We start from the raw sequence: 57,295 nt of genomic DNA, 5'->3' as shown, positions 1-57,295 counted from the left end.
GTGAACCGGGGCATCGCGGTCTTCGCGCCGAACGTGCGAGGCTCGTCGGGGTTCGGGCGGTCGTTCGTCGACGCGGACAACGGGGCGCTGCGGTATGCGGCGATCGAGGACGTGCGCTCGTGCGTCACCCATCTGCGGTCCGCCGGGATCGCCGGGCGGGTCGGGATCATGGGACGGTCCTACGGTGGATATCTGACGCTGGCCGCGCTGACGACTTTCCCCGATTTGTTCGACGTCGGCATTGACGTCTGCGGCATGTCCAACTTTTCCACGTTTTATCAGCATACCGAGCCGTGGATCGCGGCCGCCGCCGTCAGCAAGTACGGTGATCCGGTCCGCGATGCCGAGCTGCTGCATGATCTCTCCCCGATGACCCGGATCGATCGGTTGCGCACGCCGCTGATGGTCGTCCACGGCGAGAACGACAGCAATGTGCCGGTGATCGAGGCAGAACAGGTCGTCGCCGCCCTGGCCGAGCGCGGCGTCCCGCACCGATACCTGCTCTTCCCCAACGAGGGGCATGAGCTGCTGCACCGCTCGTCCCGCGCCCAGTACCTGCAGGCCACCATCGAATGGCTGGAGACCTACCTGCTGCCCTGAGCGCCGCTCCACCCGCCCCTCCGCCGGCCGGCTAGCCCGCCCGCTCCGCCCCCTTCTCCCCGCCTACTCCTCTGCTCGCCCGCCCTTCGCCGACCGCTCGCTAGCCCCGCCCGCTTCCCCGCCGCTTGCCGTCATCCGCCGGTCCTTCCTGCGAGATCTTGGCGAGTTCGGGCGGGTATGTGGGCGTAGCTTGCCTAGATCTCGCGCGGGTTATCCACAGGGCGAGCCGGGTGGCGGCGGGAGCGGTCAGAGTGGGGCGGTGCCGACGGACGACAAGGATGAGCTGGCTCGGGTGAGAGCCGAGCAGTCCGGGGTGCTCACCACGGCACAGGCCGTCGACCTCGTCGGGCGTTCCGCTCTTCGGCGGCACCTCAACCAGGAGCGGTGGCGATCGGTTTGCCGGGGCATCGTCCTGACGGGGAACGGGCAGCTCACTCGCTCGCAGCAGCTATGGGTGGCGACGCTCGCGGCCGGGCCAGGGGCACGGCTGGCGGGCCGGGCCGCCGCGACCGAGGCCGGCGTCAAGGGCCTCGCCGCTGAACCGCTCGATGTGCTGATCCCCGCCGAACGCCACCGATCCGGACGGCTGGCCCGGCTGCCGGCAGACATGGCGAGAGTGCGGGTGCACCGGACGAGCGTGTTGCCGGCGGAGCATCTCCAGCTCGGCCGCCCGCCCCGAACCACATCCGCGCGGGCGGTGGTCGACGCGGCGTCCTGGGCAGGCGGACCACGCGAGTCGCAGATGATCATCTTGAGTGCCTGCCAGCAGCGGCGGGTCACACCGGAGCGGTTGCGTGCGGTGCTGGGGCGGCTTCCCGTTCTCCGGCGGCGGCGCCTGATCGCGGCGACGATCGCCGACGTGGAAGGTGGCGTCGGGGCACACTCGGAAGCCGACTTCCTCACGCTCTGCCGGAGGCACAGTCTGCCTCGCCCCGACATGCAGGAACAGCGCCCCGACACCACCGGGCGGATGCGCTATCTCGACGCGTATTGGCGTGCCGCCCGCCTTCATGTGGAGATCGACGGGTCACATCACATGGACGTCCGGCAGTGGAGCGCCGACATGCTCCGGCAGAACCGGATCTGGATCAGCGGTGACCGCATCCTGCGGTTCCCGGCATGGCTCGTCCGATCCGAACCAGCCGCAGTGGCCGCCCAGCTCCGCGAGGCGCTGGCAACCGCCCCAAACCCCTACCCCTGACCCGCCCGCCCTCGCCTCACCCGCCCCACCCCTCGCCTCACCCCGCCTCACCCCGCCGCGCCACGCCCCACCTCACCGCACCCCGCCACGCCTCGCCCCCAGCGCACCCCACCGCGCCTCGCCCCGCCTCGCCCCGCCTCGCCCCGCCGCGCCGCGCCGCGCCGCGCCGAGATCTTGGCTAGTACGGGCCTATATATGGGCGCAAGTTGCCTAGATCTCCAGGTTTGGGCACGTCGGCGGGGCGAGGGATGCCACAGCCGGAAGCCTGATCCGGGTTGCTGCATTCGCCGAGCTGCGAGCCGGTGGCAAGGCATGCGCGCCCGCAGAAGGGCAGCCCTCTCACCCCGGTAACCAGGGTGACCTGCGAGGCGGGCCGCGGACGGCGCGGGATGAGCGGCGTGAAGCGCACTGTGGGCGGGACGAGCAGCGCGAAGCCGCACTGTGGGCGGGACCAGCAACGCGAAACCGCACCGTGAGCGGGCCCAGCAACGCGAAACCGCGCTGGGAGTGGGACCAGCAGCGCGAAGCCGAGCTACGAACGGGATGAGCGGGCATGAGGGCACGCAGTGAGGGGGACGAGCGGCGTGAGGCGCGCCGGGGGCGGGATGAGCAGCTTGAGGGCGCGCTGGGGGCGGACAGCGAGCAACGACGCGCGCTGGATTGGGATGGTTGGGGGGCAGTGAGCAGGCGCACGTTGCAGGGGATCTAGCTGCGAGAAAGGCTGGGAGGGCACGCGCACTCGATCGGAAGGCGGCCCATGCCCCTGCGTCCCGGAGCCCGGGCCTGGGCGGTGTGGTCCGCCGGCCTCGCTGCGTATGTGATTGCTGTCCTGCACCGCACCTCGCTGGGGGTGGCGGGCCTCGACGCGCAGCAGCGGTTCGACGTGGGGGCGAGCGCGCTCGCCAGCTTCGCCGTGTTGCAGCTGGTGGTCTATGCGGGGCTGCAGATTCCGGTGGGTCTGCTGCTTGACCGGTTCGGATCACTGCGGCTGATTCTTTCCGGTGCGCTCGTCATGGCGGCGGGGCAGACGCTGATGGCGTTCACCGATGGCATGAGCGGGGCGGTTCTCGCCCGGGTGCTGGTCGGCGCGGGGGACGCGATGACCTTCATCAGCGTGCTGCGCTTGGTGCCGCACTGGTTCCCGGTGCGGCGGGTGCCGGTGGTGACCCAGTTGACCGGCATCGTGGGGCAGCTCGGGCAGGTGCTCTCGGCCGTACCGTTGGCGGCTCTGCTGGCCGGGCCCGGCTGGACCACCGCGTTTCTCGGCGCCGCGGGCGCCGGGGTGTTCGTGGCGCTGGTGGCGTTCGCCGCGCTGCGGGACACGCCGGAGCGCCGGATCAACACCGGCAGCGCGATCAGCCGGCGGCAGCTCGGGGCCGACCTGAGCAGCGCGTGGCGGCATCCGGGGACCCGGCTGGGGTTGTGGACGCACTTCACCACGCAGTTCACCGGCACGGTCTTCGCGCTGATGTGGGGCATCCCCTTCCTGATCGCCGGGGAAGGGCTGAGCCGCAGCGCCGCCAGTGCCCTGCTGATCCTGTTCGTGGTGACCGGCATGGCGTCCGGGCCGGTGCTGGGCCTGCTCACCCAGCGTTATCCGTTGCGCCGGTCGCTGCTGGTGCTGGGCATCGTCGCCGCCAACATGGCCGCCTGGGCGGTGGTCATCGCCTGGCCGGGGCGGGCGCCGCTGCCGCTGCTCGTGGTGCTGGTGATCGCGCTCGGGCTGGGCGGGCCCGGTTCGATGATCGGGTTCGACTACGCCCGGACGTTCAACCCGCCGAGCCGGCTGGGCACCGCGACCGGGGTGGTGAACGTCGGCGGGTTCGTGGCGTCGCTGCTCACCATCGAGCTGATCGGGCTGATCCTGGACGCCCGGACCGGCGGTGGTAACGACTATCACATCGACGATTTCCGGGTCGCGATGTCGGTGCAGTTCGTCGTCGCGGCCTTCGGTGTGCTGGGGATTCTGCGGACCCGCAAGCTCGCCCGGCGAAAGCTGGAGGTGGAGGAGGGTGTGGTCATCCGCCCGCTACGGGTGGCTCTGGCGGAGCGGCGTGGTTTAGCCCTGGAACGTGCGGTAAAGGCGAAAAGCTGGCGCGATTGAGAGGGGGCACATGACTGACCACGCGCAACCCCGGTTCTGGTCCGGCATCGACATCCCGAAAACCCTCGCCGGCACGCTGGCCGCGGTGTCCGCCGCCGTCGCGGGGTCGTTCCTCGGGATCGCCGGAACGCTGATCGGCGCCGCCGTGGTGAGCCTGATCAGTTCGATCGGCACCGAGATCTACCACCGGTCCCTCGACCGCGGCGCGAAGAAACTGCAGTCGGCGTTCGTCACCGCCCCGGCCGCGGTGGGCACCCCCGAGGTGGCGGCGGCACACGAGCCGCCGTCCGAGGAGAACAAGCCCCGGCAGATCCGCTGGCGGCGGGTCGGCCTGGTGGCGGCCGCGCTGTTCGTGCTGGGCCTGGGCACGCTGACCACGGTCGAGCTGCTGGCCGGCCGGTCCGCGGCGGACGCGCTGACCGGGCGGGACGGCACCAGCCCGCCGAGCCTGGTCAACGACCACCGCACCTCCGACGAGAAGGTCGCCCCGGCGCCGCTGTCCGACCGCGACGAGCAGCGCGGCACTGAGCCGCAGCAGCAGCCGGCCCAGCCGCAGCCGACCTCGTCGGGGACCGCCCAGCCGGAGAGCACCGAGCCGCAGACCACCGAGCCGGCGCCGACCGCCCCGGCCGAGGAGCCGCAGACCACCGAGCCGGAAACCACCACGCAGCCGGAGCAGAATGAGACGGGCGCCGGGGCACCGCCGGCGGAGGAGCCCGCCCAGGAGCAGCCCGAGCAGCCGGAAGGGGCTTGATCATGGACGCGAAGGACATCCTGGCGGAGGCCCACGGCCGCCTGCCGGAGCTGGTCGGTCAGGCCGTCGACGGCCTGACCCCCGACCAGTTGCGCTGGGCGCCGAAACCGGGCGCGAACACGATCGGCTGGCTCGTCTGGCACCTCACCCGGGTGCAGGACAGCCACCTGGCCGAACTCCTCGACGCCGAGCAGATCTACGTGACCGGCGACTGGGCGCCCCGCTTCGGGCTCAAGGCGGACCCGTCCGACACGGGTTACGGCCACGGCGCGGCACAGGTCGCGGCGGTGGCGCCGGACAGCGCCGAGGCCCTGACCGGCTACTACCGGGCCGTGCACGAGCGTACGGTCGAGTTCCTGCGCGGCCTGACGGCCGCCGACCTGGACCGCGTGGTGGACCGGGCCTGGGACCCGCCGGTCACCCTCGGCGTCCGCCTGGTCAGCGTCATCGACGACGACGCCCAGCACGCGGGCCAGGCCGCCTACATCCGCGGCCTGCTCTAGGCCGCGGGCGGCTCGCTCAGCGGGAGGCGGACGGCGAACGTCGTGTCGCCCGGCTGGGACTCCACCGCGAGGTCGCCGCCGTGGCCGTTGACCACGATGCGGTAGGAGATGTCGAGTCCCAGCCCGGTCCCCTCGCCGACCGGTTTCGTGGTGAAGAACGGCTCGAAGACGCGTTTGCGCACCTCCGGCGGCATGCCCGGCCCGGTGTCGGTGACCGAGACGACCAGCCGGTCGTCCTCGCGGAAGGTCCGGATCGTCAGCGTGCCCTCGCCGGCCATCGCGTGGACCGCGTTGTCGATCAGGTTCGTCCACACCTGGTTCAGCTCGGCCGGGTGGGCCGGGACCTGCGGCAGCGTCCGGTCGTAGTCCTTCACCACCCGGATGTCGCCGATCTTGTGGGCGAGCATGACCAGCGTGCTGTCCAGGCCGGTGTGCACGTCGATCCACTGGTGCGCGGCCCGGTCCAGGTGGCTGTACTGCTTCGCGGCGAGCACCAGCGACGACACCCGGCCGGTGGCGTCCTCGATGTCGCTCATCAGCTGCTCGGTCTCCAGCGCGTACCCGATCCAGTGGATCGCCTGGTCGAGCAGCTCCGGTGAGGCCAGCCGGGCCTGGATCTGGGAGAGGCACTCGACGTCGATGTTGCCCTGGGCGAAGACCGGCGCGACGTCCCAGGCGGCGGTGATCTCGTGCTGCTCCATCCAGTCGCCGAGCTCGTCCTCCAGGTCGGCGGTCTGCATGGCGGTCAGCGCGGGCGCCTTGGCGGCCCGCTCGATGACCTCCTCCTGCAACTCCAGCAGGGCGGTCAGCCGGTCCGGGGCGACCTTGCCGGCGGCGAGCTTGCCGAGTTTCATCCGCATCGCGGCGACCCGCTGCCGCAGCGCGCCGGTGGCCCGGGAGGCGGCGGCGGCCGGGTTGTTCAGCTCGTGCATGAGCCCGGCGGAGAGCGCGCCGAGGGCGGCCAGCCGCTGCCGCTCGCCGATCGCCGCCTGCTGGCTGCGCATCCCGAGGGTGAGGCCTTCCAGCAGGTGGATGGCCATCGGGAACCAGTCACGCATCAGCCGGCCGAAGTCGTCGGCGGAGAGCATGAAGAACTCGCTGTCGGAGAGCGCCCGCATCGAGGCCATGTAGCGCCGGGGAACGCCGTCGTCGCGCAGGTAGGCCTGGGTGGCGCCCATGTAGACCCCGCGCTGCTCGGTGCGGGTGGTGGTCACCTCGTCCTCGCCGACCCGGCGGGTCAGCGCGATGGTGCCGCTGAGCAGCACGAAGAACGCCTCGGCCGGGTCGCCCTCGCGCAGCACCAGGCCGCCGGCGGGCACCCGCATGGTGCACCCGTGCTCGGCGATCCAGGCCAGCTGCTCGTCGGTGAGCTTCTCGAACAGGAACAGGGTGCGCAGTTCTTCCGGGGTGAGCGCACCGGGCTCACACGGTTCGAGCCGGATCTCCTCGGTGTCGGACATGACTTACTGAGCCTCCAGATAGCGGTGGACCAGCGTGACGGCCATCGCGCCCTCGCCGACCGCCGAGGCCACCCGTTTCACCGAGTTGGCCCGGACGTCGCCGGCGGCGAAGATGCCGGGAACACTGCACTCCAGATAGAACGGATCCCGGTCCCGATCCCATCCCCGCGGGCGCTCCCCGTTGGCGAGCAGGTCCGGCCCGGTACGCACGAAGCCCCTCCCGTCACGTTCCACCGCGTCGCCCAGCCAGTCGGTCCGCGGCTCCGCGCCGATGAAGACGAACAGGTAACCGCACTCCACGGTGGCCTTCGTACCGTCCTTGCTGTCACAGATCGTGATCGCCTGGAGGTGGCCGTCGCCCTGGGCGCTGATCACCTCGCAGCGGGTCCGCACGGAGATGTTCGGAACCCGGGCCAGCTGCTGGATCAGGTAGTACGACATGGACGCCTCGAGCGAGTCGCCCCGGACGAGCAGGGTGACGCTGCGCGCGTACCCCGAGAAGAAGAGCGCGGCCTGGCCGGCGGAGTTCGCGCCGCCGACGATGTAGACGTCGCTGCCGGCGCAGGCCGGCCCCTCGGTGGAGGCCGAACCGTAGTAGACGCCGGAGCCGGTCAGATCGGCGACGCCCTCGGCGAGCAGCGGCCGGTAGGAGACGCCGGTGGCCAGGACGATCGAGTGGGCCGAGACCTCGCCGCCGTCGGCGAAGGAGAGGGTCCGCGCGGAACCGTCCGCCCGCAGCCCGACCACCTCGCGGGTGGTGAGCGTCTCGGCGGCGAACTTGCCGGCCTGCCGCCGGGCCCGGTCGGTGAGCTGGGCGCCCGAGATGCCGTCCGGGAAGCCCAGGTAGTTCTCGATCCGGGAGCTCTGGCCGGCCTGGCCGCCGACCGCCTGCCGCTCGACCAGCAGCGTCTTGAGCCCTTCGGAAGCGCCGTAGACGGCCGCGCCGAGCCCGGCCGGCCCGCCGCCGACGATGATCAGGTCGTAGAAGTCGCGGTCCGGGTTGGTGCTGAGCCCGGCCACCTCGGCGACCTCCTGCACGGTCGGCTGCGACAGCGCGCGGCCGTCCGCGGTGACCACCAGCGGGACCGCCTCCGGCCCGGCGCCGGCGGCTTCCAGCAGGCGGCGGCCCTCCTCCTCGTCGGCGCCGAAGTATTTGTACGGCACCAGGTTGCGGGCCAGGAAGTCGCGGATCTGGAACGACGGCTCGCTCCACCGGTGACCGACCACCCGGACGTCGGGCAGCTCCTTGTCGCCGGTCGCCTGCCACGCGTCGAGCAGCGCGTCCAGCACCGGGTAGAGCTTCTCCTCCGGCGGGTCCCACGGCTTGAGCAGGTAGTGGTCGACGTCGACCACGTTGATCGCCTGGATCGCGGCGTCGGTGTCCGCGTACGCCGTGAGCAGCGCCCGCCGGGCGTGCGGGAACAGGTCCATCGCCTGCTCCAGGAACTCGATGCCGTTCATCTGCGGCATCCGGTAGTCGGCGAGGATCACCGCGACCCGGCCGCCGCGCAGCTTCAGCTCGCGCAGCGCTTCCAGAGCCTCGGCGGCCGAGGAGGCACGAATGACGCGGTACCGGTCGCCGTAGTGGCGGCGCAGGTCACGCGCGATGGCGCGGGAGACGGACGGGTCGTCGTCGACCGTGAGGATCGCGGCTTGGCCCATGGGTCGTAGTCCTCAGCTCTCGTATTCGGGGTGGCGTTCGAGGTATCCCGCGACGAAGGGGCAGGTGGCGACGACCGGAACGGACCTCGACCGGGCGTCGGTGAGCGCGGCGGCGGCCAGCCGGCCGGCCAGCCCGCGACCGGAGAAGGCTTGGTCGACCTCGGTGTGCAGCAGCTCGATCCGGTCGTCGTGCCGGCGGTAGTGCAGCATCCCGGCGACCTCGCCGCCGAGCAGCACCTCGTAACGCTGGTGCTCGAAGCTGTCCACCACCACGGCGTCGGCGGCGCTGCCGGTGCCGACCTGGGCGCTGCCCTCGACCCGCAGCTTGCGGCGGGCCCGCTCGTAGAACGAGGTGCGCCCGAAGCGGATCACCTGGGCGGCGCCGGGCAGCGGCTGGATCTTCAGGCAGGCGCCCGGCTCGGCATAGCCCTCGATGATCCCGTCCACCTCGATCGCGAGGCGGCCGCTGGTGGGCAGCACCTCCAGCGCCAGGTGCTCGGAGGTGTCCAGCACCAGGGAGCGGTTGAACGACGAGTGCGCGGCGGCGGCGCTGACGATCAGGCCCTGCACGTTGGGCGAGACGATCGGGCCGCCGGCGGAGAAGCTGTACGCCGTCGAGCCGGTCGGCGTGGAGACCAGCACGGCGTCGGCGGCGTAGTTGACGAAGTTGCTGCCCTCGACCCGGATCCCGACCGCGGCCAGGCCGTGCCCCGGCACCCGGACCAGGGCGATGTCGTTGAACGCGGTGACCTCACGACCGTCCGGCAGCTCGGTGCGCACGGCCGTCCGCGACTCCACGGTGTAGCGGTGCTCGTCGATCGCGGAGAGCGCCTCGCCCAGGTCGGGCAGGTCCACCTCGGCGAGGAAGCCGAGCCGGCCGACGTTCACCCCGAGGACCGGGGTCTTGCGGCCCTCGACCAGCCGCATGGTCCGCAGCATCGTGCCGTCGCCGCCGAGGCTGACCAGCAGACCGGCCCGCTCGACCATCTCCTCGGCCGGCACCGGGACCGCGTGGCACGCGATCCGGGTGATCTCGTCGGGCAGGCCGAGCACGGTGGCGCCCCGCTCGGTGGCCCACCCGACGATGGCGTCCACCGCCGAACCGCAGTCCCGCCGCGGGTGCAGCACCAGACCGACGACCTTCACCATGCCCATGGCTTGCAGCCTTGCACGCCGGAGGGGGATCAGCGAACACCTCATGTTCAATGTCGGGTGTGCGTAGCCCCACTCAACGAGACCTTGAACTCGCCGACATCGCCGACGTTGTCTCCACCGGACTGGGGGCCGACGTGGTCGACGGCTCCGAACTGACCGGCGGCGGCTTCGCCACCGTCTGGCGCGCCACACTGAGCGACGGCCGCGAGACGGTGGTCAAGGTGGGCCCACCGGCGCGAGCGGAGCTTCTCGCGTACGAGAAAGATCTGCTCCGCGCGGAGGTGGAGTACTTCCGTCTGGTGCGGGAGCACGCCGCAGGCGTGCCCGTGCCGGAGGTGCTGGCGGCCGGACCGCACTGGGTGATCACCAGCCTGCTGCCGGGGCGCGCGCTCACCGAGGGTGACGCGCCGGCAGCGCGGCGCCAGCTCGGCGCCGCGATCGCTCAGGTCCACACCATCACGGGTACGACGTACGGCTACACCGGTGACCGTCCGTCCGGGGCGGACTGGCCCACCGCCTTCGCCGCGATGATCGACTCGCTGCGGGCGGACGCGGCGCGCTGGCAGGTGCCGCTGCCGCCGCTGGACGGGGTGGTGGACCGGCACCGGGCCGCGCTCGCCGCGGTGACCACGCCGGCCCTGCTGCACTTCGACCTCTGGGACGGCAACGTGCTGGTCGCGCCGGACGGCTCGCTGAGCGGGCTGGTCGACGGCGAGCGGCACCTCTACGGCGACCCGCTGCTGGACCTGGTCTCGCCGGCCCTGTTCCGGCGCATCGAGGACGAGCCCGCGCACCCGTTCCTCGCCGGTTACGCGCCGTCCGCGCCGCTCGACCGGACCCGGCTCTCGCTCTACCGGGTGCACCTCTACCTGCTGATGCTCGCCGAGGGACCGAGCCGCGGCATCCCGGTGACCGACGGCCGCCACGACTTCGTCACCGGACTGCTCACCGCGGAACTCGCGGCTCTCGATGAACTCGGCCGGAGCCGCTAGGCTCCCCCGCCATGATCTCCGGTGATGCCGACGCCGAACTGCGGCGCCTGGCCGACGATCCGTCCTTCGCGCACCGCGACGCGGCCCGGCACGCGATCCGGTTCCGGGCCGACGGCGACGTGGCCGACCTGGTCGCCATCGAGGACGACCCGCACCCGTGCGGGATGACCGACGTGGTGTTCGCGCTGGCCGGCGCGAAACGGACCTGGCTCAACTGGGTGCCGATGCCGGCCGAGGCGATCTGCAACGTCGCCGACGAGGTGGGCAGCCGCCGGGCCCAGGGCGAGGACCTGGGGCTGGTCCGGCTCGCCCTGTCCTCGGCGGAACCCGCCAGCGCGATCACGGCCAGCCTGCGGGTGATGGGTGAGGTCGAACTCGGCATCGGGGAGTTCCCGGCCCCCGACATCCGGCTGCCGCTGCGGCGCGGCCGGCACACGGTGTGGCGGTACGACGGCACCGACCCGGTGCCCGCCGTACCCGCGCCGTCCGCCGACGCGGTGCGGGTGCTGCACGAGGTCGGCGGGGAACCGTGGGCGTCGCCGATCTCCGGCCACGTTCAGGCCGCGCCGCTCGGGGCGCTGCCGCTGCCGGATCTGCTCGGCCTGCTGGCGCACCTGCCCGGCCCGCCGGGCACCCCACGCTGGGAATACCTGGCGCAGTCCACCCCGACCTACTGGTACCGGCTGCTGCAGCCGTGGGTGTGCCTCGGCCTGCTGCGCCATCGCGAGGACGAGCCGTGGGCCGCCTCCACCCGCCGGGAGGTGCTGCTGGATCTGGCCCTCGGCATCGAGGACTGGACCGCCGACGCGGCGCTGTTCGCGCTGGTCACCGCCGCGTACCGGGAGCCGGAACTGCGCAGCGAGGTGCACGCGGTGGTCCGGGCCCGCCTGGACGCGGCGGCCGCGGCCCCGCGGCAGGTCACCATCGAGGAATCCCTCGCCCACCTGATGCTGATCACTCCCGGCCGCACGGCGGACGACCGCGCCCTGGCGACGGCCATCCTGGCCCGCGCGGCCCGCGAGGACGACGACACGGCTCCGGCCCCACCGGCGCCGGAGCCGAATCGCCGCTGGTGGCAGCGCCGCGGCTGAGGCTCAGCGACGCCGGCGCGCCAACGCGTCCGGATCGATGCGAAACGGGAACGGAGAGCCTGAGGTCAGGACTTCCCCGCTCGCCGCGGAGCCCTTCTCCACATAATCTTGGTGACCCGGTCGGCTCCCTCGTTCCCAGGAGAAACGATCTCGCATACCAGGACCACCTCGGCCGCATCGGCGACCGTGCACTCCCGATCGATGTCGAACACCACCAGATCAGGAATGACTATCCGGCCTGCCTGCAAGCGGACGTTCACCGCCTCATAGGCGCTCAACCCGACGCGTCAGCAGCCGGCTCAATCGCTTGCATCAAGCGATAGGAGATGCGCTGATGGAACATGCTCGGCGCCGGGCTCGCCCACAACATCCCATCGACGAGTTCGACGCGGTCGGTCGTCTCACCGAGAGCCAGATAGTCGGTCTCGTTCCACGGCCCGACATGTCCGGTCACCGGTCACCGCCACGCTCATCGGCAGGCTCGCCTCCGCACATCGGTCCGTCTAGTCTCCCACGACCGATGTGCACCGCGGCGTGCCCTGGACGCGGCTCGCGATGACGAGGAAGCGATCGGGTAGGTCCTCGTAGCTGAGCAGTTTCCAGCCGGAATCGGTGAGCAGAGGGCCGAGCCGTTCCTCGCTGAGCGGCTCGCCCGGCCGCAGCGTGCGGCCGTGCCGGGCGGCCAGCTGGGCGCGGCCGGTGGGGTGGAAGATCGCCAGCGTGCCGCCGGGGCGGGTGACCCGGGCCAGCTCGGCGAGGCCGGCGACCGGGTCCGGCAGGTGGTGCACCAGGCCGGCCGCGAAGATCACGTCGGCGACCGCGTCGGCGATCGGCAGCCGCCGGGCGTCGGCGAGGACCAGCTCGGCGTCGTCGTCACGGCCGGCTTTGCGGGCCGCGAGCAGCATGTCCGGGGTGAAGTCGAGGCCGAGGACCCGCCCGGTGGGCCCGACCGCGCCGGCCAGGGCGGGCAGCGCCCGGCCGGTGCCGCAGCCGATGTCGAGGACGATCTGGCCCGGGCCGACGCCGGCCAGGCGCACCGCTTCCCGATAGCGCGGGATGTCGTCGCCGAACTTGACGTCCCAGTCGGCGGCGCGGGCGGCGAAGAAGGCGCGGCTCTCCGACAGGTACCACCGGTCGGGGTCGGCCAGGTCGGGATGGATCTGCCGGATCACCGGCCACTCCGGGTCGCGGTGGTCGATCACCACCTGGGCGCGGCGCTCGCCGTCACCCTCGGCGAACCGGTGGCGTGGACCGCCGCGCAGGAAGACCAGGATCCGGTCGGTGGCCGGCTCCAGCACGTTGAGCGCCGAGTCGGAGACGGACCCGCCGGGACCGGTCAGACCGAGGACGGCGTCGACGTTCCACGCGCGGGCGGTGGACGGGAAAGCCGCGGCGAGGCGAGCGGCGAACGCCGCCGCCGCGCCCGGATCGCCGCCGTCGACGATCACGGTGAGCGGGGCACGCGGCGCCAGCACCTCGGCGAGCAATGCGGTGACTTCGGCGATGCGTTCCGGCACGCACACCAGCATGACGGGGTACGTGTGACGCGCGCAACGCCCCGACGGCGGAGTACTTTGTGCCACTTTGTCACTGGCGGGTGGAGCTGACCGGGTCACAGCGCGCACAGTGAGCCGATGAGACTCGCCGCACTCCTGGCGACCGCCCTGCTGATCCTGGGCGGCTGCGCGGACGGCACCCGCACCGAGCCCGGCGCGACGGTCCAGCAGGTCCGGGTGTTCGCCGACGAGTCGCTGCGCGAGGCGTTCGACCAGATCGGCACGCTGTTCGAGCAGCAGCATCCGCAGAGCGAGGTGCTCCTCTCGTACGGTGCGGGCATCGACCTGGCCCGGCGGATAGCCGGCGGCGAAAGTGCCGAGGTCCTCGTCACCGACGACCCGTCCGCGATGGCGACCGTGGGCGCCGCCGAGCGCGCCGAGACCCTGGCCGGCGGCCGGCTCAGCGTGGCCGCACTGGCTCCGGCGGGCGAACCGTTCGTCACCTTCGTCAAGGAAGGCGCTGCCCAGCGGGTGCTCACCGACACCGGTATCCTCCGGCCGTGACCGGCTTCCTCGAGCTCGCCGACTTCCGCACCGCTGTCGCCCGGATGTATCTGGAGGACACCGACCTGGCCGGGTTCCGCAAACGCCGCGACGAGCTGTTCGCCGGGCACCCGCAGTCGCCGATCCCGGCGGTGGAACGGTCCGGCTTCACCGGCCTGCGCTACTTCCCCGCCGACGACGCGGCGGTGGTCACGGCCCGGCTGCGGCCCGAGCCCGGCGCCATCGACATCGACACCGGCGGCCCCGACGGGGTGATCCACTACACCCGGGCGGGCGTGCTGGAGACGCCGCTCGGCGAGCTGTCGCTCTGGTCGATCGCCGCCTACGGCGGCGGCCTGTTCCTGCCGGTCCGCGACGCCACCTGCGGCGACGCCAGTTACGGCGGCGGCCGCTATCTGACCGACACGGTGAAGGGCACCCACGGCCGGGGCCTGCGGTGGCTGGGTGAGGACCGCGTCCAGCTCGACTTCAACTACCTGTACAACCCGAGCTGCGCCTACGACTCGCGCTGGGCCTGCCCGCTGGCGCCGCCCTCGAACCGGCTCACCGTCGCGATCCGCGCCGGCGAGCAGACCTACCACTAACGGCCGGCGGCGCGGTCCGACCAGGAGCGCTTGGTCGCCAGGTTGGTGACGCCGCCGGTGCGGACGGCCCGGTGCACGGCGCGGGCCATCGGGGCGCCCCAGCGCGAGCGCGGGCCGCCGTAGGCGGCGACCGGGCCGCCGGCCGGGCACAGCACGCAGACCGCGTCGGTGGCGGTGCCGGTCGCGCTCAGGCCCAGGTCGGCGAGGGCCTGGGCCTTGGCCTCGGTGGCGGTGGCGACCGCGTTGATCAGCGCGCCGTCGCTGAGGCGCTGCGGGATGCCGATCACGATGTTGACGGTGCCGGGCCGGTGCTCGAAGCCGATCGCCTGCGGGTCGGCGGCGAGGATCGGCGCCCCCAGGCCGACCGTGGCGTAGACGCGCACGCCGTCCTCGTCGGCGGTCACCACGTCGGCCACGTCCACGCCGGTGAGCAGGCCGATCCCGGGTCCGGTGAGGCCCAGGCCGGCGGCGAGCTCGGCCAGGTGCGCGTCCGGGTCGGGGCGGGCGTACGACATGGCGACGCTCGCGTTGATCAGCCACTCGCGGGGGCCGACCCCGCCGCCCAGCACCGCGCTGGAGACGGCGAGCAGGGGCTCGGGGAAACGCCAGAGCAGCAGCGGCACGTCGTGGCCGCCCTCCCGGCGGTGGGTCAGCGACGGTTCGGCGAACACGGGTCCTCTACGTCCATTCCGGTGCCAGGATGGCCCAGATCTCAGTGTCCCGGCGGGTGCCCTGCCACGGGTACGACTGCCGCTTCTGTCCCTCCCGGGTCATTCCGAGGCGGCGGGCGACGTTCGAGCTGGCCGTGTTGTTCGGGTCGCAGAGCCACTCCACACGGTGCATGCCACGGGTGCGGAACGCGTAGTCGATGAGCACCCGCACGGCCCGGGTGACCAGGCCGCGCCCGGTGCCGGCCGGCTCCAGCCAGCAGCCGACCTCACAGTTGCCGGCGACGGCGTCGAAGGCGACGAACATCGTGCCGCCGACCAGCGTGCCGTCGAGCCAGATGCCGAAGAGGCGCCCACTGTCGGCGGCGGTACGGTCCGCGTACCGCTGCAGCGCGGCCCGCGCGGTCACCGGATCGGTGCTCAGGCTGGCCCACGGGATCCACGGGTCGACGGTGCCGCGGGCCCGGTCCATGTGCGCCAGGAATTCGTCGGCCTGCCACGGTTCGAGAGGGCGCAGCTCGGCGCCCTCGCCAAGATCGATCGCGAACATCAGGGCAGCCTAGCGAGGCCAGGGGCGGAAGACCGTACCCGGCACCGGCGGAATCCGGCACGATAAGGGCATGAGCGAGCACACCGACGAGGTCACCCGGGCACTGGTGCAGGCGGCGGACGCGGCCCGGTTCGCCCCGTCGATCCACAACACGCAGCCGTGGCGGTGGGTGGTCCGGGCCGGCCGGCTGGAGCTGTTCGGCGTCTCCGAGCGCCAGCTGCGCGAGCAGGACCCGTCCGGCCGGATGCTGCTGCTGAGCTGCGGCACGGCCCTGCATCACGCGCAGGTCGCGCTGGTCGCCGAGGGCTGGCGGCACGAGGTGAAACGGCCCGCCGGTGATCCGCTCGCGACGATCCGGCCGCTCGAGCGGGAGGCGATCCACCCGGAGGCGACCCGGCACTTCCAGATGTTGCAGGTGCGGCGCACCGACCGGCGTACCGTCACCGACGACGCGGTTCCGCAGGAGACGCTCGGACACCTGGTCAAGGTCGCCGAGGATCACGGCGCGCACCTGCACGTGCTGGACCGGGACCAGGTGATCGAGCTCGCGGCGGCGGTGGACCAATCCCAGCGGGCACAGGACAGCGACGAGCGGCTGCGCGCCGAGCAGGCCAAGTGGGTCGGCGGCGACCGCGACGAGAACACCGGCATCCCGGCCTCCGCGCTGCCCGAGGAGGTGCCGCTCACCACGGTCGCCGAGCGTGACTTCCAGACCTCCGGCACGCTGCCGGCCGGCAGCGGGCACGACCACGCCGCCACATACGCGGTTCTTTACGGTACGGGCGACGACGCCGTCGACTGGCTCCGCGGCGGGGAAGCCCTGAGCGCGCTCTGGCTGGCCGCGACCGAGCAGGCGGTGAGCCTGCTGCCGCTGAGCGGACCGGTGGAGATCCCGTCCACCCGGCAGACGCTGCGGGGCATGCTCAGCGGCACCGGTTACCCGTTCCTGGCCGTCCGGCTGGGCACGCTGGATCCGGCGCACTCCGCGCCGCCCAAGACGCCGCGCCTGCCCGCCGGCCAGGTCATCGAGATCCTCTGACGTCGCGGCTCAGTGCTCGGGGCCGTAAGCGGCCAGGAAGCGGTCACGGAAGGTGTCCATCCGCCAGTTCGGGGCGCCCGGGTCGGGCTTGAGGCCGTCGGTCCAGCCCCACGAGGCGATCCGGTCGAGGACCTTCGGGTCCTTGGCCACGATCGTGATCGGCACGTCGTGCGTGGCGTTCTGCCCGACCACGACCGGGGCCGGCTGGTGGTCGCCGAGGAAGACCAGGACGGTGTCGTCGTCGGCGTACCTCTCCAGGTAGGACAGGAGCGTCTCGATCGAGTAGGCGACCGACCGGGCGTGCTCGGTCTTGATCTTGTTGTTGTTCTTCCAGACGCTCTGGGTGGACTCGGCGGCCGCGACCATCGGGCCGTAGACGCTGCCGTCGCCGATCGCGTCCCAGTCCAGCATGGTCGGCACCGGCGCCCACGGGGTGTGGCTGGAGGTCAGCGTGATCTCGGCGAGCAGCGGGCCGCGCCGGGGCTTGGCGTACTCCAGTTTCTGGAAGGCTGACATCACGTACTGGTCGGGCATGGTGGACCAGCTGAAGGCCGGGCCGTTGTAGCCCAGCGTGTGCGAGTCGTAGATCTGGTCGTACCCGTAGAACTGCCCCTCCGGCCAGGCGAAGGTGATGCCCGGCTCGACGCCGACGGCGCGGTGCCCGGCGTTCTTGAACGCCCGGGTGAGGGTGAGCCGATCGCTGGCGACCAGGCTGCGGTAACGCTGCTCGTTGTCGATCCACAGCCCGGAGAGGAACGTGGCGTGCGCCAGCCAGCTGCCGCCGCCCGCGGTGGACGAGGTCAGCCACCCGCTGCGTGACCGGAAGCCGGCCTTGGCCAGCCGGTCGCCGCTCTCCGCCAGGGTGTCCAGCACCTGACCGTTGAACTGCGGGTTCTCCAGCGCGTCCCGGCCGTAGCTCTCCACGAACGAGATCAGCACGTCGTTGTTCCTCAGCGCGGTGAGCAACTGGTCCGCGGGCCGGTCCCGGTACGCGTCGACCTTGACCTCCTCGGCGAACTTCTTGCGGTCCTTGAGGTCGTTCGGCAGCGCGAGCGCGGTGTGCGCGGCCAGCTCGGCCGCGGTGTGCGAGGCGACCGGGATGCCGCCGATCAGCTGAGTGCCCATGGCGAACAGCGCCACCCAGGCGGCACCCACCGCGCCGAGGCCCCGCCAGGCCCCGGCGCGGTGGGCGGTCAGGACGCCGCTCAGCCGCACGACCGCCCAGGTCATCCCGGCGGTCAGGGCGGCGGCGAGCAGGACGGCGCCGGCCGCGATGCCGATCGCGGCGAGCCGTCCCATCGAGTCGACCATGAAGTTGAAGCCGTCGTCGAAGAGCACCCAGTCGAGCACCGGGTCGAAGCGGCGGGCCAGGACGGCGAAGAAGCCGATGTCCACCAGCTTCACCACGGTGAGCAGGCCGAGGAGCACGCCCAGGCCGGTGGCGGCCGGCCGCCGGACCCGCTGCGGCAGCACGAGCAGCAGGATGCCGAGCACTGCCGCCTCGATCGGGACACGCAGGAGCGCGGTGGAGACCGAGTTGCCCGGCGGGAGCCGGAAGATCTGGTCCGGCACGATCAGCGCCAGGAAGACCAGGATGCCGGCGAAAACCGTGGTCAGGTGCCGGAGGACGCGGCGGTACGACTTCTCTTCGCTCACGTTCTGTTCATACGCCCCGGGCGGCCGTCCGGTTCGACGGGGGTAATTCAGTGGATGAGTGAGCACTCGCTCATTACAGTGGCGACCTATGGAATCCCGACGCAGACGCGTCCCGGCCATGGCGCCGGAGGAGCGGCGGGCCGCCCTCATCGCGGCCACCATCCCGCTGCTGCACGAGCACGGCCTCGATGTGAGCACCCGCCAGATCGCCCACGCGGCCGGCGTGGCCGAGGGCACGATCTTCGGCGTCTTCGAGAGCAAGAGCCAGCTGGTGGTCTGCTCGGTGGTCAAGGCGCTCGACCCGCAGCCGACGCTCGACGGCCTGGCCGCCATCGACCGCGGCGCTGACCTGCGGGTCCGCGTGGCCGCGGCGGCCGACCTGGTGCACGCCCGGTTCATCGAGAACGCGCACCTCATGCACGAGGCCCGCAAGCTGATCTTCGACAATCGGCCGGATCCGGACGCACAGGCCCGGATGGCGGCGTCCCGGGAGCAGCTGCACGCCGCGATCGTCGAGGTGTTCGCACCCGACGCGGCCCGCCTGCGGGTCTCCCCGGAGAAGGCGGCCCGGTTGCTGCTGCTGCACTGCGGCGCCAACGCCTTCGGGCCGTTCGGCGAGCCCGGGTCCTTCAGCGGCGAGGACCTGGCCACGCTCCTGCTCGACGGCATCCTGGCGGACGGCGATCCGGTGCCCGACCTGGCAGCCGTCGTGCTCGACGAGTTGATCAAGAAAGAGACCGAACGGGGGGATCAGCCGACATGCTGATCAAGTTGCTCCGCGTGCACCTGCGGCCCTACCGGACGGCCATCACCCTGGTGGTGCTCTTCCAGTTCCTGCAGACGCTCGCGACGCTCTATCTGCCGGCGCTCAACGCCGACATCATCGACAACGGCGTGGTGCCCGGCGACACCGGCTATGTGATGCGGGTCGGCGCCGGGATGCTCGGCGTCACCGTGGTCCAGATCGCGGCGCAGATCGTGGCGGTCTATTTCGGCGCGCGCACCGCGATGGCCGTCGGGCGCGACGTGCGCGCCTCGATCTTCTCCCGGGTGCAGGACTTCTCCGCCCGCGAGGTGGGGCAGTTCGGCGCGCCCTCGCTGATCACCCGGACCACCAACGACGTGCAGCAGATCCAGATGCTGGTGCTGCTCACCTTCACGCTGATGGTCTCGGCGCCGATCATGTGCGTCGGCGGCATCGTGCTGGCCCTGCGGGAGGACGTTCCGCTCTCCTCACTGCTGCTGGTCATCGTCCCGGTGCTGATCGGCGTGGTGGCCCTGATCATCGCCCGGATGCGGCCGCTGTTCCGGTCCATGCAGGAGCGCCTCGACCGGGTCAACCAGGTGATGCGCGAGCAGATCACCGGCATCCGGGTGATCCGCGCCTTCGTCCGCGACGAGCACGAGCGCGAACGCTACGGCGCGGCCAACGACGCGCTGACCGACGTCTCCCTGCGGGTCGGCCGGATCATGGCGCTGATGTTCCCGACGGTCATGCTAATCGTGAACATCTCCAGCGTCGCCGTGCTCTGGTTCGGCGGTCACCGGATCGACTCCGGCGGCATGCAGGTGGGCGCGCTGACCGCGTTCGTCAGCTATCTGATGCAGATCCTGATGTCCATCATGATGGCGACTTTCATGTTCATGATGGTCCCGCGCGCCGAGGTCTGCGCGGAGCGCATCGAGGAGGTGCTGGGCGCCGAGCCCAGCGTGGCGCCGCCTGCGGCGCCGGTCACCACGCTGGACCGGCACGGCGAGCTGGAGCTGCGCGACGTCGACTTCCGCTATCCGGGGGCCGAGGCCGCAGTTCTCTCCGGCGTACGGCTGAGCGCACACCCCCGTGAGGTCACCGCGATCATCGGGAGCACCGGCAGCGGCAAGACCACCCTGCTCAACCTGATCCCCCGGCTCTTCGACGCGACCGGCGGCTCGGTCCTGGTCGACGGGGTGGACGTGCGCGATCTGGACCCGGCCCTGCTGGCGCGCACGGTCGGCCTGGTCCCCCAGCGGCCCTACCTGTTCAGCGGCACGGTCGCCTCCAACCTGCGTTACGGCAACCCGGACGCCACCGACGAGCAGCTCTGGGAAGCGCTGGAGATCGCCCAGGCCCGGCCGTTCGTCGAGCGGATGGAGGGGCAGCTCGACGCCCCGATCGCGCAGGGCGGCACCAACGTCTCCGGCGGTCAGCGGCAGCGCCTGGCGATCGCCCGCACCCTGGTGCACCGGCCGGAGATCTACCTGTTCGACGACTCGTTCTCGGCGCTCGACTACGCCACCGACGCGGCGCTGCGGGCGGCCCTGACCGAGCACATCGCGGACGCCACCGTGGTGATCGTGGCGCAGCGGGTCAGCACGATCCGCGACGCCGACCGGATCGTCGTGCTCGACGACGGGAAGGTGGTCGGCACGGGCACCCATGACGAGCTCATGGAGTCCAACCCGACGTACCGAGAGATTGTTCTTTCCCAGCTCACGGCAGCGGAGGCAGCGGCATGACGGCACCAGTTCGCAGGCCCGGGCCGCCGCCCGGCGGGCCGCCGGCGGCCCGGATGATGATGGCCGGCGGGCCGCCGGAGAAGCTGCAGGACTTCAAGGGCTCCACCAGACGACTGCTCGGCCTGCTCAAGCCGCACCGGGTGACGGTCGGTTTCGTGCTGCTCTTCGGCGCCGCGAGCGTCTTCCTGTCGGTGCTCGGGCCGTACCTGCTGGGCAAGGCCACCGACGTGATCTTCGCCGGGGTGCTCGGCCGGATGCTCCCGGCCGGTGTCACCAAGGACGAGGCGATCGCCGGGCTGCGCGCGCGGGGCGAGAACAACCAGGCCGACATGCTCGCCTCGGTGGACGCCGTGCCCGGCCAGGGCGTCGACTTCACCCGGCTGGCGCAGATCCTCGCCTGGGTGGTGCTGATCTACGTCTTCGCCTGGGTCTTCGGCGTGCTGCAGGGCCGGCTCACCGCCAAGGCCGTGCAGAGCGCGGTCTACGACCTGCGCGGCCAGGTCGAGGCGAAACTCGCCCGGCTACCGCTCTCCTACTTCGACCAGCAGCCGCGCGGTGAGGTGCTGAGCCGGGCCACCAACGACACCGACAACATCGCGCAGACGCTGCAGCAGACGTTCGCCCAGCTGGTCACCTCGCTGCTGATGATCGTCGGCGTGCTCGGTGTGATGTTCTGGATCTCGCCGCTGCTGGCGCTGATCGCGCTGGTCACCGTGCCGGTCTCGATCGTGCTCACCACGGCCATCGGCAAGCGGTCGCAGCCGCAGTTCGTCGCGCAGTGGAAGACCACCGGCAAGCTGAACGGGCACATCGAGGAGATGTTCACCGGGCACTCGCTGGTCAAGATCTTCGGCCGTCGCAACGAGGCGGCGTCGGTCTTCGATCAGCACAACGAGGCGCTGTACCACTCGAGCTTCCGGGCCCAGTTCATCTCCGGGCTGATCCAGCCGGCCATGATGTTCATCAGCAACGTGAACTACGTGCTGGTGGCGGTGGTCGGCGGGCTGCGGGTGGCGTCCGGGACGCTGACGCTCGGCGAGGTGCAGGCGTTCATCCAGTACTCGCGGCAGTTCAGCCAGCCGCTCACCCAGGTGGCCAGCATGGCGAACCTGGTGCAGTCCGGGGTGGCCTCGGCCGAGCGGGTGTTCGCCCTGCTTGACGCCGCGGAACAGTCGCCGGACCCGGCACCGGTCCGGATGCCCGCGGTGCGCGGGCGCATCGAGTTCCAGAACGTCTCGTTCCGCTACACGCCGGACAAGCCGCTGATCGAGAACCTGTCGCTCAGCGTCGAACCGGGACAGACGGTGGCGATCGTCGGCCCGACCGGCGCCGGGAAGACCACGCTGGTCAACCTGCTGATGCGGTTCTACGACGTGACCGGCGGGCGGATCACCCTGGACGGGGTGGACATCGCCACCATGCCGCGCGAGCAGCTGCGCGAGGAGATCGGCATGGTCCTGCAGGACACCTGGCTGTTCGGCGGGACGATCGCGGAGAACCTCGCCTACGGATCCGACGGGTTCGAGATGCCGGCGATCGTTCGGGCGGCCGAGGCGGCGCACGTGGACGGTTTCGTGCGCACCCTGCCGGACGGGTACGACACGAAGATCGACGAGGAGGGCGCGAACGTCTCCGCCGGTCAGAAGCAGCTCATCACGATCGCCCGGGCGTTCCTCGCCGAGCCGAGCATCCTGATCCTCGACGAGGCGACCAGTTCGGTGGACACCCGGACCGAGGTGCTCATCCAGCGGGCCATGGGGAACCTGCGCACCGGGCGGACCAGCTTCGTCATCGCGCACCGGCTCTCCACGATCCGTGACGCCGACCTGATCCTGGTGATGGAGGACGGTTCGATCGTGGAGCAGGGCACCCACGACTCGCTGATCGCGGCGAACGGGGCGTACGCCCGGCTCTACTCGGCCCAGTTCGCGCAGGCTGTCGCCGAGGTGGACTGAGAGAAGGGGGCGGCCCGCGGGCCGCCCCCTTCGCCGTGCTGTTACCGCTTACTTGATGGTGACCCGCTTCGAGACGGTCCAGCCGCTGCCCACGATGCCGGTGGTGGCGTTGCCGCCGACCATGGCCCGCAGGGTGAGGCTCTTACGGCTCGCGATGCTCACCGACTTGACCCAGCCGCCGGTGCTGCCGGTCTTGCCGGTGTAGACGGTCTTCCAGGCGCCGCTGACGTAGCTCTGCACCGTCACGTCCGCGCCGGCCGCCTTCGGGTTGCCGGTGACCGTGACGGACATCCGGCCCTTGCTGGGCGAGCTGACGACCAGGCTCGGGTTCTGCCGGACCCGGATGGTCACCTCGTCCGACCACTGGTCGCCGACCGCGGTCTGGAACACGAAGCCCTGCCCGATCCAGTGGGCGACCGAGTAGTTGCCGTCGGCGTCGCTGCGGACGGTCTTCAGCTTGGTGCCCTTCGCGGTGGAGCCCATCGGCTGGCCCCAGAGCTCGACCAGGGTGTTGGCGCTGGTCTTGCCCGCCAGGGTGACGGTGTTGCCACCGATCACCGTGGTGCTGGGGGTGCTGATGGTCGGCGCGGTGGGCTGGCCGGGCTCCTCGCCGGGCTCCTCACCCGGGTCGGTCGGCGTGGTGGTGCCACCGTCGCTGGCCGCGATGGTGATCGATCCACCCTCGACAGAGCCGGTGCCGCCGAAGCCCTCACCGCCGACACCGATCGCCTCGGCCGGCTCGGCTTCGGTGTCGTTGGCGATCGACACGTTGCCGATGTTCACCGTCGAGCCGTTGGCGGTACCCGCGGTGATCTGCACCGGGAACGAGGTCGGCGAGAAGTCCGCCGGACCGGCTGCCCGGTTCCCGTTCGACGCGAACCCGCCGAGGGAAACGTTCAGCAGCGTGTCCAGGGCGCTGACGTTGCTGACCGTGCCCTTGAGGGCCACCGTGTCGCCCTCGTTCGCGGTCACCGAGGTCACCTTGAGAGCCGGCGCGGCGTCGTCGTTGGCGAGGGAGATGGTGCCGGTGAGCGGCCCGCCGGTGGCGTCCGCCTCGGTGTTGGTGAGCGCGACCGTGAATCGCGCGGTCTCGTCCCGCTCGTAGATCGAGTCGCCCTTGACCAGCACGAGCACGTAGCCGGAGGTGGTACCGGCCGCGATCGTCTGAGTCGACAGCGCGGTGAGCAGGTCGTAGTCGTCGGTGCCGACGACGCCGGAGGCGTCCGTGGCGGTACCCGGGTCGGTCGCGGCCGCCACGGTCCAGTCGACCGCCTGCGAACTCGGGTTGGAGAGGTTGACCTGCAGGAGCGCAGCGGAGTAACCGTTGCCCTCCGCCATCTTGAGGTCGCTCGTCTGGAGGCTGACAGTCGGCTTCGCGTCGTCGTCAGTGATGGTGACGACATTGCTCGCGTTCCCCGTCGCGATGGTCGCGGTGGCACCCGAGCCCGGCGCCAGTGTCACGGTGAACGACTCGCCGTCACCCTCGTCGATGAGGTCGCCGAGGATGTCGACCTCGAAGGTCTTCGAGGTCTCGCCCGGCGCGAAGGTGAGGGTGCCGGAACCGGCCGTGAAGTCCTTACCCGTCTCCGCCGACACGCCGGAGCTGTTCACCGCGGTCCAGGCGATCTTCTGTTCCTTGCCGGAAGCCTGGTTGAGGGTGACCGTGAACGTGTGCTTCTTGGTGCCGGTGTTGCCCTCCGAAGCCACCGTCTTCGAGGCGGCGGCCAGGCTGGCGACCGGTCCCGTCGAGTCGATGTCGGTGATGTAGCCGAGCGCCTTCGACGCCGCCGGATCGATGGTCGCGCCGGAGACGTCGCTGAGCGCGACGGTGACGTCCTCGGTCAGCTCGTCGAGCGGGGTGTCGTTCTTGGTGATGACGCTGGCCGTCTGGGCGCTCGTGGACCCGGCCGGGAAGGTCAGCGTCTGACCGGAGACGGCGGTGTAGTCGGATCCCGACGTGGCGCCACCGTGGCCGGAGGCCGGGGTCGCCGTGTCGGTGGTGCTGTACTTGACCGTGATCGGGCTCTCGGACGCCCGGTTGATCGTCACGGGGAAGTTGAGCGTGCCGCCCTCGTTCAGGCTGCTGGCGTTGGTCGTCGGCACGCCGATGCCCACCGTCGGAATGGCGTCGTTGTCGACGATGCCGACCGTGATCGGCGACGCCGTCGCCGCCACGCCGTCAGCCGCACTCGGGGTGATCGTGAAGGTCTGCGGGGTGTCACCCTCGTAGACGTTGTCGTTCGTGACCGTCACCGCGAACGATTCCTCGGTGTCACCCGGCGTGAACGTGAGTGTGCCCGAGGCGGTCGCGTAGTCGGAACCGGCCTTCGCGGTCACGTCCGCCGTGGTGTACGGAATGTTGATCGTGCGACCGGAGGCGGTCGAGAGGCGGGCGGTGACCGTCACGGTGCCGCCGTCCTCGGGGATGCTCGTCCGGTTGGCCGTGAAGGTGTAGCTCGGCTCCGGGTCGTCATCCGTGATGTTGATGGTCGCCGTCTTGATCGGGGTGGAGGTGCTTCCCGACGGGTCGAAGACGTTGACCGTGATGGTCTCCGGCGAGGCCTCGTCGACCGAGTCGCCGAGCGTGGTGACGGGCAGCGTCACCTTCTTGGTCGTGGGATCGAAGGTCAACGTGGTGGTGTTGACGGCGTTGTAGTCCGACGCCGCAGTCGCGGTGCTGCCGGTCGGCTCGGTGTTCCAGGTCAGGTCGGTCTCCGGCGTGCTACCGGTGGTGGTGCCCACCCAGGTCAGCTCGAGGTTGGCAACCCCGCCCTCGGTGACCACGAGCGGCGTCGCGGTGAAGGCGACATCATTGGCAACCGCGTTGGCCGCCATGGCCGGGGACGAGATGAGCACGGCCGGGGCCAGACCGATGATTCCGGCGACGGCCGCGGACAGGGCCGTTCGCACGGACCTCATGCCAAGCAGCGCGAACGGAACCGAGCCGCTCTTGGCCGCATGGGCTTCTTGATAGCGCATGTGTTTCTTTCTCCTTCGGCGGCTGGGCTACCTCCGTTCGGGGAGGCCCCTAGCTTTGCGTCCCCGCCTCGCAGCGGGTTTGCCTGTTCGGGTACCGCGCCTGAGGGCGCTATTACCGGGTTGAGCTGCGCAAACACTGGATCGAAGATCCAGATGAGGTCGCGCCTTCCGTAATCTAACCGGCCTAACCCACCCTTACCGCCGGAACAGAATTTTTCTCCTAAATCCCCCAGCAGCCTGCAGGGGGCACTTGAGGGACGTCAGGCCACGCCGCCACCAACCGTGATCTTGTGACCCTGCAGCGTCAGAGAAGCCCGTGCCGCATCGCGGTGGTGACCGCCGCCGTCCGGTCCGCCACGTCCAGCTTGTTGAAGGCGCGCAGCAGGTGCGTCTTGACCGTCGCCTCGCTGATGAACAGGCGCTTGCCGATCTCCGCGTTGGTCAGGCCCCCGGCGACCAGGCGCAGCACCTCGGTCTCGCGCGCCGACAGCGCCGGCGGGGCGGGGCTGCGGACCTGCCGGACCAGCGTCGACGCCACGCTCGGGGCCAGCACCGTCTCGCCGCGGGCGGCCGCGCGGACCGCGTCGGCCAGCTCCGCCGGCGACGCGTCCTTCAGCAGATAGCCGGAGGCGCCGGCCTCGATCGCGCGCAGGATGTCACGGTCAGACTCGTACGTGGTCAGCACCATCACCCGGACCCCGGTGGAAGCCGACAGGATTCGCGACGTCGCGTCCACCCCGTCGCCGCCGGGCATCCGCAGGTCCATCAGCACGATGTCGGGGCGCTCGGCGAGGGCGAGCTCCACCCCCTCCGCGCCGGACGACGCCTCGCCGATCACGGTCAGGTCCGGTTCCGCGTCGAGCATGCCGCGCAGGCCCATCCGTACCACGGGGTGGTCGTCGACGAGCAGGATGCGGATCATGCGGGGATCTCCAGTTCGATGGTGGTGCCGGATTCCCCGGAACTGTGCACGGTGAGGGTCCCGCCGACCTCGGCGGCCCGCGACCGCATCCCGGGCAGGCCGTAACCGCCTTCGAGGGCCGGGTCGAAGCCGCACCCGTCGTCGCGGACGACCAGGCGCACCGTCTCCGGCGAGTACGCCAGCAGCACCGCCGTCTCCGAGGCACCGGCGTGCCGCCGCACGTTGGTCAGCGCCTCCTGCGCCGCCCGCAGCAGCACCACCTCGACCCGGGTGGGCAGGTCACGGGCGTCCCCGGTCTGACGGAACGTAGCCGGCACCCCCGCCTCCCGCGAAAAACGGGACGCTTGGCGTCGTACGGCATCGGGCAGTGAAGAGGAAGCCAGTGCCGAGGGTGAGAGGGCCGCGACGATCGCGCGGGATTCCGCGAGGTTCTCCTTCGCGGTGCGAACCGCGAGGGCCAGCCGCTCGTCGCGCAGCGACGGGTCGGCGGCCTGGATGAGCGTGATGATGCTGGTGAAGCCCTGCGCGAGGGTGTCGTGGATCTCGCCGGCCAGGCGGGTCCGCTCCTGCGCGACCCCGGCCTCGTGGGAGAGCCGGGCCAGTTCGGCCCGGCTGGCCTCCAACTCGGCGATCAGCTGGGCCCGCTGCTCGCTCTGCTCCGCCATCCCACTGATCCAGACGCCGATGCACACCCCGGCCGCGGTGGAGATGGCCGCGATCACCAGGTCGATCGCGATGCCGCCCGGGTCGGCCCAGAGCTCGGTCACCACCGGGATCAGGTTGGCGACCACCACCAGGACGATCGCCCGGCGCAGCGGGAGCAGCATGAAGAAGACCGGGATGACCGCGAACATCAGCCAGGTGGTCAGCGGCACGCAGGCGATCGCCGTGCCGAACAGCAGCAGGTACACGAGGCTGACCAGCAGTGACAGGGTGCTCTGCGTGTCGCGCAGGATCAGCGGGCGGGCGGCCAGGACGTAGAGCAGCGCCATGCCGGCGATGGCGCCGACCGCGACCGCCCGGCGCCACGGCGACTGCCAGTCCGCGAGCAGTGTCGCGGTCGCCACCGCGACCGCGATCACCAGGAAGTACAGGTCCCAGAGCTTGAGGGACGGGGTGGCGCTCATCGGTCTCGCGTGCTCCACCGGAACGTCACCAGGCACAGGACCAATCCGATCACACACCAGATGCCGAGCACCATGGCCACTCCGCCGAGATCCCAGGCGCCGCCGATCTCCTGCGCCTTCGCCTCGTCCGGCAGGAAGACGTAACGGAAACCCTGCGCCATCCAGCGGACCGGGAAGAGCGAGGCGAACTTCTCCAGCCAGTCCGGCAGCTGGCTCATCGGCTGGATGAAGACACCGGAGACGAACTGCAGCGCCACCACCGGCACGTTCAGGATCGCGCCGGCGTTGCGGGCGTTCTTCACCAGCGCGCTCACCGCGATGCCGAGCAGCGAGCAGCAGATCACCGACAGCAGGAAGATCCAGGAGAAGGTCACCCAGTGCGCCGCGCCGGGCAGCGGCATGTCGAAGATCAAAACCCCGCAGAGGATCAGCACGGCAGCTTCGGCCACGCTCAGCACGAGCACCAGCAGGGCCTTGCCGATCAGGTACGCCGAAGCCGGCATCGGCGTGCCTCGGAGGCGCTTGAGGGTGCCGTCCTCACGATCCATCGCCAGACCGGAACCCATGGTGACGAAGGCGGTGTTGAGGATGCCGTACGCGACCATGCTGGCCGTGAAGACCTGGCTCGCGCTGACGCCCTGGTCGTTGTACTCGTCGCCGAAGATCGTGCCGAACAGCAGCAGGAGCATCGCCGGGAAGAAGAAGGTGAAGACCACCGCGGTCTTGTCCCGCAGGAACTGGAGCAGCTCCACGTGACCACGGCTCAGGCTCATCGTCGTCATCGGGCTGCTCCGATCAGGGTCAGGTAGGTGTCTTCCAGGGTCGGCCGGGTGATGGTGAGCGTGGTCAGGTCGACGCCGTCGTCCAGCAGCCGGCGCAGCAGGGCGGCCGGGTCGGCGTGTTGCTCGGTGTGCGCCGTGCCGCCCTCCCGCCAGGTCACCCGGGCCTGCGCCGCGCCGCGCCCGCCGAGCGTGGCCGGGGTGCCCTCGGCGACGATCAGGCCGTCGGCGATCACCGCGAGCCGGTCGGCGAGAGCCTCCGCCTCGTCCAGGTAGTGCGTGGTCAGCAGGATCGTGGTGCCGTCACCGGCCAGGGTGCGGATCAGCTCCCAGAACTGCCGGCGCGCCTCCGGGTCGAACCCGGTCGTCGGCTCATCGAGGAAGAGCAGCTCCGGCCGGCCGACGATGCCCAGCGCCACGTCCACCCGGCGGCGCTGACCGCCGGAGAGCGTACGGATCTTGCTGTTGCGCTTGGCGGTGAGTCCGACCAGCTCGATCACCTCGTCCGCCCTGCGCGGGTCGGGGTAGAAGCCGGCGATGTGGCGGACCATCTCGTACACGGTCAGGTCGGCGGCGTCGTCGGCGTCCTGCAGCACGATGCCGATCCGGGAACGCCAGGCCGAACCCGCCTTGCCGGGGTCCTCGCCGAGCACGCGCACGTCACCGGCGGTGCGCCGCCGGTGGCCCTCCAGGATCTCGACCGTGGTGGTCTTGCCGGCCCCGTTCGGGCCGAGCAGCGCGAAGATCTCGCCCCGGGCGACGACGAGATCGATGCCCGCGACCGCGTCCCGGTCGCGGTACGTCTTGCGAAGTCCGCTTACCTCGATGGCTTCCATGACGTCGATCGTGCCGGTGCGGGGTGTCCGCCCGGGACGACCGCGCGGCTGTCACCGGTTGTCCACCGATCGACGGACAGTCTCATTCCCATCGGAACTTACGGGCGGCGGCGGTCAGCCAGACCACCGCCCACAGGCCCAGGCTGAGCCAGATCGCGAACGGCACCGAACCGCCGGCCGTCAGCGTCTCCCGCAGCGCGTGCGCGTGCGCGGCCAGCGGCAGCAGGAACCAGCCGGCCGTGCCGAGGTCCGGCGCGGCGAACATGATCCCGCCGACCGAGAGCATCACCACGTAGATCAGCGTGGCGGCGCCGGTGGTGGTCTCCGGCTTCAGCACGCTGGCCAGCAGCAACGCCAGACCGCTGTAGCCGGCCACGGCCAGCACGGTCACACCGAACGCGGAGAGCAGCCCGTGCGGCTCCGGGCGCCAGCCGACCGCGAACCCGACCGCGGCCAGCACGGCCACCTGCAGGACGATCTGCACCAGCACCGAGCCGGTCTTGGCGAACAGCAGACCCGGCCGGGTCAGCGGGGAGGCGCCGAGCCTCTTCAGTACGCCGTAACTGCGCTCGTAGCCGGTGGTGATCGCCTGGCCGGTGAACGCCGTCGACATCACGGTCAGCGCGAGCACACCCGGCACGACGAAACCGAGCCGGTCGCCGGTCGGCAGGTTGGTCACCTCGAACAGGCCGGCACCGAGCAGGACCAGCAGCGGCACACCCATCGCCAGGACCACGGCCTCGCCGCGGCGGGCGGTCAGCAGCAGCTCCATCCGCAGCTGGCGGCCGATGATCGTACGCATCGGGGCCCGGCCGGGAGCGGGCGTGAAGGTTCCGGCGCTCACTCGGGCGCTCCTACGGTTGTCTTCGTCAGGGACAGGTAGACGTCTTCGAGCGTACGGCGGCGGCTGCTCACCGCGGTGACGTGCGCGTCCACGGCGGCGAACCAGCCGAGCACCTCGGCCAGGCCTCTCGTGTCCAGGGCGCCGGTGATCGCGTACTCGCCGGGGGAGGTCTCGTCGACCGTACGGTGCGCGCGCAGCCCGGTCAGGTCCAGACCCGGATCAGCGCGCACCTCCAGCAGGTCGATCCCGGCCGCGGCGGTCAACTCGGCCGGGGTGCCGGTCGCCGCCACCCTGCCGGACCGCATGATCACGACATCGTCGGCGAGCCGCTCGGCCTCGTCCAGCAGGTGCGTGGTGAGCAGCACCGACACGCCGTCGGCCCGCAGCTCCTCGATCAGCTGCCAGGTGGTGTGCCGGGCCTCGGTGTCCATGCCGGCCGTCGGCTCGTCCAGGAAGACCAGCTCGGGCCGGCCGACCAGGGCCACCGCGAGGCTGAGCCGCTGCTGCTCGCCGCCGGACAGCCGGCGGAACCGGGTCCGCTCCACCTTGCGCAGGCCGAGCCGGTCCAGCAGCATGTCCGGGCTCAGCGGGTTGGCGGCGAACGACGCGAACAGCCGCAGAATCTCGCCGGCCGCGGCCCACGGGTAGACGCCCCCGGACTGCAGCATGATGCCGAGGCGCGGCATGAGCTGGTCGTGATCCCCGACCGGGTCGAGGCCGAGCACGCGCGCCTCCCCGGCGTCCGGCCGGCGGAACCCCTCACAGACCTGCAGCAGGCTGGTCTTTCCGGCCCCGTTGTGGCCGAGCAGGGCGAGCACCCGCCCTCGCGGGAGGCACAGCGACACGCCGTCCACCGCCGTCGTGTCGCCCCAGCGCACGACGGCGTCCCGTACCTCAACCGCGGCCACGTCGCCACCCTTCACGGTTTCCGCCCCACAGGTCCCACCGATTTCGTCCGCCACGGTCACCTTACGGCGGCGCCCTGCGAAGCCCGGCTCGGCACTCCTCCCGATGCAATGCCTCACCCACCCGGAGCCCGCGCTCCGCTCTCCTTCCCGCCGCCTCGCGGGCCCGCTCCGTGCGCTCCCACCCCCGCGCTGCCCGGCTCCCCACACCGCGCCTGCCCGATCACGGCGCAATCCACTCGGCTGACCGTCAGCGTCGTCTCCCCCCACCCAAAGCAACTCCCAGCCGCAGCCGGCCGAACCGGCCGGCACTCAGCGCCGCCCGGCGCCAGCCGAGGCAACTCCCAGGCACAGCCGGCCGAACCGGCCGGCAGCCAGTGTCGGTTCGGGCCAGCCGAAGCAACTCCCAGGCGCAGCCAGGCGAACCGGCTGGCGGCCAGTGTCGGTTCGGGCCGGCCGAGGCAACTCCCAGGCGCAGCCAGGCGAACCGGCTGGCGGCCAGTGTCGGTTCAGGCCGGCCGAAGCAGCTCCCAAGCGCAGCCGGCCGGATGGGCTGGCCGTCAGTGCTCGTTCGGGGTGGCCAAGGCAGCTCCCAGGCGTAGCCGGAAGAGCCGGCTGGCCGCCAGGGCTGTCTGCACGCGCTCGAACGGCGCTGAGAGCCAGCTGACCAAGATCGGCGCGAATCGGCATGCGCTCACGAGTGGACACTCCCGAGCGGGCCGAGCCGTAGCTGGTGTGGCTTAATACCCGGCGCGATACCGGCATGAGCTACGGCCAAGCAGACCTGGCCGTAGCCGGTACCGCTTATGCCCGGCGATACACCGCTATTGGCTACGGCCGGGTCGAAGAGTGCAGCCGCCGATGAGGGCGGGGCGGGAGGCAAGGGTGCGGCGGGAGGCAAGGGTGCGGCGCTGGAGTTCGCGCGTGCGGCGGTGAAGTGCGGCGCTGCGGAGGCGCTGCGGGGGTGACGGCCTCGAATTGGGTAGGGTGCGCGGCATGGGTGACCGGACGGTGGTGGAGATCTACACCGACGGGGCGTGCGTGCCGAATCCTGGGCCGGGTGGGTGGGGCGCTGTCCTGCGTTACGGCCGGGCGGAGAAGGACCTGTGCGGCGGCGAGGCCACGCCGACCACCAACAACCGGATGGAGCTGATGGCGCCGATCCGGGCCCTGGAGACGTTGAACCGGGCGCCGCTGGTGGTGGACATCTACACCGACAGCGTTTACGTCCGGGACGGGATCACCAAATGGCTGCCCCGCTGGCGAGCCAACGGGTGGCAGACGGCGGCGCGGCAGCCGGTGAAGAACGTGGATCTCTGGCAGCGCCTGGACGAGGCCGTGCGCAAGCATGAGGTGCGGTGGCACTGGGTGAAGGGGCACGCCGGGCATCCGGAGAACGAGCGCGCCGACCGGCTCGCCGCCCGCGGGCTGCGGGAAGCACTCGACCGCGGCTGAGCCCGGGCGGGGCGACTCAGCCTGGGCGGTGGGTCTCCATGTAGGCCGTCCAGACCTTCTTGGGGACGGTCATCGCCCAGGCGTCGATGACCAGCTCGGTCATCCGCTCCACGGTCAGGCGCTCCAGCCACGCCTCCACCCAGCGGAAACGCAGATCGGACGGGCGTGGCAGATGGAATGTCTCCGGGTCGGAGGCGATCAGCGCGTCGCGCTCCTCCTTGGGGTAGCCGAAGCCCATCTCCGTCTCGTCCCGGGAGAAGGCGACGTAGACGATCTGGCCGACACGGAATTTCACCCGGTCGCGGATCAGATGCTCCTGGCTGCGCGGCAGGTCGCGCGCGACACGGCGCACGTCATCGATGGTGACCATTCCGGCACGCTAACGCCCGGGTATGACACTTTCAGGTGCCACGCGGCCGCGGCACCGGTGGCTCCGGCGGCCCTTCGGGCCGTCGAACCACCTTGGCGCGCGCTACCCGGTCCGGCGGCAGCACATAGGTGGCAGCTTGCACCAATTCATCCGGTACGGTGTGCCGGCCCCGCCGCGGCTCGGGTTCGCGTTGCTCGGGCACGAGGTCGGCGGTTCCGGACCAGCGCGGGTCGGGCAGCGACGTGTAGGTGACGCCGCCGGGCGCGGGCGGCGGCGGCAGACCGGGTCCCACATGCGGCGGCGGCACCGGAAAGCCCGGCGTCGCCTGCGGCCGCACCGGCTTGGTCGGCTCCTCGCCGTCCCCTTGCGGCCCCACGTGCGACGCAGGCAGCGGAGAACCCGGCGACCCTTGCGACGCAGGCAGCAGAGAACCCGGCGCCCCTTGCGGCCGCGCCGAGGAAACAGGCGATGCCTGTGGCGGCACCGAGAAGGCGGGTGCCGCGTGCGATGTCACAGGAAGATCCGGCGAGACCTGCGGCGCCCGCGAAGAAACAGGGGACGCCACCGGAGGACCCGGCGAGATCGGCGGCGGCAACGAAGAGATCGGCGACGCCTGCGATACCACCGAAAGGCCCGGCGTTGCCTCCGGCAACGACGAAACAGGCGACGCCTGCGATGCCGTCGGAAGACCCGGCGAGACCTGCGGGGGCGATGAAGAACCCGGCGACGCCTGCGATGCCACCGGGAGACCCGGTGACACCTGCGGCGGCAACGACGAAACCGGCGACGCCTGCGATGCCACCGGGAGACCCGGTGACACCTGCGGGGACAACGACGAAACCGGCGACGCCTGCGACATCCGCGAAAGGCCTGGCGGCTCCTGCGGCGGCGACGAAGGAACATGGGACGCCGGGAGAATCGATGACGCATGCGGGGGCACCGGCTTGGTCGGCTCCTCGAGATCCGCCGAAGCCGCCACCGGCGGCATCTGCGGCGACGGCACGGGCTGGACCTCGGCGTCTTTCGGCAGCAAGCTCGGCGCAGGCGCAGGCGCAGGCGCAGGCGCGTGCGCAGGAGCCGGGGATGAGCCGTGCGGCGGCAGCAACGATCCCGCCTGCGACCCGGAAGGATTCACCGGCGCCGGAGGCGGGACGCTCGCGGCGCCGGTGACGGCGCCGCGCTCGCGGCGGCGGCCCGCGGCCCTGGCGGCCATGCCGAAGACGCTCCGGGTGCCGGAGTCGTAACCGTGGCGGTAGGCCTCCTCCCGGTCGGGGGCGCTCTGCCGGCGCTGGTGCAGCCGCCCGGCGGCGTATCCGGCGCAGGCCAGGAGCGAGGCGAGCAGGATCAGAAGGATCACGATGTCGCCCGGTGCCGTCATAGCCGGACCCGCTCGGTGCACTGTTCCATGCCAGCATTGTGGCCATTTTGATAGACCGCGAGCTATGGCCCGTTTGACTTACCACGAATGAATTAGCTCGAAGGCTCAACCTTGGCGAGCCAGCCGGCGATCTGTGCGCGCTTGGAGATGCCCAGCTTGGTGCGGATGTGCTCGACGTGCGCGGCGGCCGTGCGCGGGGAGATGCGGAGCGTTCCGGCGATCTGCCGGTCGGCGTTCCCGGCTGCGACGACCGGGCCACTTCCACTCGCGGGCCGCCGAGGCGGCCCGCGCGTGCAGGTGCCGCCGGCGCAGCGGAGTGAGGTCGGCGTAGAGCGCGTCGCGAATGAGCGCGTGCCGGAAGTCGTAGCTCGCGCCGTCCCCGCGCGGCTGCACGTAGAAGCGGTCGCCGAGGCGGATAGAGCTCGTCGCTGCGGTAGGTGCCGGCGAGCAGGATCGGCAGGTCCCGGACGCGGCGGCGCGCCGGTTGATCTCGCGCAGCAGGCGGGATTTGCCGATGCCCGCCTCACCGGCGAGCAACAGCATCTCCCCGCTGCTCGCCGCGGTCGAGGCCAGGCGCCGGGCCGCGAGCAGGTCGCCTCTCCGATCAGTACGGGACTGCTGAGCGCCACAGCGAAACTGGCAGGGAGCCGGTTCCGTCTTCTTGGGTGTTATGACCGATGTCCAACCGTGCGCGGCGGCCGATGCTGGCGGGGAGGGAGAAAGGAGCCAGTTCGATGGCGAAGTTCATGGACGTGCACGACGGGTTCTTCGGGGTCACCCAGGAGCAGCTGGACGCCGCGCACGACGCCGATCTGAAGATCGAGGCGGAGGAGGGCGTGCATTTCGAGAGGGCGTGGCTGGACCGGGAGTCCGGCAAGGCCTTCTGCCTGAGCACGGCGCCGAGCAAGGAGGCGGTGATGCGGATCCACGAGCGGGCCGGTCATCCGACCAGCGAGGTGTACGAGGTCACCGCCGAGGTATGACCAAGATCATCTTCGTTGCTCTGTGTGAGGACGCGGTGATAGGTCACGAGTTGACACCTTTAGGAGTGGAGTAGCACGGTAACCCCAGTTGTCCACATGAATGGGGTAGGAATGCTCTCCACGCGGCGAGCCCTGGCGGCCGTCGTCAGCGCCGTCACGCTTCTGACGGCGTCCGCCTGCGGTTCGGCTGACGAGGACGCCGGCGCCACCAAGGTCGAGGTCTTCACCTGGTGGGCCGAGGGCGGCGAGAAAGCCGGCCTGGACGCCCTAGTCGGCCGCTTCACCACCGACTGCCCCGGGCACGAGTTCGAGAACGGCGTGGTGGCCGGCGGCGCCGGCGTCAACGCCAAGCAGGTGCTCGGTGCACGGATCGAACAGAACGACCCGCCGGACACGTTCCAGGTGCACGCCGGCGCCGAGCTCGCCGACTACATCGCCGCCGGCCGGGTCCAGGACCTCTCCGGCGAGTACGACTCGTGGGGACTGCGCCAGGCGTTCCCGCAGGGCCTGATCGACGACCTGACCGTGGCCGGCAAGATCTACTCGGTGCCGTCGAACGTCCACCGCGCCAACGTGGTGTGGGCCAACAGCCAGGTGCTCTCCGACGCCGGCATCGTGCGTACCCCGAAGACACTGGACGCCTTCCTCAAGGACCTGGCCACGCTGCGCCGGGCCGGTGTCGAGTCGCCGCTCGCCCTCGGCCGCGACTGGACCCAGCTCATGCTCCTGGAGTCGGTCCTGATCAGCGGCCTCGGCCCGAAGCGGTTCGCCGGGCTGTTCACCGGCGACACCAAGTGGCAGAGCAGGGCGGTCCGCGACGCGCTGGCCGACTACGCGCAGCTGATCAGCTTCAGCAACCCCGACCGGGACGCGCTGGACTGGCCGCAGGCGGAGCAGCTGCTCATCGACGGCCGGGCCGGCTATCAGCTGATGGGCGACTGGCTCGCCGCCGACCTGGCGGCGAAGAACTTCCGGGCGTACGAGTCGTTCACCTTCCCCGGCACCGACGGGGTCTTCCAGTGGCTCGCCGACTCGTTCGTGCTCCCGGCCGGCGCCACCAACGCCGAGGGCACCCGCTGCTGGCTGAAGACCGTCGCCTCGGCCGAGGGCCAGCGCGAGTTCAACATCCGCAAGGGCTCGATCCCGGCGCGCACCGACGTGACCGGTGACGGCTTCTCCGCCTATCAGGTGGCCGCCATGAAGGACTGGGAGTCGGACACCCCGGTCCCGTCCTGCGCGCACGGCTCGGCCTGCTCGCAGGACTGGCAGAACGCGCTGAACGCCGCGCTCGGCGCCTTCTCCACCGCGCCCGAGAAGAACGTCACCGCCCTGCAGAACGCGCTCGCCGCAACAGCGGCCCAGTACGTGAAGGGTTGATGCGGCACGATAGGTGCCATGGCCGATGAACGCGACGGCGTGCCGCTGACCAACCTGGACCAGGAGCTCTTCCCGGGCGCCGGGGCGACCAAGCGGGACCTGATCGATTACCTGGACGCGATGTCCGGACGCCTGCTGCCGGTACTGCGGGACCGGCCGCTCTCGGTGATCCGGGTGCTGCGCGGTCAGGACCAGTTCATGCAGAAGAACCTGCCCAAGTACACACCGGACTGGGTGCCCCGGACCAGGATCTGGGCCGACGCGTCGCACCGCGAGGTGACCTACGCCCTCGGCAACGACCGGCGCACCCTGCTCTGGTTCGGCAACCAGCGCGCCGTCGAGTACCACCCGGCGCTCATGCTCGCCGGATCGCACCACCCCACGCACCTGATCATGGACCTGGACCCGCCGGAGAACGGCGGGTTCCAGCTCGCCGTCGCGGCGGCCCGGCTGGTGCAGCAGGTGCTCACCGACGCCGGGATGCCCGGCGCGGTGAAGACGAGCGGGTCCAAGGGCGTGCACGTCTTCGTGCCGCTCGCCCCGGAGGCGGCGCCGGAGGACGTGGCGGCCGCCCAGCGTGCCGTCGCGGCCCGGGCCGAGCGGCTCGACCCGGAGCTGGCGACCACCGCGTTCATCCGGGAGGACCGGCACGGCAAGGTCTTCCTCGACGCCACCCGGGCCGGTGGGGCGACCGTGGTGGCCGCGTACAGTCCGCGGATCCGGCCCGGCGTGCCGGTGTCGTTCCCGGTGGACTGGGCGGACCTGGACTCGGTGGCGCCCGGCGACTTCACCGTGCGTAACGCTCCGGGGCTGCTCGGCGACCGCGACCCGTGGGCTCAGGCGCTGCCCGATCCGGTGCCTCTGGAGAAGGGCCTGGTCGAGGAGGGGCATACCATTCCGGTCGCCCGGGTGCAGGCCATGCACGAGGGCAAACGCCGGGCCCGCGCGAAACGTGCCGCCGAGAGCTGAATACACCGAACGGTGTAGGGACGTACGCCGGAGGAGTCGATGCGGATGACCGCACTGGTACGACGCGCCGGCCCGGGCCGCGAACCTAGCGTTCCCGGCATGACGAAGAACTTCACCTATGTGGCCTCCGCCCTCACCCTGGTGGGCGTCCCGGCCGGGCTGGCCGTCACCGGCGGCAACTCCGACCCGGTCATGACCTCCAGCCTGGCGGTCACCCTCGCCGGGCTGGTGCTCGCCGCCCGGCGCTGGCCGCTGGGCTCGCTGATCACGACCCTGCTGATCGTGGCGGCCTGGCGCTCGTCGTACCTGATCGAGTCCGGCTGGCTGTGGCCGGCGACCGCCGCGTTCGTCGCCGTCGTGCTGGCCGGCCGGCTGCGCGCCGCCGTGGTGGCCGGCGCCGTCGCCCTGTTCTTCGGGCTGAACTGGGACTGGGTCGTCACCATGCAACCCTCCGACCACGTGTTCGCGCACGTCGGCGGCGACGCGCTCTGGTTCGGCACCGTCCTGGCGGGCGCGTCGGCGTACCGGAATTCCCAGCGCTGGCGCGCCGAGGTCGCCCAGCGGATCGCCCGCGACGAGCAACAGCGCGAGATCGAGGCACGCCGCAGGCGGGCCGAGGAGCGCGTGGAGATCGCCCGCGACCTGCACGACGTGGTCTCGCACACGCTCGCCGTGGTGGGCGTGCACCTGAACGTGGCGCTGGACGCCTTCGACGCCGAGCCGGACGAGGCGAAGGCCTCGCTGAAGCTCGCCCAGGAGGTCCGGGCCAAGGCCATGACCGACCTGCGGGCGCTGGTCGGGGTGCTGCGCGAGGGCGAGCTGCCCGCGCTGGAGAGCCTGGACCGGCTGCTCGGCCAGGTGCGCGAGGCCGGTCTGACGGTGTCGCTGAACGAGTTCGGTGACCCGGTCGAGGTGCCCGCCCCGGTCGCCACCGCCGTCTACCGCGTGGTGCAGGAGTCGCTGACCAACACCGTCCGGCACGCCGGCGCCACCCGGGCGGTCGTCACCCTGCGCTACTCCCCGGACCGGGTGCTGGTCGACGTGCAGGACGACGGGCGGGGCGCGGCGGAGATCACCGACGGCCACGGCATCGCCGGCATGCGGGAGCGGGTGGCCGCGCTCGGCGGGGCACTCACCGCAGGGCCGGGCACGAGCGGGTTCACCGTGCGCGCCAGCATCCCGATCGTTACGGAGTGAACATGCCCATCTCGGTACTCCTCGCCGACGACCAGCACCTGGTCCGGGCCGGTTTCCGCAGCCTGCTGCGGCGCGGCCGGGACATCGAGGTGGTCGGCGAGGCGTCCACCGGCGACGAGGCGGTCCGGACCGCGCGCCAGTTGCGGCCGGACGTGATCCTGATGGACATCCGGATGCCCGGCATGGACGGGATCGCCGCGACGCGGCAGATCCTCGCCGAGCAGGACACCAGGATCATCATCCTGACCACCTTCGAGACCGACGAGTACGTCTTCGCCGCACTCGCCGCCGGCGCCAGCGGGTTCCTCACCAAGGAGATCGACCCGGACGGCCTGCGCTCCGCGGTACGGGTGGTCGCCGCCGGCGACGCCCTGCTCTCCCCCAGCGTCACCCGCCGGGTCGTCGGCCAGTTCGCGCACCGCCCGGTGCCGGCCGCCGCCACCGCGGGCGGGGACCGGCTGGCCGTCCTCACCGAGCGCGAACGCGAGGTGGTCCGGCTGATCGCCACCGGCCTGTCCAACGACGAGATCGCCCGTGAGCTGGTGATCAGCCCGCTGACCGCGAAGACGCACGTCACCCGGGCGATCGCCAAACTCGGCGTCCGGGACCGGGTGCAGCTGGTGATCGTCGCGTACGAGGACGGCCTGGTCGGCTGAAAACTCTCAGGAGAGATCCGTTCGACCCGATGACCCGGATAACCGAGGACCGGAGGCACGGCGGATGGCAGTTCCTGATCAGAAGGCGGAACGCCGCTGGGTCCGCCTCTGCCTGAGCGTGTGCGCCGTGTTCGCGGTCCTCGCCGTACTGATCGGCACCGGGCTCGGCGGACCGGGCGCGACCCGGGCGATCTGCCTGGCCGCGCTGCTCGCCGGATCCGTCGCCGCGGCGTTCGCCTGTCTGTGGCGCTCCCGGGGGTTCACCGGCCGGTCCCGCTGGGGCTGGGCGACTCTCGGCGCCGGCGTGCTCAGCTGGGGGCTCGGCCAGTTCTCGTTCCTGCAGCACGCGGGCGCCGAGATCGAACCCGGTGCGGCACCGGCCGGGCCCAACCTGGGTGTGCTCGGCATGCTGCTGGTCGGCGCCGGCCTGCTGATCCTGCCGAGCGCCAGCCAGCCGCTGGTCAACCGGATCCGCAGCGTCCTCGACGGCCTGCTGATCGCCGCGTCGCTGGTCCTGGTCGGCTGGGTGTTCGCGATCGACCAGGCGACCGTGCTCGGGCCGGACTTCTACTTCACGCTGGTCTTCCCGCTCGGCGGGATCGTGCTCGCCACCATCGCCGTCTACATGCTGCCGCAGCAGCGGATCCGGCACGGCTGCGGCGCCCACATGGCGTTCATCGCCGCCGGCCTGGCCGCCTTCGCGGTCGCCGACGCCGGATACGCCTACCTCGGCCTGGTCCACGACACCGGTGCCGGGCAGGCCCTCGACCTGGGCTGGCTCGCCGGATACGCGCTGGTCATCATGGGTGCCGGGCGTCCGCTGGCGCGGCCGGTGCCGCTCGTCCCGCTGTCGCAGCGGGCCGGAACCGTCGCGGTGATGCTGCCCTACGTGGCGGTCCTCGCCGCGCTCGGCTCCAGCGTGCTTTTCCACGTGCAGAGCGGCGGCAGCCACCCGTTCGTGGCGTTCACCCGGTCGTTCCTGATCCTGCTCATCGTCGGGCGCCAGCTGCTCACGCAGCTGGAGAACAACGGGCTCACCCGTACGCTGGAGGCCCGCGTCGCCGAGCGCACCGCCGAGCTGTATGCCCGTGAGCAGCAGTTCCACGCCCTGGTGCAGCACAGTTCGGACGTGGTGACGGTGGTCAGCCCGGACGCCGACGTGATCTACCAGAGCGAGTCGGTGCACCGGGTCTTCGGCTACTCGCCCCGGCTGCTCACCGGCCGCCGCCTCACCCAGCTGCTCGACCCGGCGTCCGGGCACCGGCTCGCCCAGGCGCTGCGGCAGGTGGCGGGGCGCCCGTACGCGACCACGGTCCTCGAACTGACCGTCCGGCACCGTGACGGCCGCGACCGGCAGGCCGAGATGACCATCACGAACCTGCTCGACGACCCGCACGTCAACGGCCTGGTGCTGAACACCCGCGACATCAGCGAGCGGATGGAACTGCAGGAGCAGCTGGTCCACGAGGCGTACCACGACTCGCTCACCCAGCTCGCCAACCGGGCCCTGTTCCGCGACAGGACCGCCGCGGCGCTCGCCGGCGGCGCTCCCGTCACCGTGCTCTACCTGGACCTGGACGGCTTCAAACGGGTCAACGACAGCCTCGGCCACCTCGCCGGGGACCAGCTCCTGGTGCAGGTCGCCGACCGGATCACCGGCTGCGTCCGCGCCGGCGACCTGGTGGCCCGCTTCGGCGCCGACGAGTTCGGCATCCTGCTCGACCACGACCCGGAGACGGTGGCCCGCCGCATCCTCAACGACCTGGAAGCGCCGATCGTGGTCGGGGACCGGCAGATCCACATCCGCGCCAGCATCGGCCTGGCCTCGGCGGACACCCTGGACGAGGAGGACGCCGAGCAGCTGATGCGCAACGCCGACCTGGCCATGCACCACGCCAAGAACGCCGGTGGCGGCGTCTTCGCCGGTTACCGCACGCGGATGCGTGACGGCCTGATCGAGCGCCTGGAACTGGAGTCCGACCTGCGCGCCGCCCTGGAACGCGGTGACCTGCGCCTGCACTACCAGCCCACGGTCGACCTGGCCACCCACGAGGTGGTCGGCTTCGAGGCGCTGGTCCGCTGGCCGCACCCGGTCCGCGGCATGATCAACCCGATGGACTTCATCCCGCTCGCCGAGGCGACCGGGCTGATCGTGCCGCTCGGCCGGTGGGTGCTGCACGAGGCCTGCCGCCAGGCCGTCGCCTGGAGCGAGGCCGCCGGCGGCCGCCCGCTGCGGATGTCGGTGAACGTCTCGGTCCGCCAGTTCGACCAGCCCGACTTCGCCGAGACCGTCGCCGCGGTGCTCGCCGACACCGGGATGCCCGCCGACCGGCTCTGCCTGGAGATGACCGAGAGCGTCCTGATGTCCGACACCGAGGCCAACCTGGAGCAGCTGGTCCGGCTCAAGGCGCTCGGCCTCACCCTGGCGATCGACGACTTCGGCACCGGTTACTCGTCGCTGGCCTACCTGCGCCGCTTCCCGGTGGACACTCTCAAGATCGACCGCTCGTTCGTGGAGCGTCTGGGCGTCCTGGCCGACGACACCGCTCTCGCCGACACCATCGTCCGGCTCGGCAAGAGCCTCGGCATGGCGACGGTCGCCGAGGGCATCGAGGAGTTCGGGCAGCTCGCCGCCCTCCGCGAGATGGGCTGCGGATACGCGCAGGGCTACTACTTCTCGCGGCCGGTTCCGGCCGCCGAGGCGGGCCGCCTCTTCCTGGAGGGCGCCGAGACGCCGGCCTAGTGGTCGAACTGGATCCAGTTCAGGTTCACGAACTCGCTGTCGTCGGTCGTCGTGAAGGTGACGAAGACCGTGTGCACCCCGGTGACCGGCTCCAGCGCGGCGGCCACCGTCTGCCAGTTCTGCCATCCACCGGTGTTGACCACCGAGACCTCACCGACCGGGGCGCTGTCCTTGCTGTCGAGCCGGAACTGCACCCGCCCGGCCACGCTCGCCGCGGACGACAGCCGCACCTTCGCCTTGGTGGCCGGAACAGCCCCGAAGTCGAAGTTGTCGAACCGCAAGTGATCATGGCGGGTGATCCAGCCGACGTTCTTGCCGCCGCCCTGGTCGGCGGTGTCCTCGGACTCGATGCCGGCCAGCTCGGTCGCCGACTCGGCCTGCAGCACCGGGTACTCCACCGGGCTCGGCGCCACGGATTCCGGCGTCTCGACCGTCGGCGACGGCGCGGCAGCGGACGACGACGCCACCACGACCGGCGGCGCGGAGACCGCGGCCGGCGTGTCCTGCCAGCGCCCGATCGCATAGCCGAGCAGCACCAGGCCGACACCGCCGAGCCCGGTCAGCGCCCGACGGCGGTTCGTCCAGGAACGGGTCCGGTACACGGCCGGAGATCGTTGGTCCACCGGACCAGAGTAATCAGGTGATCTTCGGAGCCAGCTCGGTGAGCATCTCCTCGCCGAGAGCGGCCGCCGCCCGGGGGTCCGCGCCGGGGCCGCCGATCCGCGGATCCCAGTTCGGCTCGTAGAACAGCTCGGTGGCGCCGGCCTCGGCATACCGCTGGGCGCCGTCGCGGATCTGCGCCCAGTCGCCGGAGAGCGGCACGCCCTCGTCGCGCTGCCCGGCCTGCACGACCGCGCGCACCACGATCCGCACCGCACCCGGGTCACGCCCGGCCGCCTCCGCGGCCTCACGCACGATCCGGGAGCCCTCGGCGATGTCCGCCAGACTCGCGCGGCTGCTGCTCACCCAGCCGGCGGCCAGCCGCCCGGCCCGGCGCAGCGCGACCTCGGCACTGCCGCCGAGCAGCACCGGCGGCCCGCCCGGCTGCACCGGCGCCGGCGCCATCCGGCTCGGCGGCACCCGGTAGAGGGTGCCGGTGAACGACGCCTCCTCACCGCTGAAGTGGGCGGCCAGCGCCGCCAGGTACTCCTCGGTGCGGCGCCCGCGCGGTCGCGGGTCGGAGCCGGTCGCCTCGAATTCCGGTTCTGACCATCCGGTGCCGAGCCCCAGATCGAACCGGCCGCCGGAGAGCCGGTCCAGGGTGCTGACCTGTTTGGCCAGGTAGGCCGGCGCCACATAGGGCAGGTTGATCACCGAGACGCCCAGCCGGATCCGCTCGGTGGCCGCTGCCGCCCAGGTCAGCGCGACGATCGGATCGAGCACACTGTGATAGACCGGCGCCAGCTCCTGGCCGCGGCCGATCAGCAGCCGCTGGAACGCCCACAGGCCGTGATAGCCGAGTTCCTCGGCATTGCGCGCGATGCGCGTCAAGGTCTCCGCCTGCGCCCAGGCGCCCGACACCGGCAATCCGAAACTGATCAGCATGCAGAATCTTCCTCGTACGAGTCCTCGAACAGTTCCCGCCACTCCGCGCGACCCGGGAGCAACTCCAGGCCGCCCGGCGGCCGCCGGGCGTGAGCAGCCGGCCGGGCTCACCCCGCCGGATAGATCCGGGTCGGCGTGACCAGCACAGCCGTGCGGCGCTCCTCGACCATCGCCCGGTCGTAGGCGTCCCAGTCGTCGTGCGTGCCGCCGGCCGCCGTGAAGATCTCGCGCAGCAGCAGCCGGAGGCGCTCGGCGTCGAGCCAGGGCTGCGGGTCGTCCGGCCCGGCGAGCAGTGCCGTGCCCTCGACCGTCGCGTAACGCCACCCGCTGCGGAAAGCCACCGCCACCTGTGGTCGCTGCCGGAGGTTGCGCAGCTTCACCGCGCCGAGCGCGACGAACGCCAGCACCGGCGTGCCGTCTGCCGGGTGCTTGATCAGCCCGGTGTTGACCAGCGTGGACTGCACCGTCTGATCGGCCCGCACGGTGGACACGATCGCCAGCCCGGTCTCGGACCGGCTCAGCTCCCAGGCGTCGTCGAGCGCACTCATGCCCCTGACCCTACGCGCGGCCGCGCACCCGGTGCGGGTGCGCGGCTGTCGCATGTCAGGCGGTTACTTCGATCTTGCGGGGCTTGCGCTCCAGCACCGGGATCCGCAGCGTCAGGACGCCGTTGTCGTAGCGGGCCTCGAGCCGGTCGGTGTCCAGCTTCTCGGAGAGGACGACCTGCCGGGAGAAGGGGCCCGTCGGCCGTTCGGCGATCACCAGCCGGCGGTCCTCGCCGTCGGTGCGCTTGCGCTCGGCGCGGACGGTCAGCACCTTGCCGTCGACAGTGATGTCGATCGAGGCCGGGTCGACGCCGGGGAGGTCGATGTCGATGAAGAACGTGTCGTCCTCGCGGTAGGCGTCGAGGCGGGCGCCGGCTTCGCGGGTGGCGAAGACCCGGGTGGTGAGACGTTCCAGGTCCCGGACGGTCGGAGTGCTGAGCAACATGATTGAGGCTCCTATGAACTTGAGCTTGGGTGACTCAAGTCTGCTAACCGGGATTCTCGGATCGGAATTCCCCCGGCAGGTTGCGACCCCGGTCTTCGAACATCTGTACTAAGCTGCCGGTTGTGGTCCTGCACGCCGATCTCGACTCGTTCTACGCGTCGGTCGAGCAGCGCGACGATCCGGCCCTGCGCGGCCGGCCGGTGCTGGTCGGCGGCGGTGTCGTGCTGGCCGCCAGCTATGAGGCGAAGGCGTTCGGGGTGCGCACGCCGATGAGCCTGAGCCAGGCCCGGGCGCTCTGCCCGCAGGCGATCGTCGTGCCACCGCGCATGTCGGCCTATGCGGCGGCGAGCAAGCAGGTGTTCGCGATCTTCGACGACACCACGCCGATCGTCGAGCCGCTCTCCATCGACGAGGCGTTCCTCGACGTCGACGGGCTCGCCAAGATCCGCGGCGGCCCGGTGGAGATCGCCCAGCGGCTGCGCTCCGAGGTGCGCGAGCGGGCCGGGCTGCCCATCACGGTCGGGGTGGCCGGCACCAAGTTCCTCGCCAAGGTGGCCAGCGGCGTCGGCAAGCCCGACGGGCTGCTGGTCGTGCCGCCCGGCGAGGAGCTGGCCTTCCTGCATCCGCTGCCGGTCGAGAAACTCTGGGGCGTCGGCCCGGTCACCGCGGCGAAACTGCGGGCCCGGCAGATCCACACGGTCGGGCACGTCGCGCGCATCGGTGAGGCCGCCCTGGTGGCGATGCTCGGCCCGGGCGCCGGGCGGCACCTGCACGCGCTCGCCCACAACCGCGACCCCCGCCGGGTGCGCACCGGGCACCGCCGCGGCTCCATCGGCGCGCAGTGCGCCCTCGGCCGCCGCGAGCGGCCGTTCACCGAGGTGGAGGCGACCCTCGCCGCGCTGGTCGACCGGGTCACCCACCGGATGCGGCGGGCACACCGCGCCGGGCGGACGGTCACGGTGCGGCTGCGCTTCGGCGATTTCAGCCGGGCCACCCGGTCGCGCAGCCTGCTCAAGGCCACCATGCAGACCGGGGCGATCCTGCGCACCGCCGAGGAGCTGCTGCGCGAGGCCCGGCCGCTGATCGAGGAGCGTGGCCTGACCCTGGTCGGCGTCGCGGTCAGCAACCTGGACGGGGAGGGCAACGTGCAGCTGGAGTTCCCCTTCGACAACCCCGGCAACGACGGGCTGGACGCCGCGGTCGACCGGGTCCGCGACCGGTTCGGCGCCGGTGCCCTGCGCCGGGCCGACATGATCGGCCGGGACCTGCACCCGTCCGTGCCGATCCTCGCCGACTGACTCCCCCGCCGACCCGCGCGTGGCCGACCACCAGCGACCAGGCAGACTTCAGGGCGTGCGGAAGATCTATGTAGTCGGGATCGGCGCCGGCGACCCGGACCATCTGACCCTGCAGGCGGCCAAGGCGATCGGCCGGACCGACGTGTTCTTCCTGCTGGACAAGGGCGAGGCCAAACAGAGCCTGATCGACCTGCGGGAACGCCTGATCAGGGGTTACTCACACCCGCGCAAGCGGATCGTCGAGGGCCGCGACCCCGACCGGGACCGCACCCCCACCGACTACACCGGCACGATCGCCGACTGGCGTCACCGCCGCTCCCTCGTCGTCGAGGAACTGATCGTCGAGCACCTGAAGGACGACGAGATCGGCTCGATCCTGGTCTGGGGCGACCCGTCGCTCTACGACTCGACCATCGCCATCCTGGAGGAGATCCTGGAGCGCGGCGCGGTCTCGTTCGAGTTCGAGGTGATCCCCGGCATCAGCAGCGTCTCCGCGCTCGCCGCGAAGCACCGGATCGGCCTGAACCGGGTGGGCCAGCCGTTCCAGGTCACCACCGGGCGGCGCCTCGCCGAGGGCTGGCCGGAGGGGGTCGACGACGTGGTCGTGATGCTCGACGCGCAGCAGGCCTTCACGAAACACCCGGAGGCCGACATCTACTGGGGCGCTTACGTCAGCACCGAGGACGAGATCCTGGCGGCCGGCCGGGTGGCCGAGGTGGGTGACGAGATCGTCGAGCGCCGTGCCGAGGCGCGCGAGCAGCACGGCTGGATCATGGACACCTATCTGCTGCGGCGTCAGAGCCGGTTGAACGGCTCCGCGTAGACGAAGTCGCCGCGCAACTCCGGCCGGTACGTCGTCAGGGTGCGCGCCTGAAAGTGCGGCGCCCACTCGGTGTTCTGATGGCTGATGCCGAACTCGGCGGCCAGCCGGAACCCGAACCGGCTGTAGTAGCGCGGGTCGCCGAGCAGCACCACCAGCGGCTCACCGAGGGCGTCGGCGGCGCCGAGCACCGCGTGCACCAGCGCAGACCCGACGCCGCGCCGCTGGTGGCCCGGGTGCACGCTGAGCGGGCCGAGCCCGAGGACCGGCGCACCGTCGAGCCAGGCCCGGGTGCAGGTCACATGCCCGATCACCTTGTCGCCGTCGAGAGCGACCAGGGAGAGCTCGGGCAGCCAGCCCTGATCGGCCCGTAACTCGTCGACCAGGTCTGCCTCGAGCGCCTGCCCGAACGCGGCCAGTGTCACCGCGTGGATCTCCGCCGCCTGCGCCGATGTCTCCCGCTGCACGATCACGGGCCCAGCCTCTCGACTGGGCCCGTGCCTGGCAAGCCAATTAGGCGGTGCCGTCCTCCAGGTCGCCCTCGGTCTCCAGGTAGAGCTGCTGCACCGCGGCCAGCGTCTCCGGCTCCGGGGAGTCCCAGAGTTTGCGGTCGGCGGCCTCCAGCAGGCGCTCGGCGATGCCGTGCAGCGCCCACGGGTTCGACTGCCGCATGAACGCCTGGTTCTCCGGGTCGAGCAGGTAGCTCGCGGCGAGCTGCTCGTACATCCAGTCGGTGACGACGCCGGCGGTCGCGTCGTACCCGAACAGGTAGTCGACGGTCGCGGCCAGCTCGAAGGCGCCCTTGTAGCCGTGCCGCCGCATGGCGACGATCCAGCGCGGGTTGACCACCCGCGCGCGGAAGATCCGCGCGGTCTCCTCGGTCAGGCTGCGGGTGCGTGCCTGGTCCGGGTTGGTGGAGTCCCCGACGTACGCCGCCGGCGCCTTCCCGGTGAGCGCCCGGACCGTGGCGATCATGCCGCCGTGGTACTGGAAGTAGTCGTCGGAGTCGGCGATGTCGTGCTCGCGGGTGTCGATGTTCTTGGCCGCGATGTCGATGCGCCGGTAGGCGTTCTCCATGTCGCCGCGCGCCGGCACCCCGTCCAGCCCCCGCCCGTAGGCGAAGCCGCCCCACACCGCGTACACCTCGGCCAGGTCGGCGTCGTCGCGCCAGTTCCGGCTGTCGATCAGCGGCAGGATGCCGGCCCCGTACGCCCCGGGCCGCGACCCGAAGATGCGCATGGTGGCGCGCCGCCAGTCGCCGTGCTCGCCCTGGTCGCGCAGGGCGTGCTCGCGCACGAAGTTGTCCGGCTCGTCCAGCTCGGCGACCATCGCGAACGCGTCGTCCAGCATCGCCACGACGTGCGGGAACGCGTCCCGGAAGAAGCCGGAGATGCGGACCGTCACGTCGATGCGGGGCCGGCCCAGCTCCTCGCGGGTGATCGGCTCGAGTCCGGTGACCCGCCGGGACGCCGGGTCCCAGACCGGGCGCACGCCGATCAGGGCGAGCACCTCGGCGATGTCGTCGCCGGCGGTCCGCATGGCGCTGGTGCCCCAGGCGGAGAGCCCGACCGAGCGCGGCCAGTCGCCGTAGTCGGCCCGGTAGCGCTTCAGCAGCGACTCGGCCATGGCCTGCCCGGTCTCCCAGGCGAGCGCGCTGGGGATCGCCTTCGGGTCGACCGAGTAGAAGTTGCGGCCGGTCGGCAGCACGTTGATCAGGCCGCGGAGCGGGGAGCCGCTGGGGCCGGCCGGAACGTATCCGCCGTCGAGGGCGTGCAGCACGTGGGTCAGTTCGTCGGTGGTCCGGGCGAGCCGGGGGACGATTTCCCGGGCGGCGAATTCCAGCACGCGGATTACTTCCGCTTTATCTGACAAATCCGCAATGCCGGAAGTGGGCCAGCCGCGGTCCTCCATCGCCGTCACCAGCGCCCGGGCCTGCGCCTCGATCGCGTCCGTCTCGGCCGTCGACGCGTCCTCCGGCAGGCCCAGCGCCTCCCGCAGCCCGGGCAGCGCCGCCACCTGGCCGGCCCACATCTGCCGGGCCCGCAGCATCGCCAGCACGAGGTTGATCCGGGCCTCACCGGCGGGCGCGGCGCCCAGCACGTGCAGGCCGTCGCGGATCTGCACGTCCTTGACCTCACACAGCCATCCGTCGATGTGCATGATGAAGTCGTCGAACTCTTCGTCGTCCGGACGGTTCGCCAGGCCGAGGTCGTGGTCCATCTTGGCGGCCTGGATCAGCGTCCAGATCTGCGCCCGGATCGCCGGCAGCTTCGCCGGGTCCAGCGTTGCGATGTTCGCGTGCTCGTCGAGCAGCTGCTCCAGGCGGGCGATGTCACCGTACGACTCGGCGCGCGCCATCGGCGGGATCAGATGGTCGACCAGGGTGGCGTGCGCCCGGCGCTTGGCCTGCGTGCCCTCGCCCGGGTCGTTCACCAGGAACGGGTAGATCAGCGGCAGGTCACCGAGCGCGGCGTCGGTGCCGTCCGACGCCGACATGCCCACGTTCTTGCCCGGCAGCCACTCCAGGTTGCCGTGCTTGCCCACGTGCACCACCGCGTGCGCGCCGAAGTCGTCGGCCAGCCACCGGTACGCCGCCAGGTAGTGATGCGACGGCGGCAGGTCCGGGTCGTGGTAGATGGCCACCGGGTTGGCGCCGAACCCGCGCGGCGGCTGCACCATCACCACCACGTTCGCGTCGCGCAGCGCGGCCAGCACGATGTCGCCGCCGTCCACGTAGAGCTCGCCCGGCGGCGGCCCCCAGTGCTGCTCGACGCTCTCCCGAAAGTCCTCCGGCAGGGTGGCGAACCACCGCTCGTAGCGCTCACCGGGGATCCGCACCGGGTTCCCGGCGAGCTGCTCCTCGGTCAGCCAGTCGGGGTCCTGCCCGCCGGCGGCGATCAGCGCGTGGATCAGGCTGTCCCCGTCGTAGTCGGTGAACGAGCCGACCCGGTAGCCACGCTCGGCGAGCGCGGCCAGCAGCGCCACCGTGGAGGCCGGCGTGTCGAGACCGACCGCGTTGCCGATCCGCGAGTGCTTGGTCGGGTAGGCCGACAGCATCACCGCGATCCGGCGCTCGGCGGGCGGGACGTGCCGCAGCCGGGCGTGCGCCACCGCGATCCCGGCGACCCGCGACGCCCGCTCCTCGTCGGCCACGTAGACCGACAGCCCATCCGGGTCGATCTCCTTGAACGAGAACGGCACCGTGATGATCCGTCCGTCGAACTCGGGGATCGCCACCTGCGTCGCCGCGTCCAGCGGCGACAGCCCGTCGTCGCTCGCCTCCCAGGCGGCCCGCGAGCTGGTCAGGCAGAGTCCCTGCAGGATCGGCACGTCCAGGTCGGCGAGCACGCCGACGTCCCACGCCTCGTCGTCGCCGCCCGCGCCGACCGTCGCCGGTTTCGTCCCGCCGGCCGCCAGCACCGTCACCACCAGCGCGTCCGCCTTGCGCAGCTCGGCGAGCAGCTCCGGCGGCGCGGTCCGCAGCGACGCCGTGTAGATCGGCAGCGCCCGCGCGCCCTTCGCCTCGATCGCCCGGCAGAGCGTCTCGACGAACGCCGTGTTGCCGGCCATGTGATGTGCCCGGTAATAGAGCACCGTGACGGTCGCCGGGCCGGTCACCGGCGCGGCCTCGCGGGCCAGCACGCCCCACTGCGGCGCGGCGACCGCGGGCGCGAAGCCGTTGCCGGTCAGCAGCACGGTGTCGGAGAGGAAGTCGTGCAGCGAGGCGAGGTTCTCCGGGCCGCCCTGCGCCAGGTAGGTGTGCGCGTCCGCCGCGACCCCGGCCGGCACCGTGGACAGCCGCATCAGCTCGGCGTCCGGCGCCTGCTCGCCACCGAGCACCACCACCGGCACGTCACCGGCGAGCAGCGTGTCCAGGCCGTCCTCCCAGGCCCGGCGGCCGCCGAGGATGCGCACCACCACGAGGTCGACGCCGTCGAGCAGGGCGGGCAGATCGGGCACCCCGGTGCGGGCCGGGTTGGCCAGGCGCCAGGCCGAGCCGCTGGCCCGGGCGCTGAGCAGGTCGGTGTCGGAGGTCGACAGCAACAGGAACACGCGCGCACTCCCCTCGGGGTCCGCGCCCCGGGTAGTCGGAACCACGGCGACCGGAGTTCCTGGCTCCCGGGTGTGTGCCCGGTGACAGTGGCGGGACCGCGCCGGACTCGCACCGGCTTCCTCCGCGGCGTCGCCGCTCGTAGAGACACCACCTTTGCGGTAGCCGGTGCCCGGCGTCAAGGCGAGGACGGGTCTGTGACGCTTGCGACCCGAGGATGCGGTTCTGTCGGGGGCCGCCCGTAGTATCCGGGCCGTGACTTCGCCCCGTACCGCCGACGTCGATGCCTGCCCGGGCGCGCTGCGGCTGCATGCCGCGGCCGACGGGTTGCTGGCGCGCGTCCGGCTGCCCGGGGGCATGCTGAGCGGAGCTCAACTGCGCGACCTGCGCGAGCTCACCGAGCGGTTCGGCGACGGCCGCCTGGAGCTGACCTCGCGGGCAAACCTGCAGATCAGAGCAGTGCGGGCCGAGCACGCGGAGACCCTGGCGGCCGGCCTGCGCTCGGCCGGCCTGCTGCCCTCGATCACCCACGACAACGTACGGAACATTGCCTGCCCGCCCCTCGCCGGCGCGGCTCTGCGGTCCCTGGTGACCGGGCTGGACGCCGCGATCTGCGGCGATCCGGAGCTGGCCCGGCTGCCGGGGAAATTCCTCTTCGCCGTCGGTCACGTCCCGCTCGCGGCAGACGTGAGCGCGGTGCCGGTGGAGGAGGGTTTCGCGGTCCGGTTCGCCGGCCACGACACCGGTCTGCGGGTCGGTGCCGAGCAGGTGGTGCCGGTTCTCATCGCGGCGGCGCACGCCTTCCTCACGGAGCGTTCGGAGCAGCGGGGCGGTGGGCCGGCGGTGTGGCGGTTACGTGAGCTGGCGGACGGGCCGGCCCGGGTGTCCGCACGGGTGGCGGCGGCTCTCGGTCTGGTCCCGGTCGGCATCCCATCGGCGGCGCCTGTTCCGGTGACCGAGCCGGGTGATCTCCTGGGCATCCTCGAGCAGCCCGATCAGGCCGTCCCGGCGCAGCCCGGCAAGGACGTCCGCGAGCGTGCGGACGGACGGTTCGCGGTCGGCGCGCTGGTGCCGTTGGGACAGCTCACCGACGTACCGATGAGGGTTTTGACGGAGGCCGGCCGGCTGGTCGTCACGCCCTGGCGCGGGGTGATCGTGCCGGATCTGCCGCGCGCCGCGGCAGTGGAGTGGGCCGAGCGCCTGGCCGCGGCCGGCCTGCCGACCGCGACCGCGTCGCCCTGGGTCGGCGTGACCGCCTGCGCCGGCCGCCCCGGCTGCGCGAAATCCCTGGCCGACGTGCGTGCGGACGCCGCCGCGGCGACCCGCTTCGTGGCCGGCCTGCCGGTGCACTGGGTGGGCTGCGGGCGGGCGTGCGGCAGCCCGGCGGGCCGTCACGTGCGCGTCGAAGCCACCAGCGACGGCTATCAGGTGAGCCGGCACCCGGTCCCGGGCAGGCCGCCGGCAGACCCCGCGCCGGCTGGCGCGACGCCGCCGGGCACCGCTTCGCAAGCCGAGCCGACAGGCGCGTCAGCACAGGCGGCACCCGGCTCGGCCGGCGGCGCGACGGTCGCTGCCCCGGCCGGAGCGGCGATGGCGCGGCCCGCACCGGCCGAAAGTGATCAAACCTTCGTCGGTGGCATTCCGCCCGGCCGGCCGAAGACCGGCGGCGTGGTTTGCGGCGAGACTGCGCCCTGCGGAAATGTGCCCGGCGGCGAGCCGGCGCAGCGGAGCGGGGCCGGCGGAACGGAGCGGTGGCGGGAGTTGGCGGACCTGGTGGCAGCGGCGAGGAGGCCCTGATGGAGTACGTGCGCGACGGCGCTGAGATCTATCGGCGGTCGTTCGCCACGATCCGGGCCGAGGCCGACCTCGCGGGGCTGCCCGGCGACGTCTCCCGGGTGGTGGTCCGGATGATCCACGCCTGCGGGATGGTGGACCTCGTGGAGGACGTGCGGTTCAGCCCGGGAGTGGTGACCGCCGCCCGCAAAGCGCTGCTCGACGGCGCCCCGATCCTCTGCGACGCCGAGATGGTGGCCTCCGGGGTGACCCGCAGCCGCCTGCCCGCGGCCAACGAGGTGATCTGCACGCTGCGCGACCCCCGCGTGCCGGAGCTGGCGCAGCGGATCGGCAACACCCGCAGCGCCGCCGCCCTCGACCTCTGGGGTGACCGGCTGGGCGGCGCCGTGGTGGCCATCGGCAACGCGCCGACCGCCCTGTTCCGGCTGCTGGAGATGGTCGAGGCGGGCGCGCCCCGGCCGGCCGCCGTGCTCGGCATCCCGGTCGGCTTCATCGGCGCCGCCGAGTCCAAGGAGGCGCTCGCCGAGTCCAGCCTCGACTACCTGATCGTGCGCGGTCGCCGCGGTGGCAGTGCCATCACCGCGGCCGCGGTGAACGCCCTCGCCTCGGAAGCGGAATAGGTATGACGAACGATGCGGTTCAGCCCGGCCGGCTCTACGGGGTCGGGCTGGGTCCCGGTGACCCGGAACTGGTCACGGTCAAGGCGGCCCGGCTGATCGGGGCGGCCGACGTGGTGGCGTACCACGCGGCCCGGCACGGGCGCAGCAACGCGCGGGCGATCGCGGCCGGCTATCTGCGGCCGGAGCAGATCGAGGAACCGCTGATCTACCCGGTGACCACCGAGACGACCGACCATCCGGGCGGTTACCAGGGCGCGATCGACGAGTTCTACGCCGAGTCCGCGGCCCGCCTCGCCGCGCACCTGGACGCCGGCCGGGACGTGGTGGTGCTCGCCGAGGGTGACCCGTTCTTCTACGGCTCCTACATGCACATGCACAAGCGGCTCGCCGACCGGTACCAGACCGAGGTCGTCCCCGGCGTCACCTCGGTCAGCGCCGCGTCCGCGGTGCTCGGCCGCCCGCTGATGGAACGCGACGAGGTGCTGACCGTGCTGCCCGGCACGCTCCCCTCCGACGAGCTGGCGGTCCGCCTCGCGGAGACCGACTCGGCCGCCGTGATGAAGCTGGGCCGCACCTTCTCCGGTGTCCGGGAGGCCCTGGACCGGGCCGGCCGCCTCGACGACGCGTGGTATGTGGAGCGCGCCACCACCGACCGGGAACGCTCGGCGCCGCTGCGTGAGGTCGACCCGGAGACGGTGCCGTACTTCTCGCTCGCCCTGCTGCCCAGCCCGGCCGCGACCGCGTTCGCCGACGGCAGTGCCGTGCCGGCCGCGCGCACGGTCGGGGCGGCACCGGCCGGCGCCGAGGTCGGTGCCGATCACAGCACCGAGTTCGTGAGCCTGAAGCGGCTCGCCGCGATCCGGGCCGAGAGCAGCACCGCCGGGCCGATGATCAGCCTGGAGGGCGCGAACGCCGCGGTCCTGGCCGGCGGCGAGACCAGCACGGGCATCGGCAGCGTCACCGTGGTCGGATTAGGCCCGGGCTCGCGGGACTGGCTGACCCCGGAGGCGCAGGCGGCGCTCGCCGCGGCGGACGACCTGATCGGTTACGGGCCCTATGTGGACCGGGTGCCGCCGAACCCCCGGCAGCGCCGGCACTCCTCGGACAACCGGGTGGAGGCCGAGCGGGCCGCGTTCGCCCTGGATCTGGCGAAACGCGGCCGCCGGGTGGCGGTGGTGTCCTCCGGTGATCCCGGCGTGTTCGCGATGGCCGCGGCCGTGCTGGAGACGGCCGAGGACCCGCAGTGGAAAGACGTGCCGATCCGGATCGTCCCGGGCCTGACCGCGGCGCAGGCGGTGGCCAGCCGGGCCGGCGCCCCGCTCGGGCACGACTTCTGCATCCTGTCGCTCTCCGACCGGCTCAAGCCGTGGTCGGCGATCGAGACCCGTCTGGAGGCGGCGGCCACCGCCGACCTGGTGATCGCGATCTACAACCCGGCGTCGAAGAGCCGCACCGAGCAGCTGGTCCGCACGCTCGAACTGCTGCGCCGGCACCGCTCCGGGGGCACCCCGGTGGTGGTCGGCCGCGACGTCGGCGGCCCGGCCGAGTCGGTCCGGATCACCACGCTGGCCGGTCTCGACCCGGCGACCGTCGACATGCGCTGCCTGCTGATCATCGGCTCGACGCAGACCCGGGCGGTCACCCGCGGCGACGGCACCACCGCGGTCTACACGCCCCGCCACTACCCCGGCTGACCCCCACCGGCCCGGCAGGCACCCGCCCGAAGCCGCAACCGCCCACGACGTCAGCTCTCCCAGCGCCGCACACCAGCCGTCAGCCAGACCCCCTGGCTGGCGGCCAGTGTCGTTCTGAGAACGCGCAAGCAGCACTGCCGGGCAGCCCGTTCCCCGAGCCGCCAGCCAGTGTCGCTTCGCGCGCACGGAAAGAGCACTCGCGGGCAGCCGGACTTCCGGGCTGACGGGCGAGGTCGCTTTGAGGGCGCGGAAAGAACACTTGCGGGCAGCCGGACTTGCGGGCTGACGGGCGAGGTCGCTTTGAGGGCGCGGAAAGAACACTCGCGGGCAGCCGGATTTGCGGGGTGACGGGCGGGGTCGCTTTGAGGGCGCGGAAAGAGCACTCGCGGGCAGCCGGATTTGCGGGGTGACGGGCGGGGTTGCTTTGGGGGCGCGGGAGGAGCACTGGTGGGCGGCCGGCTGGAGGGCGGGGCGGAACATCGGCTGCGAGCGGAGGAATGAAGCGGGTGACCCGATCCGCTCCCGGGCCGCAACCGCACTGCAGCGGACGAACCCTGACAGCGACAAGCCGTGGAACCGAAAGGAGGGCCACTGATTCAGCAAACTTTGTGAAGGGCTGCCCCCGTGTATACCGCTCGCAAACGTGCCGCGATCCTGGCCTCCTCGCTGTTGCTGGCCGTCTCTCTGCCGGCCGGCGAGTCGTTGGCCGCGCCGCGCAAGTCCGCCACCACCAAGACCAAGACCGCCGCCGCCGCCGCGACGAAGGCAAAGGCCAGCACGACGGCAAAGGCCAGCACGACGGCGAAAGCCAGCACGACGGCGAAAGCCACGCCGAAGGCGAAGGCCACGGCCGCTACCAGCGCCAAGGCCGGGGCGGTCGCCACGGTGCAGGGGCAGCTGGTGGCCTCCCGGGACAGCCGCCTGGACGCCGTGCTGGCGGCCCGGACCATCAACTACTACCCGTCGAACGCCGGCTGGTCAGCGATGTGGACCTCGTTCGACGCCGCCAAGATCGACGCCGACCTGGCGAAGGCCGCCAAGCTCGGCGCCGACAACGTGCGGGTCATCGTCTTCCCGCAGTCGTTCGGGTTCCCGCAGCCGAAGGCCGAGTACACCGACCGGCTCCGCAAGTTCGTCAGCATCGCCGACTCGCACGGCATGACCGTCAAGTTGACGCTGTTCGACTGGTGGGCCGGCTACGCCGACGCCGCCGGCAGCGCCGCCTGGGCGAAGGCCCTGCTCGCGCCGTACGCGAACGACCCGCGGGTGCTGTCGGTGGAGTTGAAGAACGAGATTCCGCCGACCGACGCGGCCGCCATCGCCTGGGTGCGCAAGCTGATCCCGGCGGTGCGCGCGGCGGTGCCGGCGATGCCGCTCACCCTCTCGGTCGACGGCCAGAGCGGCGCCCCCGGCCTGGCCCGGATCAAGTCGCAGCTGGCCGGCACTCCGCTGGACTACTACGACTTCCACTTCTACGGCACGTCGGAGCGCGCCCTCGCCGAGATCCGCCGGGCGCAGGCCGCGGTGGCCCCGCACCCGATCGTGATCGGCGAGACCGGCCTGAGCACGGCGGCCGGCAGCGACGGCGAGCAGGCCGCGTTCCTGGCCCGGGTGTTCGAGGCGGCCGAGACCGCCGGCGTGCGCTCGGTGGCGCCGTGGACCCTGAACGACTTCGCCAGCGGCGCGATCCCGTCGAACTCGCAGGTGTCGAGGGTCGCCGCGCAGTACAAGTTCGGCCTGCACCGGGTCGACGGCACCGCCAAGCCGGCGGCCTCGGTGGTGCGGACCGCCTGGACCGGCGGCAACCTGTCCAACGGTGTGCTGGACCTCGGCTTCGAGGCGAGCGCCGGCGATTCGCCGTGGCGGCCGTACCTGGCGGACAAGGGCCTGGCGGTCCGGGCCCGGGACGTGGCGCGGACCGGCACGTGGTCGGTGCGGTTCTCCGCGACCGGGCGGACCAGCAGCGGGGTGCCGTCGGTGCGTACCTCGCCGGTGAAGCCGGTGCAGGCCGGGCAGAAATGGTCCGCCGCGGCGTGGGCCCGCGGTGAGGGTGTGACCGGCACCAACGAGATCGCGCTGAGCTGGTTCGACGTGAACGACAAGTGGCTGGGCCAGCACTCGTCGAAGCAGGTCGCGAAGGGCACCAGCGGCTGGACGAGGCTGACCGTGGACGCGGTGGCGCCGGCCGGCGCCACCAGCGTCCAGCTTCACCTCAAGTCGGGCGACAACAGGGGCACCGTCTGGTTCGACGACGTGACGATCTCCTGACGGGTCGGAACCCCGATCCGGTGGAACAGGCGGTCGTATGCGGCGACCGTACGCTCCCAGGATGACGGATCGGCGTGGGGGGCGCGGGCGCGGGCGGCGGGCCCCGCGGGGTGCGCGCCCCCCGGCCCCCGGGGGCGCCGGGGGACGGTGGGCGGGGCGCGGGTG

At 71.8% G+C, this 57,295-nt stretch carries 50 protein-coding genes, 1 pseudogene and 2 riboswitches (1 of these 53 cut by a window edge); of the genes and pseudogenes, 26 read left to right on the top strand and 25 right to left on the bottom strand.

The genetic code is table 11. From position 1 onward, the window contains the following. The 5 genes from AB0F81_RS12020 to AB0F81_RS12000 form a co-directional block, all read left to right on the top strand. Window positions 1–600, top strand: partial view of a S9 family peptidase gene (locus AB0F81_RS12020; protein WP_360195003.1) — the final stretch only. It extends 1,182 nt beyond the left edge of the window; 600 of the gene's 1,782 nt are visible here — the last part of the coding sequence; its start codon lies beyond the left edge, outside the window; its stop codon occupies window positions 598–600. A 313-nt stretch (window positions 601–913) separates the two neighbouring features. Further along, a complete protein-coding gene (locus tag AB0F81_RS12015) occupies window positions 914–1,801 on the top strand; it encodes a hypothetical protein (protein ID WP_360195000.1) in 888 nt (295 codons plus the stop codon). A 757-nt stretch (window positions 1,802–2,558) separates the two neighbouring features. Beyond that, the gene (locus AB0F81_RS12010; protein ID WP_360194997.1) at window positions 2,559–3,905 is read left to right on the top strand and encodes an MFS transporter; all 1,347 of its coding nucleotides are present in this window, start codon (window positions 2,559–2,561) and stop codon (window positions 3,903–3,905) included. Between the two features lie 10 nt (window positions 3,906–3,915). Further along, window positions 3,916–4,659 (top strand): hypothetical protein, encoded by a 744-nt coding sequence (locus AB0F81_RS12005; protein ID WP_360194994.1) that lies wholly within the window; start codon window positions 3,916–3,918, stop codon window positions 4,657–4,659. A 2-nt stretch (window positions 4,660–4,661) separates the two neighbouring features. Then, entirely contained in the window at window positions 4,662–5,162 is a 501-nt protein-coding gene (locus AB0F81_RS12000) for a DinB family protein (protein ID WP_360194991.1), read from the top strand. Here the strand turns inward: AB0F81_RS12000 and AB0F81_RS11995 are convergent. Genes AB0F81_RS11995 through AB0F81_RS11985 form a run of 3 tightly spaced genes read right to left on the bottom strand, consistent with a single transcriptional unit; the run spans window position 5,159 to window position 9,439 of the window. Next, window positions 5,159–6,622: an ATP-binding protein gene (locus tag AB0F81_RS11995; RefSeq protein ID WP_360194988.1), complete on the bottom strand. Its 1,464-nt coding sequence runs from the start codon at window positions 6,620–6,622 to the stop codon at window positions 5,159–5,161. The genes AB0F81_RS12000 and AB0F81_RS11995 overlap by 4 nt on opposite strands. Before the next feature lie 3 nt (window positions 6,623–6,625). After that, window positions 6,626–8,284, bottom strand: coding sequence for an FAD-dependent oxidoreductase (locus AB0F81_RS11990; protein WP_360194985.1), 1,659 nt, complete (start codon window positions 8,282–8,284; stop codon window positions 6,626–6,628). 12 nt (window positions 8,285–8,296) lie between these two features. Beyond that, entirely contained in the window at window positions 8,297–9,439 is a 1,143-nt protein-coding gene (locus AB0F81_RS11985; protein WP_360194982.1) for an NAD(+)/NADH kinase, read from the bottom strand. Between the two features lie 50 nt (window positions 9,440–9,489). Here AB0F81_RS11985 and AB0F81_RS11980 point away from each other — a divergent pair, with 50 nt between their 5' ends. Further along, a complete protein-coding gene (locus tag AB0F81_RS11980; RefSeq protein ID WP_360194979.1) occupies window positions 9,490–10,431 on the top strand; it encodes a phosphotransferase in 942 nt (313 codons plus the stop codon). 11 nt (window positions 10,432–10,442) lie between these two features. Then, a complete protein-coding gene (locus tag AB0F81_RS11975; RefSeq protein ID WP_360194976.1) occupies window positions 10,443–11,522 on the top strand; it encodes a hypothetical protein in 1,080 nt (359 codons plus the stop codon). A 274-nt stretch (window positions 11,523–11,796) separates the two neighbouring features. On the opposite strand, the gene AB0F81_RS11970 is transcribed toward AB0F81_RS11975, so the two are convergent. Together AB0F81_RS11970 and AB0F81_RS11965 are read right to left on the bottom strand one after the other, a co-directional pair. Beyond that, window positions 11,797–11,976 (bottom strand): hypothetical protein, encoded by a 180-nt coding sequence (locus tag AB0F81_RS11970; RefSeq protein ID WP_360194973.1) that lies wholly within the window; start codon window positions 11,974–11,976, stop codon window positions 11,797–11,799. Window positions 11,977–12,025: 49 nt separating this feature from the next. Next, window positions 12,026–13,039 (bottom strand): methyltransferase domain-containing protein, encoded by a 1,014-nt coding sequence (locus tag AB0F81_RS11965; RefSeq protein ID WP_360194970.1) that lies wholly within the window; start codon window positions 13,037–13,039, stop codon window positions 12,026–12,028. A 117-nt stretch (window positions 13,040–13,156) separates the two neighbouring features. On the opposite strand from AB0F81_RS11965, the gene AB0F81_RS11960 reads away from it, so the two are divergent. Both AB0F81_RS11960 and AB0F81_RS11955 read left to right on the top strand, forming a co-directional pair. After that, window positions 13,157–13,582: a substrate-binding domain-containing protein gene (locus AB0F81_RS11960; RefSeq protein ID WP_360194967.1), complete on the top strand. Its 426-nt coding sequence runs from the start codon at window positions 13,157–13,159 to the stop codon at window positions 13,580–13,582. A 44-nt stretch (window positions 13,583–13,626) separates the two neighbouring features. Further along, window positions 13,627–14,166, top strand: a complete 540-nt coding sequence (locus tag AB0F81_RS11955; RefSeq protein WP_360195059.1) for a DUF1684 domain-containing protein — start codon at window positions 13,627–13,629, stop codon at window positions 14,164–14,166. Here AB0F81_RS11955 and AB0F81_RS11950 read toward each other — a convergent pair. Beyond that, window positions 14,163–14,837, bottom strand: a complete 675-nt coding sequence (locus AB0F81_RS11950; protein ID WP_360194964.1) for an adenosylcobinamide amidohydrolase — start codon at window positions 14,835–14,837, stop codon at window positions 14,163–14,165. The genes AB0F81_RS11955 and AB0F81_RS11950 overlap by 4 nt on opposite strands. A gap of 7 nt (window positions 14,838–14,844) precedes the next feature. Further along, entirely contained in the window at window positions 14,845–15,384 is a 540-nt protein-coding gene (locus AB0F81_RS11945) for a GNAT family protein (RefSeq protein WP_360194961.1), read from the bottom strand. Between the two features lie 70 nt (window positions 15,385–15,454). Here AB0F81_RS11945 and AB0F81_RS11940 point away from each other — a divergent pair, with 70 nt between their 5' ends. Further along, complete coding sequence (locus AB0F81_RS11940; protein WP_360194958.1) at window positions 15,455–16,423, top strand: nitroreductase; 969 nt, start codon at window positions 15,455–15,457, stop codon at window positions 16,421–16,423. 9 nt (window positions 16,424–16,432) lie between these two features. Here AB0F81_RS11940 and AB0F81_RS11935 read toward each other — a convergent pair whose 3' ends face one another. Continuing rightward, window positions 16,433–18,079: a sulfatase-like hydrolase/transferase gene (locus tag AB0F81_RS11935; RefSeq protein ID WP_360194955.1), complete on the bottom strand. Its 1,647-nt coding sequence runs from the start codon at window positions 18,077–18,079 to the stop codon at window positions 16,433–16,435. A gap of 88 nt (window positions 18,080–18,167) precedes the next feature. Here AB0F81_RS11935 and AB0F81_RS11930 point away from each other — a divergent pair, with 88 nt between their 5' ends. Genes AB0F81_RS11930 through AB0F81_RS11920 form a run of 3 tightly spaced genes read left to right on the top strand, consistent with a single transcriptional unit; the run spans window position 18,168 to window position 22,530 of the window. Continuing rightward, window positions 18,168–18,845 (top strand): TetR/AcrR family transcriptional regulator, encoded by a 678-nt coding sequence (locus tag AB0F81_RS11930; protein WP_360194953.1) that lies wholly within the window; start codon window positions 18,168–18,170, stop codon window positions 18,843–18,845. Then, on the top strand, window positions 18,839–20,575 hold the full coding sequence (locus tag AB0F81_RS11925; protein WP_360194950.1) for an ABC transporter ATP-binding protein: 1,737 nt from the start codon (window positions 18,839–18,841) through the stop codon (window positions 20,573–20,575). The genes AB0F81_RS11930 and AB0F81_RS11925 overlap by 7 nt, the downstream gene beginning before the upstream one ends. After that, the gene (locus AB0F81_RS11920; RefSeq protein WP_360194947.1) at window positions 20,572–22,530 is read left to right on the top strand and encodes an ABC transporter ATP-binding protein; all 1,959 of its coding nucleotides are present in this window, start codon (window positions 20,572–20,574) and stop codon (window positions 22,528–22,530) included. The genes AB0F81_RS11925 and AB0F81_RS11920 overlap by 4 nt, the downstream gene beginning before the upstream one ends. Before the next feature lie 48 nt (window positions 22,531–22,578). Here AB0F81_RS11920 and AB0F81_RS11915 read toward each other — a convergent pair whose 3' ends face one another. The 7 genes from AB0F81_RS11915 to AB0F81_RS11885 all read right to left on the bottom strand — a co-directional run bounded on the left by AB0F81_RS11915 (window position 22,579) and on the right by AB0F81_RS11885 (window position 30,925). After that, entirely contained in the window at window positions 22,579–25,440 is a 2,862-nt protein-coding gene (locus tag AB0F81_RS11915; RefSeq protein ID WP_360194944.1) for a Calx-beta domain-containing protein, read from the bottom strand. An 83-nt stretch (window positions 25,441–25,523) separates the two neighbouring features. Then, window positions 25,524–25,603: riboswitch (cyclic di-GMP riboswitch) on the bottom strand. Window positions 25,604–25,813: 210 nt separating this feature from the next. Next, the gene (locus tag AB0F81_RS11910) at window positions 25,814–26,431 is read right to left on the bottom strand and encodes a response regulator transcription factor (protein ID WP_360194941.1); all 618 of its coding nucleotides are present in this window, start codon (window positions 26,429–26,431) and stop codon (window positions 25,814–25,816) included. Next, window positions 26,428–27,558, bottom strand: coding sequence for a sensor histidine kinase (locus tag AB0F81_RS11905; protein ID WP_360194938.1), 1,131 nt, complete (start codon window positions 27,556–27,558; stop codon window positions 26,428–26,430). Before AB0F81_RS11905 ends, AB0F81_RS11910 begins: the two co-directional genes overlap by 4 nt. Continuing rightward, window positions 27,555–28,340, bottom strand: coding sequence for an ABC transporter permease (locus AB0F81_RS11900; protein ID WP_360194935.1), 786 nt, complete (start codon window positions 28,338–28,340; stop codon window positions 27,555–27,557). Before AB0F81_RS11900 ends, AB0F81_RS11905 begins: the two co-directional genes overlap by 4 nt. Then, a complete protein-coding gene (locus AB0F81_RS11895; RefSeq protein WP_360194932.1) occupies window positions 28,337–29,173 on the bottom strand; it encodes an ABC transporter ATP-binding protein in 837 nt (278 codons plus the stop codon). Before AB0F81_RS11895 ends, AB0F81_RS11900 begins: the two co-directional genes overlap by 4 nt. An 82-nt stretch (window positions 29,174–29,255) precedes the next feature. Beyond that, entirely contained in the window at window positions 29,256–30,017 is a 762-nt protein-coding gene (locus AB0F81_RS11890; RefSeq protein ID WP_360194929.1) for an ABC transporter permease, read from the bottom strand. After that, entirely contained in the window at window positions 30,014–30,925 is a 912-nt protein-coding gene (locus AB0F81_RS11885; protein WP_360194926.1) for an ABC transporter ATP-binding protein, read from the bottom strand. Before AB0F81_RS11885 ends, AB0F81_RS11890 begins: the two co-directional genes overlap by 4 nt. Before the next feature lie 993 nt (window positions 30,926–31,918). Here AB0F81_RS11885 and rnhA point away from each other — a divergent pair. After that, a complete protein-coding gene (gene rnhA / locus AB0F81_RS11880; protein ID WP_360194924.1) occupies window positions 31,919–32,377 on the top strand; it encodes a ribonuclease HI in 459 nt (152 codons plus the stop codon). Window positions 32,378–32,393: 16 nt separating this feature from the next. Here the strand turns inward: rnhA and AB0F81_RS11875 are convergent, their stop codons facing one another. From AB0F81_RS11875 to AB0F81_RS11860, 4 genes and pseudogenes are all read right to left on the bottom strand, one after another. Next, window positions 32,394–32,747 (bottom strand): MmcQ/YjbR family DNA-binding protein, encoded by a 354-nt coding sequence (locus tag AB0F81_RS11875; protein ID WP_360194921.1) that lies wholly within the window; start codon window positions 32,745–32,747, stop codon window positions 32,394–32,396. 31 nt (window positions 32,748–32,778) lie between these two features. Then, window positions 32,779–34,125: a hypothetical protein gene (locus tag AB0F81_RS11870; protein WP_360194918.1), complete on the bottom strand. Its 1,347-nt coding sequence runs from the start codon at window positions 34,123–34,125 to the stop codon at window positions 32,779–32,781. A gap of 92 nt (window positions 34,126–34,217) precedes the next feature. Beyond that, the gene (locus AB0F81_RS11865) at window positions 34,218–34,328 is read right to left on the bottom strand and encodes a hypothetical protein (protein WP_360195056.1); all 111 of its coding nucleotides are present in this window, start codon (window positions 34,326–34,328) and stop codon (window positions 34,218–34,220) included. 127 nt (window positions 34,329–34,455) lie between these two features. Beyond that, window positions 34,456–34,698: pseudogene (locus tag AB0F81_RS11860) on the bottom strand (AAA family ATPase); the annotation flags it as partial. A gap of 161 nt (window positions 34,699–34,859) precedes the next feature. Here AB0F81_RS11860 and AB0F81_RS11855 point away from each other — a divergent pair. The 6 genes from AB0F81_RS11855 (at window position 34,860) to AB0F81_RS11830 (ending at window position 42,050) form a co-directional block, all read left to right on the top strand. Beyond that, window positions 34,860–35,108, top strand: a complete 249-nt coding sequence (locus tag AB0F81_RS11855) for an SCO4226 family nickel-binding protein (protein ID WP_360194916.1) — start codon at window positions 34,860–34,862, stop codon at window positions 35,106–35,108. A gap of 96 nt (window positions 35,109–35,204) precedes the next feature. Beyond that, window positions 35,205–36,485 (top strand): ABC transporter substrate-binding protein, encoded by a 1,281-nt coding sequence (locus AB0F81_RS11850; RefSeq protein ID WP_360194913.1) that lies wholly within the window; start codon window positions 35,205–35,207, stop codon window positions 36,483–36,485. Window positions 36,486–36,494: 9 nt separating this feature from the next. Continuing rightward, a complete protein-coding gene (locus tag AB0F81_RS11845; protein ID WP_360195053.1) occupies window positions 36,495–37,454 on the top strand; it encodes an ATP-dependent DNA ligase in 960 nt (319 codons plus the stop codon). Window positions 37,455–37,553: 99 nt separating this feature from the next. Then, window positions 37,554–38,651: a sensor histidine kinase gene (locus AB0F81_RS11840; RefSeq protein ID WP_360194910.1), complete on the top strand. Its 1,098-nt coding sequence runs from the start codon at window positions 37,554–37,556 to the stop codon at window positions 38,649–38,651. Between the two features lie 2 nt (window positions 38,652–38,653). After that, on the top strand, window positions 38,654–39,307 hold the full coding sequence (locus AB0F81_RS11835) for a response regulator transcription factor (RefSeq protein ID WP_360194907.1): 654 nt from the start codon (window positions 38,654–38,656) through the stop codon (window positions 39,305–39,307). Between the two features lie 64 nt (window positions 39,308–39,371). Next, the gene (locus tag AB0F81_RS11830) at window positions 39,372–42,050 is read left to right on the top strand and encodes a bifunctional diguanylate cyclase/phosphodiesterase (protein WP_360194905.1); all 2,679 of its coding nucleotides are present in this window, start codon (window positions 39,372–39,374) and stop codon (window positions 42,048–42,050) included. On the opposite strand, the gene AB0F81_RS11825 is transcribed toward AB0F81_RS11830, so the two are convergent. The 4 genes from AB0F81_RS11825 to AB0F81_RS11810 all read right to left on the bottom strand — a co-directional run bounded on the left by AB0F81_RS11825 (window position 42,047) and on the right by AB0F81_RS11810 (window position 44,585). Next, a complete protein-coding gene (locus AB0F81_RS11825) occupies window positions 42,047–42,673 on the bottom strand; it encodes a carbohydrate-binding protein (protein ID WP_360194902.1) in 627 nt (208 codons plus the stop codon). The two genes, AB0F81_RS11830 and AB0F81_RS11825, sit on opposite strands and share 4 nt — an antisense overlap. 13 nt (window positions 42,674–42,686) lie before the next feature. After that, on the bottom strand, window positions 42,687–43,595 hold the full coding sequence (locus tag AB0F81_RS11820) for a TIGR03619 family F420-dependent LLM class oxidoreductase (RefSeq protein WP_360194899.1): 909 nt from the start codon (window positions 43,593–43,595) through the stop codon (window positions 42,687–42,689). 107 nt (window positions 43,596–43,702) lie between these two features. Continuing rightward, a complete protein-coding gene (locus AB0F81_RS11815) occupies window positions 43,703–44,143 on the bottom strand; it encodes a TIGR03618 family F420-dependent PPOX class oxidoreductase (protein WP_360194896.1) in 441 nt (146 codons plus the stop codon). A 55-nt stretch (window positions 44,144–44,198) separates the two neighbouring features. Then, complete coding sequence (locus AB0F81_RS11810) at window positions 44,199–44,585, bottom strand: Hsp20/alpha crystallin family protein (RefSeq protein ID WP_360194893.1); 387 nt, start codon at window positions 44,583–44,585, stop codon at window positions 44,199–44,201. Window positions 44,586–44,707: 122 nt separating this feature from the next. Here AB0F81_RS11810 and dinB point away from each other — a divergent pair, with 122 nt between their 5' ends. Both dinB and cobF read left to right on the top strand, forming a co-directional pair. Then, entirely contained in the window at window positions 44,708–45,883 is a 1,176-nt protein-coding gene (gene dinB, locus AB0F81_RS11805) for a DNA polymerase IV (RefSeq protein ID WP_360194890.1), read from the top strand. Between the two features lie 55 nt (window positions 45,884–45,938). After that, on the top strand, window positions 45,939–46,706 hold the full coding sequence (gene cobF / locus AB0F81_RS11800; protein WP_360194888.1) for a precorrin-6A synthase (deacetylating): 768 nt from the start codon (window positions 45,939–45,941) through the stop codon (window positions 46,704–46,706). On the opposite strand, the gene AB0F81_RS11795 is transcribed toward cobF, so the two are convergent. Together AB0F81_RS11795 and cobN are read right to left on the bottom strand one after the other, a co-directional pair. Next, window positions 46,679–47,176 carry an N-acetyltransferase gene (locus tag AB0F81_RS11795; protein ID WP_360194885.1) on the bottom strand — a complete coding sequence of 166 codons (498 nt, stop codon included), beginning with the start codon at window positions 47,174–47,176 and terminating at the stop codon, window positions 46,679–46,681. The two genes, cobF and AB0F81_RS11795, sit on opposite strands and share 28 nt — an antisense overlap. Before the next feature lie 40 nt (window positions 47,177–47,216). Beyond that, entirely contained in the window at window positions 47,217–50,756 is a 3,540-nt protein-coding gene (gene cobN / locus AB0F81_RS11790; protein ID WP_360194882.1) for a cobaltochelatase subunit CobN, read from the bottom strand. Window positions 50,757–50,786: 30 nt separating this feature from the next. Next, a riboswitch (cobalamin riboswitch) is annotated at window positions 50,787–50,924 on the bottom strand. A gap of 85 nt (window positions 50,925–51,009) precedes the next feature. Here cobN and AB0F81_RS11785 point away from each other — a divergent pair. The 4 genes from AB0F81_RS11785 (at window position 51,010) to AB0F81_RS11770 (ending at window position 57,130) form a co-directional block, all read left to right on the top strand. Beyond that, window positions 51,010–52,551, top strand: a complete 1,542-nt coding sequence (locus AB0F81_RS11785) for a precorrin-3B synthase (protein ID WP_360194879.1) — start codon at window positions 51,010–51,012, stop codon at window positions 52,549–52,551. Continuing rightward, window positions 52,548–53,168, top strand: a complete 621-nt coding sequence (locus AB0F81_RS11780; protein WP_360195050.1) for a precorrin-8X methylmutase — start codon at window positions 52,548–52,550, stop codon at window positions 53,166–53,168. The genes AB0F81_RS11785 and AB0F81_RS11780 overlap by 4 nt, the downstream gene beginning before the upstream one ends. A gap of 2 nt (window positions 53,169–53,170) precedes the next feature. Continuing rightward, entirely contained in the window at window positions 53,171–54,862 is a 1,692-nt protein-coding gene (locus tag AB0F81_RS11775) for a precorrin-2 C(20)-methyltransferase (RefSeq protein ID WP_360194876.1), read from the top strand. Window positions 54,863–55,486: 624 nt separating this feature from the next. After that, entirely contained in the window at window positions 55,487–57,130 is a 1,644-nt protein-coding gene (locus tag AB0F81_RS11770) for a glycosyl hydrolase (protein WP_360194873.1), read from the top strand. Window positions 57,131–57,295 lie beyond the last annotated feature (165 nt).

Origin of the sequence: Actinoplanes sp. NPDC024001 (assembly GCF_040638955.1) — a bacterium.
In the GTDB taxonomy this organism is placed as follows: domain Bacteria; phylum Actinomycetota; class Actinomycetes; order Mycobacteriales; family Micromonosporaceae; genus Actinoplanes.
This window is presented reverse-complemented; position numbering and strand designations above follow the sequence as displayed.

Coding starts and splice junctions, on each gene's coding strand:
- AB0F81_RS12010 (WP_360194997.1), top strand. CDS start 2,559: ATGCCCCTGCGTCCCGGAGCCCGGGCCTGGGCGGTGTGGTCCGCCGGC.
- AB0F81_RS12005 (WP_360194994.1), top strand. CDS start 3,916: ATGACTGACCACGCGCAACCCCGGTTCTGGTCCGGCATCGACATCCCG.
- AB0F81_RS12000 (WP_360194991.1), top strand. CDS start 4,662: ATGGACGCGAAGGACATCCTGGCGGAGGCCCACGGCCGCCTGCCGGAG.
- AB0F81_RS11995 (WP_360194988.1), bottom strand. CDS start 6,622: ATGTCCGACACCGAGGAGATCCGGCTCGAACCGTGTGAGCCCGGTGCG.
- AB0F81_RS11990 (WP_360194985.1), bottom strand. CDS start 8,284: ATGGGCCAAGCCGCGATCCTCACGGTCGACGACGACCCGTCCGTCTCC.
- AB0F81_RS11985 (WP_360194982.1), bottom strand. CDS start 9,439: ATGGGCATGGTGAAGGTCGTCGGTCTGGTGCTGCACCCGCGGCGGGAC.
- AB0F81_RS11980 (WP_360194979.1), top strand. CDS start 9,490: ATGTCGGGTGTGCGTAGCCCCACTCAACGAGACCTTGAACTCGCCGAC.
- AB0F81_RS11975 (WP_360194976.1), top strand. CDS start 10,443: ATGATCTCCGGTGATGCCGACGCCGAACTGCGGCGCCTGGCCGACGAT.
- AB0F81_RS11960 (WP_360194967.1), top strand. CDS start 13,157: ATGAGACTCGCCGCACTCCTGGCGACCGCCCTGCTGATCCTGGGCGGC.
- AB0F81_RS11955 (WP_360195059.1), top strand. CDS start 13,627: ATGTATCTGGAGGACACCGACCTGGCCGGGTTCCGCAAACGCCGCGAC.
- AB0F81_RS11945 (WP_360194961.1), bottom strand. CDS start 15,384: ATGTTCGCGATCGATCTTGGCGAGGGCGCCGAGCTGCGCCCTCTCGAA.
- AB0F81_RS11940 (WP_360194958.1), top strand. CDS start 15,455: ATGAGCGAGCACACCGACGAGGTCACCCGGGCACTGGTGCAGGCGGCG.
- AB0F81_RS11930 (WP_360194953.1), top strand. CDS start 18,168: ATGGAATCCCGACGCAGACGCGTCCCGGCCATGGCGCCGGAGGAGCGG.
- AB0F81_RS11925 (WP_360194950.1), top strand. CDS start 18,839: ATGCTGATCAAGTTGCTCCGCGTGCACCTGCGGCCCTACCGGACGGCC.
- AB0F81_RS11920 (WP_360194947.1), top strand. CDS start 20,572: ATGACGGCACCAGTTCGCAGGCCCGGGCCGCCGCCCGGCGGGCCGCCG.
- AB0F81_RS11910 (WP_360194941.1), bottom strand. CDS start 26,431: ATGATCCGCATCCTGCTCGTCGACGACCACCCCGTGGTACGGATGGGC.
- AB0F81_RS11905 (WP_360194938.1), bottom strand. CDS start 27,558: ATGAGCGCCACCCCGTCCCTCAAGCTCTGGGACCTGTACTTCCTGGTG.
- AB0F81_RS11900 (WP_360194935.1), bottom strand. CDS start 28,340: ATGACGACGATGAGCCTGAGCCGTGGTCACGTGGAGCTGCTCCAGTTC.
- AB0F81_RS11895 (WP_360194932.1), bottom strand. CDS start 29,173: ATGGAAGCCATCGAGGTAAGCGGACTTCGCAAGACGTACCGCGACCGG.
- rnhA (WP_360194924.1), top strand. CDS start 31,919: ATGGGTGACCGGACGGTGGTGGAGATCTACACCGACGGGGCGTGCGTG.
- AB0F81_RS11875 (WP_360194921.1), bottom strand. CDS start 32,747: ATGGTCACCATCGATGACGTGCGCCGTGTCGCGCGCGACCTGCCGCGC.
- AB0F81_RS11870 (WP_360194918.1), bottom strand. CDS start 34,125: ATGACGGCACCGGGCGACATCGTGATCCTTCTGATCCTGCTCGCCTCG.
- AB0F81_RS11855 (WP_360194916.1), top strand. CDS start 34,860: ATGGCGAAGTTCATGGACGTGCACGACGGGTTCTTCGGGGTCACCCAG.
- AB0F81_RS11850 (WP_360194913.1), top strand. CDS start 35,205: ATGAATGGGGTAGGAATGCTCTCCACGCGGCGAGCCCTGGCGGCCGTC.
- AB0F81_RS11840 (WP_360194910.1), top strand. CDS start 37,554: ATGACGAAGAACTTCACCTATGTGGCCTCCGCCCTCACCCTGGTGGGC.
- AB0F81_RS11835 (WP_360194907.1), top strand. CDS start 38,654: ATGCCCATCTCGGTACTCCTCGCCGACGACCAGCACCTGGTCCGGGCC.
- AB0F81_RS11830 (WP_360194905.1), top strand. CDS start 39,372: ATGGCAGTTCCTGATCAGAAGGCGGAACGCCGCTGGGTCCGCCTCTGC.
- AB0F81_RS11820 (WP_360194899.1), bottom strand. CDS start 43,595: ATGCTGATCAGTTTCGGATTGCCGGTGTCGGGCGCCTGGGCGCAGGCG.
- AB0F81_RS11815 (WP_360194896.1), bottom strand. CDS start 44,143: ATGAGTGCGCTCGACGACGCCTGGGAGCTGAGCCGGTCCGAGACCGGG.
- AB0F81_RS11810 (WP_360194893.1), bottom strand. CDS start 44,585: ATGTTGCTCAGCACTCCGACCGTCCGGGACCTGGAACGTCTCACCACC.
- AB0F81_RS11775 (WP_360194876.1), top strand. CDS start 53,171: ATGACGAACGATGCGGTTCAGCCCGGCCGGCTCTACGGGGTCGGGCTG.